Raw genomic sequence first — 55412 nt, 5'->3', positions numbered from 1 at the left:
TCCCTTGATCTCGGCCGGCATCTACGGCTGGCCGGTCGACGACGCGGTCCGCCAGGCGCTCACGGTGCTCCGCTCGGCCACGCCGGTGAAGGTCACGGAGGCCCGCCTGGTGCTCTTCGGCGCGGACACCCACGCAACGGCCCGTGAGGTCTTCGAGGCGGCGTGAGCCTCTTCCCATGATCACTTGATGCTGACCAGTCCGAAATTGCTTCCGGCAACTGGTCACCATCAAGTGATCACGGCCGGTCCGGGCGGCCCTCGGCGGCTTGGCCGCAGATCTTGGACAATTTCCGTTCTGCGCTAACGGAAATTGTCCAAGATCTCGTCGTTTCGGTGACACTGATCGGACTGGCCAGCGTCAAGTGATCACCACGGGCCAGTCGGGGCGGCGTCATTCCACAGGGACTCGAAATGCTCCACGTAGCGATCGAACGGGCCACCCACGTCGCGGCGTCGGAGGTGCATGGTCACCGAATCCTGCCCTAACCCTGCACCGATGTGAGTAGCCACGATCGCGTCGTCGTCGAAGACCCAGACGGACATGGCAACGTGCCGGTCTGACAGTCGGACGGCAAGGGGTTCCGGAGACTTCGCGATCTCGGCCTGGGTCATGGCTATGCGGGTCGCGAGCGTGAGCGGAGTCGCCTCGATGCCTTCTCGTGCCGTGGTGATCTCACTATCAGGGTCACCGAGCAGGAAACGCACGTCGCCGCCGTTCTGCGCCTTCGCACCGAGCGTGGCAGGGGCATTGGGCACCTCAAGCCACACGAAGTAGCTCGTGTACCCGCCGAACCACAACCGTCCGTCCGCCTTGTCGATCAACTCACGAAAGAGCGAACGCGGCAGGTCGGAACGGCGTGCGTACATGCCGACGAGTTCGCGATCTGCACCGATTTTGATCGCGCGACGGGCGACTTCTGGCCATAACACCTCTACATCCTGACCCAGCACCCCAGCGGCGCGCATCCGGGAGCGCGGATGAGGTATGCGACCTCTGCTGATCCATCGCTCAACGGTCTTCGCGTCCACATCGCACTTAGTGGCGAGGTCGGCAACGGTCATGCCCGCCGACCTCAGAGCGATCCCGAGGACGTCGTTTCGCGTCATCGCAGAGGGACCTTTCCTAGACGTCCCTCGATGGTCGCATACGGACGGTGCAGGCGTCCGATACACGCTGGAACCGTGGCGGGAGGGCGGCACTGCTCGTGGAGGTGTAGCCCGGCGGCGGTGTCAGCCAGGGGCCGTCCGGTGGGCGAGCACTCGGGGGCGGCCCCTCCCAGCGAGCCGAGGAGGAGACATGCCCGCACCACCAGGACCGACATTCCGGGCCGGCAACCTGCTACGACTGTCCGCCACCGCGAGCGTGCAGTTCCTGCGCCCGATCACCGTGCGGGTCATCCGCGAGTTGCAGTGGAACACGTACGACGGGTGGGTGTGGCTCGACGCGTACGAGCTGGGCGCGCGCGGTGACGCGGTCGCCCGGCGTGAGCTCTACGTGCGGCGCGAGGGCGTGCAGCTACTGAACACCCGCCTGCCCACGTGCGCCGGATGAGTCCGCGACCGCGCCCGCATCACGCCGGTCTGCCGCACTGGCGCTGTACCCGCTGCGGCGCCCACTGGCCGTGTTCGGCCGCGAGGCTGTCGCTGCTGACCCGCTGGCGTGGCGACCGGGTCGGAATGCTGCTCATGTTGACGACGCTCGCGCGGGAGGCGTTCGCCGACGCGCTGCGGCTGGGCCTGCGACCAGACCCGGCGGCGTACGTGGCGCGGTTCCTGGAGTGGACGCGCCCGCGCGGCGACACCCACGGTGACTGATCAGGTCAGGTCGGCCAGGCAGGTCCACTGTGACGCCACCGGGCGGTAGCCGAGTCGGGCGTTGATCGCCAGCATCGGTGCGTTCGACTCGTCGTTCGAGGTGTACGCGATCCGTACGCCGGCCTCCGCGGCCCGGTGCAGCGCCGCCGTCTTGGCGAGCCGCGCGAGCCCGCGTCCCCGGTACGCCGGGACGGAGCAGGTGTAGTCCGACCACATCCGCTCACCGTCCCGCTTGACCAGGCTGAACGCGGCCACCTCGCCGTCGACTTCGGCTGCGGTGCTGGCCGCCTTGTCCAGTCCGATGTTGTCCCAGACGTCGTACCGCCAGCTCTCGAAGGTCATCGCGTCGACGGGTACGTCACCGGGTTCGTCGACGGCCGAGGCGACGTCGGCCTCGTAGAGCAGGTGCGGGTCCATCTCGGCGATCGGACGCAGCCGTACGCCCGGAGGCAGCTCGGGCAGCGCGGGCGGTGGGGTCAGGTCCAGCGCGGAGTAGCGCACCTCGCGGCTGGGTTCGAACCCGTGGTGGCGTGCGAACGGCAGCGAGTCCGCCGTGGCCATGGTGCGGACGCGGCGCACCCCGAGAGGGCGGAGGTGGTCGGTGGCGGCGGTCAGCAGCTCCGTCCCGATGCCCCGGCGGCGGTGGTCGGGATGCACGTGCAGCATGCTGACGTCGCCGAAGCCCTGCACCGAGGTCGAGGTGTTGGGCTCGGCGGACGTCCATCCGACCACCTGGCCGTCGACCTCGGCCACGAGCGGGATCCAGCCGTCGACCGGCGGTGGTTCGGCGATCATCTTGCGGGTCGACTCGACCCCGCGCACCAGGTAAGGGTGGACGATCGCCCGTAGCGCCACCACGGCTGCGGCGTCGTCCGGCCGGGCTTCGCGGATGCGCATGTCAGGCCCCCGTCCGTACGGCGGCGACGGCCTCGACCTCGACGAGCTGGTCGGTGTAGCCGAGCACGGCCACACCGAGCAGGGTGCTGGGCGGATCGTGGTCGCCGAAGAAGTCCCGGACCACCTCCCAGACGGTCACCAGGTCGGCCTGCCGCGACGATGCCACGTACACGGTGGTCTTGACGACGTCGGTGAGCCGCGCGCCGGCCGCGCCGAGGGCGGTCTCCAGGTTCGTCATCACCTGCCGGGCCTGCGCGGCGTGGTCGCCCGGCGCGACGGTACGGCCCTCGGCGTCGAGCGGGCACGCGCCGGCCGTGAACACCAGCCGGGCGGGCGGTTCGACGGTCGCCGCGTACGCGTACTCGGCGACGTCGGAGAGGGCGGGTACGTGCAGCAGCGCGACAGGATCCGGCATGCCGGCGAGGCTAACGACGATCGCCCGCCGCGGCGACGGATTAATCGACACCTGCCCCGTGCCCGGGATCGGTAGGGTGCAGCGCGGCGAGATCGAGTGGAGCGGCGTCGGCCGGCTGGAAGGTGGCGTGGTGGAACCGGGTGTGACCGAGGCGTACGACGACTGCCGGCTCTTCGTGGACGGTGTCGGGCCGGCCGGGGAGGCCGAGGCGCGATTGACGGGCTCTCGGGGCTATCGGCGGGTCGACCGGTCGTTGCGGGTGACGGACGGGGTCTGGGCCGATGTTCGGAAGAACAAGTCGATTCCCCGGGAGTGGGATGCGGCTCTGATCGCCCGAACGCCCGCGTTCCTGACCTGGCCCGTCACCGTCGAGGTGTACCGGGACGCGGGGGTCGACGACCAGACGATGCTCGACGCGGTGAGACGGCTGGTCGCCGATCTGCGGGCGGTCGGCGCAGAGGTGGTCGTAGCGGCGGACTTCGAGGAGGAGTTGTGACAGGTCACAACTTCAGGGAAGTAGTGGCCTCCCGGCGTCGTAAGGCCGCAATTTCCTTGAAGTTGCGCGGATCTTGACAGCGGATCTTGACAGCGTGGCGGGTCACGCCGACGCGCGGATGATCAACTCGGTCTCGAGCATGATCGCCGGTTCGATCGCTTCGCCGGCCGCCAGTCGGAGCAGTTGCCGGGTCATGCGTCGGCCGAGTTCGACGATCGGCTGGCGGACGGTGGTCAGCGGCGGTTCGGTGTACGCGGCGGTCTCGATGTCGTCGAAGCCGACCACCGCCACGTCCTCCGGCACCCGCCGGCCGGCCGCACGCAGCGTTCGCAGGGCGGCGTGTGCCATCAGGTCGGAGGCGGCGAACACCCCGTCCAGGTCGGGATGGTCGTCGAGGAGCTGGTGCATCGCCGCCGCGCCGGACTCCCGGGTGAAGTCGCCGACGGCGACCAGCTCGGGGAGCCCGGCGGCGGCGACCGCCTCCCGGTAGCCGTTCAGCCGCTCGATGCCGGCGACCATGTCCGGTGGGCCGGCGATGGTGGCGATCCGCCGCCGACCGCTGTCGATCATGTGCCGGACGGCGGCGGTGACGCCGCCGACGTGGTCGACGTCCACGTACGGCACGGGTACGTCGCCGAGCGGCCGGCCGCTGACCACCACCGGGATGCCGAGGCGGGCCAGCGTGCCGGGCAGCGGGTCGGCGCCGTGCAGTGAGGCGAAGAGCACCCCGTCGACGTGGCGGCCGGTCGTGTACCGCTCGACCCGCTGGTGCCCGGCCGGTGAGCCGGCCAGCATCAGCACCAACTGCTTGTCGGCGGCCTCCAACTCCTGACTGACGCCCCGGATGATGCCGGGAAAGACCTGGTCGTCGGAGAAGACCCGGGTGGCCGCCTCCGGCATGACCAGGGCGATCGAGTCGGTGCGCTGGGTGACGAGGCTGCGGGCGGCGAGGTTGGGCACGTACCCCAGCTCGGCGACCGCCCGCTTGACGGCCTCCCGGATCGGCTCGGCGACGGTGGTGGAGCCGTTGACCACCCGGGACACGGTGGCCCTGGACACCCCGGCCCGTGCCGCCACCGCCTCCAACGTCGGCCGGTGCGCCGTCGTCATCGTGACTGTCCCCCGCTCGTCACAGCCCGTTCCGGGAGATCACCTCCTGGTACCACCGGGCGCTGGCCTTCGGTGTGCGCCGCTGGGTCAGGTAGTCGACGTGCACGATCCCGAACCGCTTGCGGTAACCCTCCGCCCACTCGAAGTTGTCCAACAATGACCATACGAGATAGCCGCGCAGATCAACGCCCCGGGAGATCGCCTCGTGGGCGGCCCGCAGGTGCCCGTCGAGGTAGGCGATCCGGTCGTTGTCGATCACCTGCCCCCGCCCTTCGGACGACTCGGCGCCCGCCTTGTCTCCGAACGCCGCGCCGTTCTCGGTGATCAGCAGCGGCACGCCCGGGTAGTCGGCGGCGATGCGTTCCAGCAGCCTCGTCAGCCCGGCCGGCTCGATCATCCAGCCCATGTCGGTGAGGGGCCCGCTCGGCGGCAGGAAGTGCACCGCGCCCTCGGTGCCCGGGTACGCGCCGTTACCGTCGCCGTCGGGTCGTCCCGCGACGTAGGTGGGCGCGTAGTAGTTGAGCCCGAGCAGGTCGATCGGGGCGGCGATCAGCTTCTCGTCGCCGTCGTGGACGAACGTCGGCTCGACGATGCGCGCCACGTGCTCGCGTACGTCGTCGGGGTAGCCGCCGGCCAGCAGCGGGTCCAGGAAGATCCGGTTGTGCAGGCCGTCGACCAGCCGGACGGCGGCGGCGTCGGCCGCGCTCTGCGGGTCGGCCGGTCGTACATCCGCCGGGTTGATGGTGATGCCGACGCTGCGCGCGCCGGCCGCGCGCAGCGCCCGCGCGGCCAGGCCGTGCGCCAACAGCAGATGGTGTACGGCGGTGAAGGCGGCCGCCCCGTCCCGCGCACCCGGGGCGTGCACCCCGTTGCCGTACCCGAGGTAGGCCGAACACCACGGCTCGTTGAGGGTGGTCCAGGTGTCGATCCGGTCGCCGAGGCGGGCGTGCACGGCGGTGGCGTACGTGGCGAAGTGCTCGGCGGTCTCCCGGTTGGTCCAGCCGCCGCGGTCCTCGAGGCTCTGCGGCAGGTCCCAGTGGTAGAGGGTGACGATCGGGTCGATGCCCCGGGCGAGCAGCGTGTCGGTGAGGCGGTCGTAGAAGTCGAGCCCGCGCGGGTTGACCGGGCCACTGCCGTCGGGCTGGATCCGGGGCCAGGCGACCGAGAACCGGTACGCCGCCAGGCCCAGCTCGGCCATCAGCGCCACGTCGTCGGCGTACCGGTGGTAGTGGTCGCAGGCGACGTCGCCGGTGTGGCCCTGGTAGACCTTTCCGGGCGTACGACAGAAGGTGTCCCAGATGGACGGACCGCGACCGTCGTCGCGGGCCGCGCCCTCGATCTGGTACGCGGCGGTGGCCGCTCCCCAGAGGAAGTGTTCGGGAAATCGGATCTCGTTCACGCCTTGACCGCACCTTCCATGATCCCGCCGATGATCTGGCGACCGAACAGCACGAAGACCAGCAACAGGGGCAGCGTCGCGATGGCCGTGCCGGTGAACACCTGTGACATGTCCTGGTAGTACCCGTCGGACAGCGCTCGCAGGGAGAGCTGAACGGTCGGATTGGCCGGGTCGTTCAACACAGCGTACGGCCACAGGAAGTCGTTCCAGGTGGTCATGAACGTGAGCAGACCGAGCACGGCGGCGGCCGGGCGCAGCGCCGGAAGCACGACGTGCCACCAGATGCGCGCGGTGCCGCAGCCGTCCATCCGGGCGGCCTCGATCAGCTCGTCGCTGATGGCCTGGCCGGCGTACTGCCGCATCATGAACACCCCGAACCCGGTGACCAGCACGGGGACGATCACCGCGGGCAGCCGGTCGTTCCACTGCAACTTCGTCATGAGCAGGTAGAGCGGGATCACCCCGAGCTGCGTCGGCACCATCATGGTCGCGATGATCACCAGCAGCAGCGCGTTGCGGCCCCGGAAGCGCAGCTTCGCGAAGGCGAACCCGGCCAGGCTGGAGAAGAACACCACCGAGACGGTGACCGTGGTCGCCACGATCACCGAGTTGATCAGGCCGGTCAGGAAGTACGCGTCGGTGTTGTCGAACAGCCGGGCGATGTTCGCGCCCAGGTTGTTGCCCGGCGTGATCGGGGGCGGCAGTTGGCCCATGGCGTCGCTGGTACGGCTGGCGACGACGAACATCCACCAGATCGGAAAGATCGACAGGACGGCCGCGCCGACCAGGGCGAAGTAGGTGAGCGGGCTGGCCCGCCAGAGCCGACTCATCGGGTTTCCTTCCCGCCGAGGCGGCGCAGGACCAGCACGTTGACGGCCGCGACGACCGCGATGAGCGCGAAGAGCAGCCACGCCACCGCCGAGCCGTAGCCGAAGTTGTAGTGCGGCGCGAAGGCGTTCTCGAACATGTACATGGTCAGGGTCTGCGACTCGCGCAGCGGTCCGCCGCGGATCGGGTTGGTGCCGGAGTGGAACATCCGGGGCTCGGTGAAGAGTTGGAGGCCGCCGATGGTGGCGATGATGGTGCAGAAGATGATCGTCGGTTTGAGCAGCGGCACGGTGACCGACCAGAACTGTCGGGCCCGGCTCGCGCCGTCGATCGCCGCCGCCTCGTAGAGGTCCCGGGGGATGGCCTGCATCGCGGCCAGGAGGATCAGCGCGTTGTAGCCGGTCCACCGCCAGTCGACCATCGCGGAGATCGCGACCCAGGAGGCGATCCGGTTGGACTTCCACTCGATCGCGTCCAGCCCGATGAGGTCGAGCAGCCAGTTGACCATGCCGAACTCGCGGCCGAAGAGCACGCCGAACACGATCGCCACGGCGGCCGTGGAGGTCACGTTGGGGACGAGCACCGCCATCCGCCAACCCGTACGCCCCCGCAGGCCCCGGTTCAGCAGGTTGGCCAACCAGAGCGCGGCGAGCAACTGCGGCACGGTCGAGATGACGAAGATGCCCAGCGTGTTGACCAACGCGTGCCAGAAGTCCACGTCGGCGAGCAGCCGGGTGTAGTTCTCCGCGCCCACGAACGGATGGTCGGTGCCGAGCAGGTCCCAGTCGTGCAGCGAGACCCAGAAGGTGTACGCCAGCGGGTAGACCCCGAACACCGCGAAGAGCAGGAAGAACGGGGCGATGTAGAGGTATGGCGAGTAGCGGGTGTCGAGGCGGCTGAGAAGAACCGACGATCGGCGGTGGGGTCCGGCCGCCGGTGCGACCGGTGGACGGGCGTCGAGCTGGACGGTCATGCCCGGAAAACTCCTTTCCGTCGTGCGGGCGGGAACCGGGGTCCGGCGCCCGCCCGCACGCTGGCTCGGGCTACTTGGCGGCGGCCTTCTTGGCGTTGGTCACCGCGTCCGTCCAGCCCTGCGCGGGGCTGCGCTGGCCCAGCTCCACGGTGCGTACCGCGTTCTCCACCTCGGTACGCACGGCCTGGTTCTTGGGGCCCATGTAGACCGGCTTCAGGCTCTTCGCGCCGGTGCCGAAGATGGACCCGACGGGCGCGTCGGAGAAGTACGCGTTGCTCGACTGGGCGATCGCCGGGTCGTCGAGCGCCTGCGGCGACGACGGCAGCGGCCCCTTGGCCTTGAACGCGCCGATCTGGCCCTTGGCGCTGGTCAGGAACTTGGCCAGCTCGATGGCCTCGGCCTGGTGCTTGCTCTGCTTCGGTACGGCGAGGTGCGACCCACCCCAGTTGCCACCGTTGCCGGGCACCCGGGCGATGTCCCACTTGCCCTTGGCGGCCGGGCCGGCGTTGCCCTCGATGACCCCGGTCATCCACGCGGGGCAGGCGATGGTGGCGAACTTCGTCTGCTTGAAGGCGGACACCCACTCCTCGGACCACGAGCCGTACTTGCCGGAGAGGCCCGAGTCGATGATGTCCATGGTGGTGTCCCAGGCCTGCCGTACGGCCGGGTTGCTGTCGACGACCAGCTTCTCGCTGGTGTCGTAGTAGCTGTAGCCGGTGCTGTTGCCGGCGGTCTGCAACAGGATCGTGTTGAAGGTGTTGGTGGCCGCGTCGAGGAAGGACGCCCCGGTCTTGGCCGCGACGAACTTCTCTCCGGTGGCGATGTAGTCCTGCCAGGTGGGCCAGAGCTTCGACACTTCGTCCCGCTCGGTGGGCAGGCCGGCCTTTTCGAAGAGGTCCTTGCGGTAGCACATGGCGATGCCGCCGACGTCGGTGCCGAGGCCGATGAGCTGCTTGCCGTCGGCGGTCAGGCCGGCGTTCCACTTCCACTCGAGGAAGTTGCCCTTGAGGTCGGCGGCACCGTGGTCGAGCAGGTTGACGAAGTTGTTCGGATTCGCCTTGTACTCGACGAGCAGACCCTCCTCGATGGCCACGATGTCGCCGGCGCCCCGGCCGGCGGCGAGCCACTGGGTCAGCTTCGGCGAGTACTCGTCGAGGTTGCTGCCGGTGCCCCGTTCGACGATCTTCACGTCGGGGTGCGCGGCCATGTACTCCTGGTAGAGCTGGTCGTAGCCGAACTGGCCGAAGACGTCGACGGTCAGCGTGATCGGCCCGTCCGCCTCGGCGTCGTCACCGCCGCCGCAGCCGGCGGTGACGAGCAGGGCGGCTGTTGCGGCGAGGGCAACCGCGGCGAGGCGGCGGCGCGGAAGGACAGCCATCGTATGGACCTCTCTCAGGGTGATGAGGTGGTGGTAGAAGGCCAAGAGAGCGCTCTCACGCCAGGGTGGTGGGTCTCTCGCACGCTGTCAAGAGAGCGCTCTCCGGAATCTGTCCCCGCCTATGCGTCGAGGGCGTCACCCGGTCGGGGTGACGCCCTCGTGACGTGGTGTCGCACGAGATCAGCCGGTACGCAGACCCTCCAGCAGCGCGCGGTCGCCCGTGACGTCGAGCGTCTCGAAGCTGACCCGGCCCCAGAGCGCCAGCAGCAGGTCGCTCGCGGTGCCGCTGACCTGGGCGCGGGCGTGGTGGTCGTCGTGGTCGAAGATGGTCGCCGTGTCGAGCAGCGCCACCCCCTCGCCGCGCAGCCGCAGATACCACTCCTGATCCGCGTCGGTCGCCGCGAGCTGGACCACCCCGCGCCAGTCGCCCTTCACCTGCCGCCGACCGGCCGGCAACCAGGTGTCCAGCACCTCGCTCACCCCGTCGGCGGCCAGCTTCGCCTCGACCGGCTCACCGGCCGCGATGGCGAGCTGGGCGTCCCAGCGGTGCACCGCCGTCTCGTGCGCCATCCGGCGGGGCCAGAAACCGGCCTTCTTCGGCTGCGGGGCCCAGTTCCACGCCGGCGCCTCCGGGTCGAGCCCGTCGAACAGGGTCATCAACTGGTCGTACCCCTGCTGCCAGAGCTGGAGGGCGCTCACGCCGGACGGCACTGCGGACGCGTCCCGGCGGGGCGGCGTCTCGGTGCTGCCCGACCCGGCAAACGAATAAACCCAGTGGTAGATGCCCGCGACGTGCAGAGTGAGATCATTGACCGTCCAGCCGGGACAGGACAGCACGGGTGTCTCCGGCGGCGCCTCGGCAACCGCCGCGGCGAACGCCGGACCCTCGGCCCGGAGTGCCCCAATCCAGAAATCCTTGCTGCCCTGCACTCTGCTCATCGCCATCCTCCCGGGGGTGCCGGGCCACCAGTAGGTGCCACGGCTGCCCATCAGCCTAAGGTGAAAGACGTGTCAGACGCCTACGCCCAGCCGACAACCGAAGCCGATCGTGCCATTCCGGGTGCACTGGCCGGCTACACCACGCTACGGATGGGCGGGCCCGCCGGGCGGATCGTGGCCGCGACCAGCGCCGACGAGATCATCCAGGCGGTCCAGGCCACGGACGAGCCGATCCTCGTCCTGGCCGGCGGCAGCAACGTGGTGATCGGCGACGAGGGCTTCCCCGGGACGGTCGTGCTGGTGCGCTCGGGCGGCCTGCGGGTACTCGCCGAGGACGCCGAATTCGTCACCGTCCGTGTCGAGGCCGGCGAGCCGTGGGACGACCTGGTCGCCGCCACGGTCCGTAACGGTTGGGCCGGCCTGGAGTGCCTGTCCGGCATCCCCGGCTCGACCGGTGCCACCCCGATCCAGAACGTCGGCGCGTACGGCCAGGAGGTCGCCGAGACGATCACCGGCGTCGAGGTGTACGACCGCCTCGACGGCACCCGTCAGAGCATCCCCGCCGCCGACTGCGGGTTCGCCTACCGGGGCAGCATCTTCAAGTACCAGGACCGCTGGATCGTCCTCTCGGTCGACTTCCGGCTCGCCCGCTCGCCGCTGTCCGGCCCGGTGCGCTACGCCGAACTGGCCCGGGCGCTCGGCGTCGAGGTGGGCGACCAGGTGCCGCTGGCCGAGGCCCGGGCGGCGGTGCTGCGACTGCGCGCCGGCAAGGGCATGGTGCTCGACGCCACCGACCCGGACACCCGCTCGGTCGGCTCCTTCTTCACCAACCCGGTCCTCGACCAGTCGACGTACGAACAACTCCTGGAACGCTCCGCCGATCTGGGCGACCCGCCCTCCTGGCCCGGGGCGGACGGTCTGGTCAAGGTGAGCGCGGCCTGGCTGATCGACAAGGCGGGCTTCACCAAGGGCCACCCCGGCCCCGGCGGCGTCGCCATCTCCAGCAAGCACACCCTCGCCCTGACCAACCGCAGCGGCACCGCCAGCACCGGCGACCTGCTGACGCTGGCCAACACCATCCGCGACAAGGTCCACGCCCGCCTCGGCGTGACCCTCCACCCCGAACCAGTCCTCGTAAACTGCACCCTCTAACCCCGCCCCGCCCCGCCCCGCCCGCGCCCCTGCTCCCGGCGATCTTGCAGTTTCTGTGGTGACAAAAGCCGCGTGAATGTGCAAATCGTCAACCGAAAGTGCAAGATCGCGGGGGTGGAGCCGGGGTCAGGGCGCGACGCAGGGCCAGGGGAGGGTCAGCTCGCCCTGACGCCAACGGTGCGGGGTGGACAGGACGGGCCAGCCCTCAGCTTTGAGCTGGGTCACCGCGCGCACCCAGCGTTGGCGGGGGCCGAACGTGGCGTAGGGGGCCGCCGCCCGCCAGGCGTCCTCGAACGCCCCGATCAGGTCGTGGATCGCCTCGCCCGGAACGTTGCGGTGGATCAGCGCCTTGGGTAGCCGCTCGGCCAGCTCGGCGGGGCTGCCCAGCGTGGTGAGCTTCGCGGCCAGGGTCAACGTCCGAGGGCCGTCCGCGTCGAGGAGCAGCCAGCTCGCCAGACGGCCCAGCTCGTCACAGGTGCCCTCGACGAGCACCCCACCCGGGGCGAGCGCGGCGGTCATCGTGCGCCAGGCGTCGTGCACGTCGCTCTCGTCGTACTGTCGCAGGACGTTGAACGCGCGGACCAGCACCGGCCGGAGCCCGGCCAGCTCGAAGCCACCCCGGGCGAAGGTCAGGCCCGGCGGGTCGGCGGCCGGCGTCGCGGCGGCCACCCGCGCCGGGTCGATCTCCAGCCCGACCAGGCGTACGTCCCGACGGACCCCCGCCGCCAGCCGGGCCCGCAGCTCCACGGCGGTGACCGGCGTCGCGCCGTAGCCGAGGTCCACCACCAGCGGATCGGCCGCGTCCCGCAGCCGGTCGGCGCAGGTCGCCACGATCCAGTTGTCCACCCGGCGGAGCCGGTTCGGGTTGGTGGTGCCCCGGGTGACCACCCCGAGGGGCCGGCGTCGTGGAGCCCCGCTCATGCGTCCGGTCCCGGGGTCAGGAGACCCGGTGCACCTTGTGCTGTGCGGCCTGCGCCCGAGGCCGGACCACCAGCCGGTCGACGTTCACGTGCTCGGGGCGGGTGGCGCACCACGCGATGCAGTCGGCCACGTCCTCGGCGACCAGCGGCCCGGGCACCCCGGCGTAGACGGCGGCGGCCCGCTGGGCGTCCCCGCCGAAGCGGACCAGCCCGAACTCCTCGGTCTGCACCATCCCCGGATCGATCTCGATGACCCGCAGCGGCCGGCCGCACAGCTCCAGCCGGAGCGTGCCGGCGATGGCCGTCTGCGCGTGCTTCGCCGCCGTGTAGCCGCCGCCACCCTCGTACACGGTCAGCCCGGCCGTGGAGGAGACCACCACGATGGTCCCCGAGCCGGACGCCTCCAGCGCCGGCAGCAGCGCCTGGGTCACCCGCAGCGTGCCGAGGACGTTCACGTCGTACATCCACTGCCAGTCGTCGAGCGAGCCGGACTCCACCGGGTCCAGGCCGCGTGCGCCGCCGGCGTTGTTGACCAGCAGGGTGACCGGCCCGGGCGCCTGCGCGGCGGCCTCGGCGAGCCCGGCCACCGACTGGTCCGAGGTGACGTCGCAGGTCACCGCGGTTGCCTGTCCGCCGGCGGCGGTGATCTCGGCGACGAGATCGGCGAGACGGTCGGCGCGGCGGGCGGCGGCGAGTACGTGGAAGCCCTCGGCGGCGAGCCGACGGGCAGTGGCCGCGCCGATCCCGCTGGACGCTCCGGTGACGATGGCGACAGAGGTCATCTGGTCATTGTCACCCGCGCCGCAACGCCGATCCCGACCGGGCGTCGGGCTGTGTCGGAGGGTGTCGGTGATGAGGTCCGTCACGCCGGGCGGCCGCGCCGACGCATTTCCGTTGCCCGATGGGGAAGATGACATCCGGCGTACAGGTTGACCGAGAAGCGCCGGTCGTGCGTGACGGCATTAACCGTGACAGAAGGAGCGGACGTGGCGGAACTGCACACCGGTGTCGGTCGTCAGCGAGGTGCCCGACCGTGGCCCCGGCCCCGCCGCATCGCCACCCTCTCCGTCCACACATCCCCCCTGCACCAGCCCGGAACGGGCGATGCCGGGGGGATGAACGTGTACATCCTGGAAGTCGCCCGGCGGCTCGCCGAGGCCGATGTCGAGGTGGAGATCTTCACCCGGGCCACCTCGGGTGACCTTCCCCCGGTGGTCGAGATGGCCCCCGGCGTGCAGGTTCGGCACATCATGTCCGGCCCGCTCGAAGGGCTGACCAAGGAGGAGCTGCCGGGCCAGCTCTGCGCCTTCACCGCCGGGGTGCTGCGGGCCGAGGCGTCCCGCCCGCCCGGGCACTACGACCTCATCCACTCCCACTACTGGCTCTCCGGCCAGGTCGGCTGGCTGGCCAAGGAACGCTGGGGCGTGCCGCTCGTGCACACCGCGCACACCCTCGCGAAGGTCAAGAACGCCCAGCTCGCGGCCGACGACCGGCCGGAACCGAAGGCCCGGGTGATCGGCGAGGAGCAGGTGGTCGCCGAGGCGGACCAACTGGTCGCCAACACCCGCGTGGAGGCCCGCGACCTGGTCGACCGGTACGACGCCGACCCCGCCCACGTCACGGTCGTGCAGCCGGGCGTCGACCTGGACCGGTTCCGCCCCGCGCCGGGCGACCGCCACCTGGCCGCCCGTGCCGCCCGTCGCCGGCTGGGGCTGCCGGTCGACGGGTACGTGGTGGCCTTCGTCGGTCGGATCCAACCACTCAAGGCGCCGGACGTACTGATCCGTGCCGTCGCCGCGTTGCGCGAGCGTGACCCCGCCCTGGCCGACGAGGTGACCGTGGTGATCTGCGGCGGGCCCAGCGGCAGCGGCCTGGACCGGCCGACCGCCCTGATCGAGCTGGCCGCCACGCTCGGGGTCACCGACCGGGTCGTCTTCCTGCCGCCGCGCACCGGCGACGACCTGCCGGCCCTGTACCGGGCCGCCGATCTGGTCGCGGTGCCGTCGCACAACGAATCCTTCGGGCTCGTCGCCCTGGAGGCCCAGGCCTGCGGTACGCCGGTGCTGGCCGCTGCCGTCGGGGGCCTGGTGACCGCCGTGCGGGACCACATCAGCGGGGTGCTGATCGACGGGCACGACCCGGTGGGCTGGGCTCGCGCGCTGAGTCGCCTGCTGCCGGACAGCGCCCTGCGGGACACCCTGTCCCGGGGCGCCGCGCAGCACGCGCGGCACTTCTCCTGGGACCGTACGGTGTCGGGTCTGCTCGACGTGTACGGCGAGGCGATCGCCGCCCGCCGGGCCCGGCTCGCCGCCGACCTGGCCTGCGACCCGGCGCTCTCCTGCTCCTGGTGACCACCGGCGCTCGCCACCCGCGTGCGTGCGCCGGGTCGGTCGTAGAGTGGGCCCGGTGAGCCCGAAAAGCGACCTTGAGACCCTCATCGAGTCGGTCTGCGCCGACCGTGACCTGGCCTGGGAGTCGACCGGTCCCGGCTCGTACGCGGTGACCCTGCCGGGCACCCACAAGCTCAAGACGGTCTGCAACCTGATCGTCGGCGAGCACGCGCTACGGATCGAGGCGTTCGTGATGCGCCAGCCCGACGAGCGCCGCGAGGAGCTGTGGGCGTGGCTGTTGCAGCGCAACGCCCGGATGTACGGCGTCTCCTTCTCCATCGACGCGGCCGGCGACGTCTACCTGACCGGCCGGGTCAACCCGGCCGGCGTGGACGCCGACGAACTCGATCGGCTGCTCGGCTCGGTGCTCACCTACTCCGACGAGTCCTTCGACACGATGCTGGAGATCGGCTTCGGCAGTTCGATCCGGCGCGAGTACGAGTGGCGCGTCAAGCGCGGCGAGTCGACCGCGAACCTGGCCGCCTTCGCCCACCTCTTCGAGCCCTCCAACCCCGCCCAGCCCTGACCCCACCCCCCGATTCTCCGCGATCTTGCACTTTCGGTGGCGACACAAGGGGCCTAGCCGCTCATAACGACCACCGAAAGTGCAAGATCGGCGCGGTTGGGTTCTCTCCTGCGGGGTATGCCGCGGCGCGCGGTGCGGCAGAGGGACCCCCGCGCGCCGAGGACGGAGTGTCGAGGAGCGGAGCGTCCCATGGCTCAGCGGAACAGCTCAGGTCGCGGCGGGACTGCGACCCGGACCAAACGTCAGGCCGGCAACCAGACTCCGGGTACGCCGGGAGTCTCGGAGTCGGCGATCTCCCAGATGCGGGTGGACGACATCCGTGGGCAACTGCGCAAGCGCGGGGTTTCCGGTATCTCCGCGATGCGCAAGCCCGACCTGGTGAAACAGTTGGTGCGCTCGTTGCGTTCGGATGCCGGTGGCGCGGGTCGGCGCAGCACCGGGCCGGCCGGCCGGGCGTCCGGCAGCAGGGCGTCGGCGGGTCGGGCCGCCGCGACGAAGAAGTCGGCGGCGCGGGCGGTGCCGAGTCGCGCGAAGGCCGCGCCCGCGAACAAGAGCGCCCCGGCGAAGCGAGCCGCCGCGAAGAAGACGTCCGCCGCGAAGAGGGCCACCCCGGCGCGGAAGACGGCGGCTGCGAAGAAGACGACGACCGCGCGGACGTCGACGGCGGCCCGTAAGTCGGCCACCGCGAAGAAGACGACGGCGGCGAAGTCGACGGCGGCCCGCAGGACCTCCGCGACCGCTCGTACCGCGCCGGCTCGCAAGGCGCCCGCGAAGAAGGCGCCGGCCCGACCGGCCGCCAAGCGCGCGGCCCCCGCGAAGCGGGCCACGGTGAAGAGCGCGGCTCCCGCGAAGCGGGCCACGGCGAGCCGGTCGACGGGTACGGCCGCCGGTGGGATCCGGACCGGGCGGGGCAGCGGACGGTCGGTCCGCAGCTCGCAGGTGATCGCGTCGATCGCCGATCGGCCGGAGCGGCCGGGTCGGAGTCTGATCACCGCGAATCACGAGGTGATCCAGCGCTGGGCGCGAGCGCGGGGCGCGAAGCCGGCGACCATCGCGGGTACCGAACGGGAGGGTCGGGCAGGAGTTCTGACCTTCAACATTCCCGGATACCGGGAAAGCAGCCGGATTCGTGAGATCACCTGGGATGAGTGGTTCCACACATTCGATCTGCGCCGGCTCAATCTGATCTACCAGGAGCAGATGCGCGACGGTCGGCAGAGCAACTTCTTCCGAACCGAGTCACCCGATCGTGAGGACGGGTGAGGTGTTTGCGGGAATGCTCGACGGGTACGCGGCTGTTGCCAGAGACCGAGGCCAGAGCTGGGGATACTCGTCAGTTGTGACCGGCGAGACAGCCCATTCGGGTTGAATCCAGAATCCGGCCGAACTAGCTTTATTGGGCCGCGCCACGCTTGGAAACGTTCGGGGGAGCGGCGGATCGATCAGATCCGTGCACCAGGCGAGGTGCGAGGGGACGGGTGGATCAACCGTTGGGGGACGGTGCCCACCTGTTTGGACCGGCGGCGCGAGCGGGCGATGCTTACGGGGGTGAGTGTTGCCCGCCGCCGCCGGCCCCACACCGGCGAGCGCCCACCAATGACCTTCGGGCCATGGTGGGCGCTTTGCCGTCGTACGGTCAGCTTGTCGGGACCCGGTCTGCCGGCTCCCGGTCGGCGGCCCGGCGCAGCGCGTCGACGTGCCGCTCGCGGGGCGGCCCGGCCAGCAGGTGGCCGACGGCGGCCAGGACACCCAGCCCGCCCACGATCAGCCAGTGCCGGTCGCCGAGGTACTGCAGGCTCACCCCGCCCAGCACGGGTGCGACGAAGGCCGCAGCGGGGAACGTCAGGTAGAACACCGACTGGTACCGCGCGCGCAGGTCCGGCGGCGCGAGATCCGCGTTGATCTGCGCGTTGGGCGGGGCGGCGAGCATCGAGCCGACCGTCCAGACCACCGCCGCGCCCAGGTAGACGGCCAGGTGGTCGGCGACCGCGAGCACTCCGAAGCCGACCGCCAGCAGGGCGGTGGAGGCGGCCAGGACGACGGCCTTGCGGCGTCCGTCGATCAGCCGGGGCACGAACAGCTGCCCCACCACGATCAGCGCGCCGCCGAGCGCCACGACCACGCCGTACGCCGATGGGCCGAGGCCGTCCGCGCGCATCGCCAGCGGCATGATCGTCGAGGTCTGCAGGGTGAGGACGGCCAGCACGAAGGTGAGCCCGACGAAGACCAGGAAGATCCGGTCGCTGAGTACGGTGAGCAGTCCCGGCCGGCGGGGCCGGGCGAGGCTCCGTTGGCTGGTCGGCGCGACAGGAGCGGCCCGCCGCAGGGTCTCCGGAACCTTCCAGCCGATGACGGCGGCGGCGGTCAATGTGGCGCCCGCGTCGACCAGGAACAGCGCGGTGAAGCTCGCCTCGGCCACCAGCCCGGCGAGCAGCGAGGCGACCGCCATCCCGAGGTTCAACGCCCAGAACTCCAGGTTGAACGCGCGCGAGCGCCGTTCCGCGGGCACCACGTCGACGATCGCCGCCACGAGCGCCGGGCCGGGCATGGAGTGCGCGACGCCGACCAGCGCGGCGAACGCCGCGATCAGCGGCAGCGGACGGCTGAAGGCCAGCGCCACCATCAGGGTGGCGGTGGCCAGGTGGGCGGCGAGCAGGGTCGACCGGCGACCCCACCGGTCGGCCAGCACGCCACCGAACAGCACGCCGACCGCCCCACCGGCCCCGTACGCCCCGACGACGACGCCGGCCACCGCCGCGCTGGCGCCCCGGGAGTCGGTGAGGTAGAGCGACAGGAAGAGCATGGCGAACGCGCCCGCGCGGTTGATCAGCAGGCCCGCCCAGAGGTACCAGAATGCGCCGGGGAGCCCGCCTGCGGTGTCCTGCCACCAGCGTCGCAGGGCGTGCATGCGACCTCCCGACAGTTCAGTTTGTTAACCGTTCTCCTGAACGGTAGTCGGGCCTGCGCACGGTGGTCGTACCGGACTCAGGCCGTGGCCTCGGCGGGCTGCGGCGAGCGGGTGCCCACCGGCGCCGCGACCTCGGCGGCATGCCGCAGCGCGACGGCCCGCCGCTCCCGGGCGGGGCCGGACGCCAGGTGGGCCACCGCCGTCAGCACGCCGATCGCGGCGCAGCCGAGCCAGAGCGCCGCGTTGCCGACGTGCTCACGCACCAGACCGCCCAGGATCGGCGCGCTCGCACCGGCGATCTGCCAGGAGAGGCCGAACACGCCCTGGTACCGACCGCGCAGTTCGGCCGGGGAGAGCTCGGCGATCAGCGTGGAGTTCGACGGCGAGTTCAGCATCTCGCCGACCGTCCAGATCAACACGGTCAGCCCGTAGAACCAGGCGCTGCCCGCGAACGCGGTCAGCCCGAACCCGACGCCCATCACCACGGCGGCGACAGCGAGCACCTGCGAGCGGTTGCGCCCCCGGATCAAACGGGGCACGAAGAGTTGGCCGACGACGATGAGGAGGCCGTTGAGGGCGATCACCGAGCCGTACGTGGCCGGGCTCAGGCCGGAGTCGCCCATGGCGATCGGCAGCATCGAGATGTGCTGGAGGAACACCAGCGCGGCGAACAGGTTCAGCGTCACGAAGCCGAGAAAGACCCGGTCGGTGAGGATCGTGCGCAGGGCGCCGCGCGGGGCCGTGGTCGCCGCGACGGGAAATCCGCCGTGGCGGGTTTCCGGCACCCGGACGAAGATGATCAGCGCGGTGATCAGCATCGTGCCCGCGTCGACCACGAACAGCAGCAGGTAGTCGGCCTGCGCGGCGAGGCCGGCGAGGATGGCGGCGCAGGCGAAGCCGAGGTTGATGGCCCAGTAGTTGAGCGAGAAGGCGCGCAGCCGGTCCCTCGCCGGCACCACGTCGATCATCATGGCCCCGAACGCCGGGCGAGCGGCCTCGGCGAACATGCCGAGCAGCAGGGCGCCCAGCGCGACCGCCCAGAGGTCCCGGGCCAGCCCCAGGGCGAGCATCATGGTCGCCGCGCCGAGATGCGCGGTGAGCAGCGTCGGCCGGCGGCCCCACCGGTCCGCGAGGGCCCCGCCGGCGGTGGTGCCGACCGCGCCGCCGACGCCCCAGAGACCAAGCACCAGGCCAGCCTGAGACGGCGAGAAGCCACGTTCCTGGGTCAGGTAGATGGCGAGGAACACGAGGACGAACGAGCCGAGCCGGTTGATCAGGGTGCCGGACCACAGGTACCAGAAGGTTCTGGGTAGGCCCCCGGTGGTGTCGCTGAACCAGCTCCGCATCGTCCGCACGTGGTGCCCCCGCTTACAAGTAATGACCGATCTGACTGCCGTGCCTTACGAACCCTAGTGCCGGCCGGAATCGCAGGTCACCCGCTTTTTCACGTGGCGGTCGTCACGACGGGTGCCCGCGTGTCCGCAACCGGGTTGAGGCAGGATGATCCGCATGACTGCGAGCGAGGGGCCCACCGTCGGGACGCTGGTCCTGCTGCGGCACGGCGAGAGTGACTGGAACGCCAAGAACCTCTTCACCGGCTGGGTGGACGTCGACCTGACCGAGAAGGGCGAGGGCGAGGCACGGCGGGGCGGCGAGCTGCTGCGCGAGCACAGCCTGCTGCCGGACGTCGTCCACACCAGCGTGCTGCGCCGGGCGATCCGCACCGCCGAGCTGGCGCTCAACGCCGCCGACCGGCACTGGATCGCCGTACGCCGGTCCTGGCGGCTCAACGAGCGCCACTACGGCGCCCTACAGGGCAAGAACAAGAAGCAGACCCTTGACGAGTACGGCGAGGAGCAGTTCATGCTCTGGCGCCGGTCGTACGACACCCCGCCGCCGCCCATCGCGGACGACGACGAGTGGTCGCAGGTGGGCGATCCGCGGTACGCGCTGCTGCCGACCGAGCTGATGCCGCGTACGGAGTGCCTCAAGGACGTCGTCGAGCGGATGCTTCCGTACTGGTACGACTCGATCGTGCCCGACATCCTGGCCGGCCGTACGGTGCTGGTGGCCGCGCACGGCAACTCGCTGCGCGCCCTCGTGAAGCACCTCGACCAGATCTCCGACGAGGCGATCGCCAAGCTCAACATCCCGACCGGCATCCCGCTGCGCTACGACCTCGACCCGCAGCTGCGCCCGCTCACCCTGGGCGGCACCTACCTCGACCCGACGGCAGCGAAGGAAGCCGCCGCCGCGGTCGCCAACCAGGGCCGCTGAACGTCACGAGGAAGGGGCCCCCGCGCTGGCGGGGGCCCCTTCCTCGTACGCCGGTTCAGTTACCGATCGGGCTGTTCTCCCCGGTGATCAGGTAGATCACGTGCTCGCCGGCGTTCACCGCGTGATCGGCGAAGCGCTCGTAGAAGCGGCCCAGCAGGGTGGCGTCGATCGCGGTCTCCACCCCGTACGGCCAGTCGTCCCCGAGCAGCACCGCGAACAGGCTCTTGTGCAGCTCGTCCATGGCGTCGTCGTCGCGGTCCAACTCGGCGGCGAGGTCGACGTCGGGCTTCGCCAGTACGGAACCGATCTTCGCGGCCATCCGGTCGGCGATGTCGGACATCTCGGTGAAGACCGTCCGCAGCTCGGCCGGCACGGCCGGGGAGGGGTGCCGGCGCAGCGCGGTCTTCGCCACGTGCTCGGCGAGGTCACCCATCCGCTCCAGATCGGCCGCCACGTGCAGCGCGGTGATCATCGCCCGGAGGTCGGAGGCGACCGGCGCCTGTCGGGCGAGCAGGTCACACACCCGCTCCTCGACGTGCCGGTAGAGGTCGTCGATCTCGGCGTCCCGCTCGATGACCGTCTCGGCGGCCTGCCGGTCGGCGGTGAGCAGGGCCCGGGTGGCCTGGCGCATGGCGGCGCGGATGCCCTCGGCCATGTCCACCAGCAGTTGGCTGACGATCTGAAGGTCGGCCCGGAACTCGTCGCGCATCATCACGTCCTGTGGTCGGTCGCCGCCGACGGGTGTCGGCGCAGGGGTTGAGCAGGTGCGACGCCAACGGTAGGGGGCGTTGACGGACCCCGGATGAACCAGGGTGAACGACGCCAGACGTGGGGGTGAACACTTTCGGAAGTGAGGGTGATTCGTCCCGTTCTGTGTGGTAGCCAGGTTAACAATGACCCTACGATCGCCGGGTGGAGTGGGCAGTGGCGGTCGTGGTGGCCGTGGCGTTGGCGGCCGGACTGGTCGTCGGTCTCCTGCTGCCCCGGTTCCTGCCGGCGCGCGGCGGCTCCACGTCGACGGGGAGCGCGAGCTCCCGCTGGAGCAGAGGGAGGCCCGCGATAGCCGACGAGCAGCAGGCCGGGCTCGGCCGTCGGACGATCGACTCGCTCCGGGCCGGTGTCGTGGTACTGGACGACGACGACACCCCTGTCCTGATCAACCCGGCCGCCCGGGCCATGGGGCTCCTGCGCACCGGCAGCACACCGGGTTCGATCGCCGCGCACCCGTTGATCCGTACCCTCGCGGGTCAGGTGCGGCGCACCGGCGTGCGGCGCGAGATCGAGCTGGATCTGCCCCGAGGCCGCGACAGCGCGGGGGAGAACCCGCTGGGCGTGCACCTGCGGGCCATGGGTCTCGGGAACGGCTTCATCGCCGTCGAGGCCGTCGACGTGACCGAGTCGCACCGGCTGACCCGGGTCCGGCGCGACTTCGTGGCGAACGTCAGTCACGAGCTGAAGACCCCGATCGGAGCGCTGCAACTGCTCGCCGAGGCGCTGCTGGACGCCACCGAACCGGCCGACGCCGCGGCGCCCGACCTCTCCGAGGACCTGGTCGCCGCCCGCCGGTTCGCCGAACGGATCCAGCACGAGTCCACCCGGCTGGGCCGGCTGGTGCAGGAGTTGCTGGAGCTGACCCGGCTCCAGGGCGCCGAGCCGCAGCCGCCGCCGGAGCCGGTCGCGCTCGACTGGGTGATCGCCGAGGTGGTCGACCGCACCCGGACCACGGCTGCCGCGCGGGGCGTCGAGGTTACGGTCGACGGCGCGCGTGGCCTCACCGCCTACGGCAGCGACAGCCAACTCGCCACGGCCGTGGCGAACCTGGTCGAGAACGCCATCAACTACTCCGGCGAGGACACCACCGTGCGGGTCACCCTCCGCGGTGACGACGAGCATGTCGAGATCGCGGTCGCCGACCAGGGCATCGGCATCGCCCCGACGGACGTGGACCGGATCTTCGAGCGTTTCTACCGGGCCGACCAGGCCCGCTCACGTGCCACCGGTGGCACCGGGCTCGGGCTGGCGATCGTGAAACACATCGCGAGCAACCATGGCGGTCGGGTGGAGGTGTCGAGCACCCTTGGCGGTGGGTCGACGTTCACCCTCCGGTTGCCCGCCAGCCCACCGGACGACCTCCTGGCGACACTGCCGCCGGCTGGGATCGAGGCCGGTCCGGCCGAGCTACGGCAGGTCTGACAGCAATGGAAAGGAAATCCCCCTTGAGCCGCGTTCTGGTGGTCGAGGACGAGGAGTCGTTCTCCGACGCCCTGTCGTACATGCTCCGTAAGGAGGGCTTCGAGGTGTCGGTCGCCGCGACCGGAACCGACGCCCTCACCGAGTTCGACCGGACCGGCGCCGACATCGTGCTGCTCGACCTGATGTTGCCCGAGATGTCGGGGACCGAGGTGTGCCGGCAGCTTCGGCAGCGCTCGGCCGTGCCGATCATCATGGTCACCGCGCGGGACAGCGAGATCGACAAGGTGGTCGGCCTGGAGATCGGCGCCGACGACTACGTCACCAAGCCGTACTCCCCTCGGGAGTTGGTCGCCCGCATCCGGGCGGTGCTGCGGCGGCAGAGCCCGGAGGTCGCCGAGGCGGGCGCTCCGACGCTGGCCGCCGGCCCGGTGCGGATGGACATCGAGCGGCACGTCGTGACGGTCGAGGGCGGTGCCGTGCAGCTGCCGCTCAAGGAGTTCGAGCTGCTGGAGCTGCTGCTCCGCAACGCGGGCCGGGTGTTGACCCGGGGCCAGCTCATCGACCGGGTGTGGGGCGCCGACTACGTCGGTGACACCAAGACGCTGGACGTGCACGTGAAGCGGCTACGTTCCAAGATCGAGCCGGAGCCGTCCGCGCCGCGCTTCATCGTCACCGTGCGGGGTCTGGGCTACAAGTTCGAGCCGTGATCGGCCGATCCGAAGGGGGTCCGCGCCCGGCGCGGACCCCCTTCGGGCTGTCGGCGTCCGCTCAGCGGACGACCTTGACGTTGAAGATGGCGGTGTCGAGCCCGCCGTAGAGCCGCAGCCAGAGGGGCATCAGCATTTCGACGCCACGGGCGGTGGAGAGGTCACCGAGGTCGATGACGTCGGTGTGCCCGAAGCTGACGAGCAGGTCGGTGACGATCCGCTTCGCCTCCGCGTCGTCGCCCGAGACGAAGACGCTGTGGTCGCCGTCGGCGAGCTGGCGCGGACGCACCATCAGCTCAGCGGTGAGCGTGTTGAGCGACTTGACGACCTTGGCCTGCGGGAACTCCCGCTGGATCCGTTCGGCCAGGGAGTCGGTGTCGTTGACCGTCAGAACGGGCGGGAAACCCGCGCTGAAGTCGAGTGGGTTGGCGATGTCGAGCAGGACCTTGCCGGCCAGGTTCGCCGCGCCGGCCGCGGTGAGTGCCGGCAGGGATCCGGTGCCACTGGTGGCGTTGACGACCAGTTCGGCGTCGGCTGCCGCCACGGCCATGGTCTCCAGGCCGACCTCGGGGTGCTCGGCGGCCCAGGCGGCGTACGCGCCGGCCCGCGTGGCCGCCACGTCCCGGGTGCCGATGGTGACCTGGTGGCCCAGCTCCGCCGTACGGGCCGCGATGGCCTGTCCCACCGAGCCGGTGCCGAGAACTGCGATGCGCATGTCGATCGATCCTCCACTCGGGCGCGGTGGCCTCGCGCCGACTGTCCGTAGGCTAACAGACAGGTCTGTCTACTGCTGTCCCTCGTGGACGGCGGCATCGAACCTGTCCCTCGCCCGTGTCGAGCTGCCCCCGATATGGGGCGGCCGGGATGGGCGACGGGGGTTGGCTGCGGCGGGGGTTGGGCTGCGGTGCGGCGCGGGAGGGTGCCTGTCCCTTGCCTCGTGTCGAGCTGCCCCGGATAGGGGGCGGCGGGGGTTGGGCTGCGGTGCGGCGCGGGAGGGTGCCTGTCCCTCACCTCGTGTCGAGCTGCCCCGGATAGGGGGCGGCGGGGGGTTGAGCTGCGGTGCGGCGCGGGAGGTCGCCTATCGCTCACCCCGTGTCGAGCTGCCCCAAGAATGGGGCAGCGGGGGATCGGGCGCGCTGCGGCCCTCAAGGGCTCAGCCTCGAAGGCTCAGCCCTGATGGCTCAGCCCCATATCTGGGGCAGCTCGACAGGAGTCGAGGACACCGTCAGCCCCTGCGGCGGACCGGCTAGCGGCAGCAGGTCGAGCGGCAGCAGGCCGAGCGGCAGCAGACGGAGCGGCAGCAGGCCGAGCGGCAGCAGACGGAGCTTTCTGTAGACGGAGCTGTCTGTAAAATCGTGCCCGTCACCAGCAACGACGAGGGAGTGCCGATGCCCGCGCACCGCACGCCGGCCGGCTCGGCCCGCGACCGGATCCTGGACACCGCGTTCCGGCTGTTCTACGCGCACGGGCCACGCGGTGTCGGGGTCGACACGGTCATCGCCGAGTCGGGCGTGGCCAAGGCGACGCTCTACAAGCACTTCCCGCGCAAGGACGACCTCGTGCTGGCATACCTGGACCGGGTCGACCAGGCATGGTTCGGCGCGCTACGGGCGGCGGCCCGCGAGGCCGGCGACGAGCCGCGCGACCAGCTCGTCGGGATGTTCGACGCCCTCGTCAGCGCCTGTCGCCGGGACGGTTACCACGGCTGCGCCTTCATCAACACGGCGGCCGAGTCGCCCGCCGGCGGTCCGGTGCACGCCCGGACGGTCGAGCACAAGACCGTCGTCCGGGCGTGGGTGACCGAGCTGGCCCGCAAGGCCGGCGCGGCGGAGCCGGAGATGCTCGCCCGTCAGCTCACTCTGCTGATCGACGGCGGGCTCGCCAGCGGGGTGCTGGACGGCGATCCGGCGATCGCCGAGGCGGCGCGGCAGAGCGCCCGCACCCTCGTCGACGCCGCCCTCGACTGACCCGAGCGGTCGAAACAGGCGCTGGCAGGCCAGGCTAGAGATCGTCGGCGGGGTGGGGGGCGACCAGGCCCTGTCGTACCCGGGCCGCGCACAGCTCGGCCAGCCGCTCGTACGCCGCCGCGCCGATCAGCGCGGTCAGCTCCGGGCCGTACGACAGGTACATCGGCTCGGCCCCGACGTGCGCGTCGGTCGACGAGGTGCACCACCAGTCGAGGTCGTGCCCACCGGCGCCCCACCCCCGCCGGTCGAACTCGGACAGGGTGGACACCAACACCTTGGTGTTGTCCGGACGCTTCACCCAGTCCTGGTCCCGCCGGATGGGGAGCTGCCAGCAGACGTCCGGCTTGTATTCGAGCGGGTGCACACCGTCGCGCAGCGCCTGGGCGTGCAGCGCGCAACCACCCCCGCCGACGAAGTCGGCGTCGTTGAGGAAGACGCACGGCCCGTCGGCGCCCTGGGTGGCGGTGCGGCGAGCGGGGTTCTTGCCGTCGATGGTGTCCTCGTCGGTCCAGTTCTTGAACCCGCGCTGGAAGTGCTGCCAGGTCGACGGGGTGAGCAGCTTGACGGCGCGGCGGACCCGCTTCTCGTCGTCCGAGTCGGTGAAGAACGCCCCGTGCGAGCAGCAGCCGTCGGCGGCCCGGCCGGCGATGATGCCGTGGCAGCCCTGGCCGAAGATGCACGTCCAACGGGAGAGCAGCCAGGTCAGGTCGGCCCGGATCAGGTGGGTCTCGTCCGCCGGGTCGGCGAACTCGATCCACTCCCGGGGAAAGTCCAGCGGCACCTCACGGCTGCGCGGGTCGCCCGGGTCGTCCACCAGCACGCGGAGCTCCATCGTCACCCGGACCAGCGTACGCGTGGTGCCGTCCGCGGGCCGGCGAGCCGCACGAACGTGTTGCACCTAGGGTCTTCACCATGCGACTGGGTGTCCTCGACGTCGGATCCAACACGGTGCACCTGCTGGTGGTCGACGCGCATCACGGCGCGCACCCCTGGCCGGCCCACTCGGAGAAGGTCTTCCTGCGTCTCGCCGAACAGATCGGCCCGGACGGGGCGTTGACCGAGGTGGGCGCGGACGGCCTGGTCAAGGCGGTCGGCATGGCCAGGGCGGCGGCCACCGGGCTGGAGGCCGACGACCTGATCGCGTTCGCCACCTCCGCGGTCCGCGACGCCACCAACGCGGCCGACGTGCTCGCCCGGGTCCGTGACGAGACCGGCGTACGCCTGGAGGTGCTCTCCGGCGCGGACGAGGCACGGATGACGTTCCTGGCGGTGCGGCGCTGGTTCGGCTGGTCGGCGGGGCGTCTGCTGGTGCTCGACATCGGTGGCGGCTCCCTGGAGATCGCCGCCGGAATCGACGAGGACCCGGACGTGGCGGTCTCGCTGCCGCTGGGCGCCGGGCGTCTCACCCGCGAGCAACTGCGGGTCGACCCGGCCAGCACCACGCCGGCGTCCGCCGAGGTCGTCGAAAAGCTACGGGAGTACGTCGACAGCCGGCTGGACAAGGTGGTCGACCAGATCACCGAGGTGGGCTGGGACCGGGTGGCGGCAACCTCGAAGACATTCCGCACCCTGGCGCGACTGGCCGGCGCGGCACCGTCCGGTGCCGGCCTCTGGGTGCACCGCAGGCTGACCCGTGCCGGCCTGCGGCAGATCATCGGCTTCATCCGGCACATGACGCCCGCCCAGGTGATGGAGTTGGAGGGCGTCGGCGCGGGCCGGGCCCACCAACTGCTGGCGGGCGCAGTGGTCGCCGAGGCGGTGATGCGCCGGCTCGACCTGGATGCCATGGACATCTGCCCGTGGGCCCTGCGCGAGGGGGTCATCCTCCGTCGGCTCGATCAACTCGAACCGATGTGACCGCCCCTGGGCCGTCGACGGCTTTGCCGATGCTCGTCCTGATGACCCCGTGACAGCCGGGCTAGGCTGGCTGGTGTGACGTCCCGAGTCCCCGTGCTCCTGTCCAGCTCGTCGGTCTTCCCCGAGCCGACCGCTGCGGCGTTCCAGCTGGCCGCGGCGCTGGGCTACGACGGCGTCGAGGTGATGGTGTGGACCGACGTCGTCAGCCAGGACGCGGGCGCGTTGCGCGGCCTGTCGTCGCACTACGGCGTCCCGGTGCTCTCGGTGCACGCGCCCTGCCTCCTGGTGACGCAGCGGGTGTGGAGCCCGGACCCGTGGCAGCGGTTGCGCAAGGCCGCCGAGCTGGCCGAGACGCTCGGTGCGCCGACGGTGGTGGTGCACCCGCCGTTCACCTGGCAGCGCGACTACGCACGCGGGTTCGCCGAGGGGTTGGCCAGAGTCGAGGAGCGGTTCTCCGGGCTCCGCTTCGCCGTGGAGAACATGTACCCGGTGCGTATGGCGGGCCGGCAGTTCGTCCCGTACGTCCCCGGATGGGATCCCACCGACACCGGCTACCCGTCGTACACCCTGGATCTTTCACACTGCGCGGCCTCGCACAGTGACCCCCTCGCGATGGCCGACCGGATGGGCGCGGGGCTCGCCCACGTGCACCTGGGCGACGGCACCGGCGAGGGCCGCGACGAGCACCTGGTGCCCGGGCGCGGCACCCAGCCCTGCGGGGAGCTGCTCTCCTCGCTGGCCGGTCGGGGTTTCACCGGCGCGGTGGCCGTCGAGGTGGCGACCCGGGGCGCGAAGAGCCGCGCGGTGCGCGAGGCGGACCTGCGGACGTCGCTCGAGTTTGCCCGCGAGCACCTCACCGCGCCGTCACCGGTCGACGTCTGACCGGTGGCCGCCGGTCAGCTGACCGGGGTCAGCGACTCGGCGGTCGAGGTCGGCTGGGGGGCGACCGTCGCCTGCTCGCCGACCGCGGCGCGCTTGCGGGCCCGGTGCGCCGCCACGTGCGAGCGGGTGGCGCAGCGCTCGGAGCAGAACCGCCGGCAGCAGTTGGACGACGTATCCAGGTAGACGTTGCCGCACCGCTCGTCGGCGCAGACCCCGAAGCGGGCGCTGCCGTACTCGCAGAGCCACACCGAGAGCCCCCAGACCGCGCCGGCCAGGTATTCGGCGCTGACCGAGGCGCCCCGGCTGGTCACGTGCATGTGCCAGTCGCTGGAGTCGTGTCCGGAGATGCGCGGCTGGACCGGGAACGCCTCCAACAGCGCGTTCAGCTCGGTCACCGCCTGGGCGTCGCGCCCCGAGGTGCCGTACTCGAAGACGTCGCGCAACCGCTTCTGGGCCCGTCGGAAGATGGCGACGTCCCGGTCGGCGACCTCGTCGCGCATCCAGGAGTTGTCGTCGGGGAACAGGGCCCGCAGGTCGTCGAGGTCGTCCAGGCGGGCGTTGACCAGGTCAACGCCGGTCCGGGCGTACGCGTCGAAGTTCACACCCCAACGGTAGACGACTCACGGGGCGCGCGGCGCGTCGATGTAGTGCGGTAGGAACCGCGCGTAGCCGTCGGTGATCAGACTCGCGCTCTCGCGGACTCCCAACCCGGCCGACTCGCCGTCGACGATCCAGCTACCCAGCACCGTCCGGTTGCCGTCGAACTGCGGCAGCGCCCGGAACTCCTGGTAGCACCAGCCCTCGTCGCCGTAGATCCCCGGGTTGGTGATCTCCTCACCGGCGGTGACGATGCGTACCGAGCCGCCCTCGCGGCCGAGCAGGGGCTTGGCCACGTATTCGGGCATGCCGCGCGGCGAGTCGAGGTACGCCGGCAGCAGGTACTCGTGACCGGGGTACAGCTCCCAGAGGATCGCGAGCAGCGCCTTGTTGGACAGCAGCAGCTTCCAGGCCGGCTCGATCCAGGTGGTCGGGGTGCCCGGGGCCAGCGCCGGCGGCCCGTACGGCTCGGCGAGCATCCACTCCCACGGGTAGAGCTTGAAGCAGGTGGTCACCGGGCGGTCGGCGGCGTCGACGAAGCGCCGGCCGTCCCAGCCGATCTCCTGGATGGGTTGCAGCTCGACGTCCAGGCCGGCCTGCCGGGCGGTCTCGGCGAGGTAGCCGGCGGTCATGTGGTCCTCGCCCGACTCCTCCTCGTTCGACCAGAGCACGTGCACCCGGGGGTCGTGCAGCCCGGCGCCGATCTTGGCCCAGGCGACGACAAGTCGCTCGTGCAGGCTGTTCCACTGGTCCAGGTCGGGGCGGGTCTGCTCCAGCCAGTACCACTGGACGATGCTCGCCTCGACCAGCGCCGTCGGGGTGTCCGCGTTGTACTCCAGCATCTTCGGCGGCCAGGTGCCGTCGTACGCCAGGTCGAATCGCCCGTAGAGGGTGGGTGGCGCCTCGCGCAGGGACCGGGCCACCGCCTCCGCGGCCCACTCCGGGATGCCGAACTCGGCGTACCGGCGCTGGGCCACCACGTACTCGGCGGCGGCCACCGACATCCGGTGCAGCTCCTCGGTGGCCTCCTCCAGCCGCAGCACCTCGTCCAGGTCGAAGGCGTACGCGGCGGTCTCGTCCCAGTACGACATGATCCCGCCGTCGGGCAGCTCGGTGTCGACGTAGACCAGGCCCTGGGCTCGGATGGTGGCGTCCCAGTCGGGCCGGGGCGTCACGGCCTCACGCCGCACGTCAGCCGCCGCAGGAGGCGAGGTGGGTGCCGAACCCGCCGCGCTCGGGCAGGGCGGCGGTCGTCGGCTCGCCGCCGGTCCGCTCCGCGGTGGGGGCGGACACCCGCATCCCCAGCGCGACCGTGCCACCGCCACCGACCGGCCCGAGGGCGCAGTCGTCATCGTCGTCGTCGGAGGTCATGTTGCAGCCGGAGAGGGCGAGCGCGAGAGCGGTGAGCGCGCCGAGCTGCACGGAGGCCGACCGGAGCCGGCGGCGGGGGCTTTGGTTCACGGCATCGTTGTAGCCGATCGACGCCAGCGCCGCAGCCCCAGCCGCCGCCGGGCGGGGCTCCTGGCAGGGGCGATACGCTCGGCTCATGCTCCGTTCCGTCATCCTCGCCGCCTCCCGGTCATCCCAGGTCGAGCGGCTCGTCGCGACCGCCCCGTACACCCGGGACGTCGTCCGCCGGTTCGTCGCCGGCGCCGCCACCGACGACGCGTTGCGCGCGACCCGCGGGCTCGTCGACGACGGGCTGGCCGTCACCCTCGACCACCTGGGCGAGGACACCGTCACCCCCGAGCAGGCCACGGCCACCCGGGACGAGTACCTGAAGCTGCTGTCGATGCTCTCCGGGGCCGGTCTCACGCCGGCCGCCGAGGTGAGCGTGAAGCTCTCCGCGCTCGGCCAGATGTTCGACGAACAGTTGGCGTACGACAACGTGCGGGCGATCTGCGCGGCCGCCGACAAGGCGGGCACCACCGTCACGCTGGACATGGAGGACCACACCACCACCGACTCGACGTTGGAGGTGCTGGCGAAGCTGCGCAAGGACTTCCCGTCGACGGGGGCGGTGCTCCAGGCGTACCTGCGGCGGACCGAGTCGGACTGCCGGGAGCTGTCGTCGGCCGGGTCGCGGGTGCGCCTGTGCAAGGGCGCCTACAAGGAGCCGGAGTCGGTGGCCTACCAGTCGGCCCGCGAGGTGGACAAGTCCTACGTCCGCTGCATGAACATCCTGATGTCCGGCGACGGGTACCCGATGCTGGCGACGCACGACCCGCGGATGATCTCGATCGGCGAGGACCGGGCCCGCTGGTTCGACCGGGGTCCGGAGCGTTTCGAGTTCCAGATGCTCTACGGCATCCGTCCCGAGGAGCAGGCCCGGCTGGCCGGCGAGGGCTACACGGTGCGCACCTATGTCCCGTACGGCGACGAGTGGTACGGCTACCTGATGCGTCGGCTCGCCGAGCGCCCGGCGAACCTGGTCTTCTTCGGCCGTGCCCTGATCTCCAAGAAGTGACCGTCGCTTGACGCGCCCGGCTAGCGGCGTTAGCTTTCAGGCTATGACAGCTAGCCGGGTGTGTGTCGGTGCCTAGGGCCGGGCTCAACCAGCAGGCCGTGGTGCGCGAGGCCGCCCGGCTCGCCGACGAGGTCGGCTACGAACAGCTGACCCTCGCCGCGCTCGCCAGTCGACTCGGCGTCGCGCTGCCCAGCCTCTACAAGCACATCCGCGGGGCCGACGCGCTGAACCAGAAGCTCTCCGCGCTCGCCACCGCCGAACTGGCCACCGAGCTGACCACGGCCGCCGCCGGCCGGGCCGGCGGCGACGCCCTGCGCGCGATGGCCGACGCCTACCGGGCGTACGCCCGCCGGCACCCCGGGCGATACCCGACCACGCAGCGGGTGCCCGACCCGTCCGACCCGGAGCACGTCGAGGCCGGCGAACGCGCGGTGGGCGCCATCTTCGCGGTGCTGCGCGGCTACGGGCTCACCGGCGACGATGCGGTGGACGCGACCCGCGCCCTGCGCAGCGCCCTGCACGGTTTCATCGCCCTGGAGGCCGCCGGCGGCTTCGGTCTGCCCCGCGAGGTCGACCGGTCGTACCACCAGTTGGTCGCCGGGCTGGACACCGCGTTCCGCGCGTGGCCGGCTCGCGGGGCCTGACCCGACCGATCGGGCCGGGTCGGCCTCGCCCGATTCGCCGATTGGTCGTACCCTTCGGCGGGTGACTGACGGGGTGCAGCAGCCAGCACCGCGGCGGCTCTGGCCGCTGTGGACCGTACTCGTCGTTGTTGCCCTGCTGCTGGGCTGCGGACTTCCGGCGGTGCTGGTGGTCGGGGCGATCCGGGAGGCCGCCGGCCGGGCCACCTTCAGCCGGGCCGGCGCCACCGCCACCGACGACCCGGCCACCGCCGTCGCACGAGGGCTGTCCGACCGGATGACCGCCCAGCTCCGGCAGCAGTCCGCGGCGCTGCTCGGCGGCGACCGCACCGCCTTCCTCGCCATCGCCGATCCGGCCGCGCACGCCGACCTGCGCCGCCGATTCGCCGCCCTGCGGGCCCTCAAGGTGACCGTCTGGCGGGCCGAACCGAGCGGCCTGCCCACGCCGGTCGTCGGCAGGCCGGGGGAGTGGCGGCTACTGGTGCGCTTCCAGTACTGCTTCGTCGTGGCCGACTGCCGACCGAGCCCGGTGCTGATCGGCACCCGCTGGCGGGAGAACGGTGACGCGCCCCGACTGGTCGCCGTCGAGGAGTCCAAGTCCGCCGAGACCGGCACCCGGCCGTGGGAGATCAGCGACCTGGTCGTGGCGGTCGGCGCGCGGACCATCGTCGCCACCACACCCGCGCTGCGCGGCAAGCTGCCCGCCCTGCTCACCCAGGCCGAGGCGGCGGCCAAGGTCGCCGACACGTACGTCGTCACGGGCTCGCCCCCGGACCGCTACCGGATCTTCTACGCCGGCCGCACGGAGTGGCAACGCTGGTACGGCGGCGGGCGGCCACAGTGGACCGGCGGGTACGCGGTGACGGTCGGCGGCGGCCACCACGAGGTGGTGCTCAACGCCGAAGGGCTGCCCGGCAGCGGCGCCGACGACCTGCTCCGGCACGAGCTGACCCACGCCGCGTCGCTGCCCGAGCGGGGATACCCGGGCAAGACGACCTGGTGGCTCGTCGAAGGGCTGGCCGAGTTCTCGGGTTCCGGCGGTCGGCCGGTCGACCGGTACGAGGGGCTCGCCGAGGTACGCAAACTCGTCCAGGGCGGTTGGGACGGCCGGTTGGAGGGCGTCACGCCCACCGACGACGCGCCCGCCGAACGGGTCGGCGGCAGCTACGGCGTCGGCTACCTCGCCGTCCGCCACCTCGTCGACCGGTTCGGGTCGGAGCGGCTGTTGACGTTCTTCAAGGCCGTGGTGCACGACCGTGCGACGCTCGCCGCCGCCGCCGACGAGGCGTTCGGCGAGGACTGGTCGACGTTGCACGACGAGTGCGTGGCGTACGTCCGCGCGACCGCCGCGTGACGGTGCGCCGTACCATCGATGGGTGCGCCGCCCTGACCTGCCGAGGCCCGCAAGCGCCACGCGGCCCCGCCTGCTCATCGCCCTGACCGCCGTCGCCGTCCTCACCGCCACCACCGCCGCGTCCTGCGGTGACGACCAACCGCCGGTCGCACTCGCCTCGGCCGCCCGTAACCCGGTCAGCGAGGTGATCGACGCTCCGGCGACGGTGACCGCCCGCGCCGCCGCCAGCCTCACCTCGCCCGCCGACGGCACCCTGGCCAGCCTGCGGGTCCAGCCTGGACAACGGGTGAAGCGCGGTCAGGTGCTCGCGGTGGTCGCGTCCCCGTCGGCCCAGGCCCGCCTGCGCCAGGCGAAGGAGGCGCTGGACGCGGCGAAGCGCGCCGGCCGGGGTGTCTCCACCGGCAACCTGACCAGCAGCCGGCGGGGCACCGACAAGGCCGCCGACGAGGCGTTCGACGCCGCCCGCAAGGCCGCCGAGAAGATCGCCGACCAGCAGTTGCGGGACGCGCTGCTGGCCCAGGTGACGTCCGCCCAGCGGCAGTACGCCGCCGCCGCGCAGAGCGCCGACGCGGCCGTCCGCGCGGTCCAGCGAGGGATCAGCGGGTTGAACTCCGCCGTCGGCTCGCTGTCCGCGGCGCAACGGCTGCAGGCCCAGCAGGCGTACGACCTGGCCAAGGCGACCGTCGACGCGTTGACCCTGCGCGCCCCCATCGGCGGGGTGGTGCAGCCGGGCGGCACCCGGGCCGGCGGTGGCCCGAGCGGCGGCCTGGCCGGGCTGTTGGAACAGGCCGGTGGGGCCGGGATCGACCCGTCGGCCCTGTCACCCGCGCAGGCCGGCCCGCCGGCCGGGGTCGACGACGCTGTCGTGGTAGGCGGTCAGGTCACCGCCGGCACACCCGTGTTGACCATCGTGGACACCGGGCAGCTCGGACTGCTCGCCGACGTCGACGAGACCGATGTGCTGCTGGTCAAGCCCGGCGTGACCGCCACCGTCGAACTGGACGCCGTGACCGGCGCCAGCTACGACGCCACGGTCCGCTCGGTCGACGTGCTCCCCACCAGCTCCGCGCAGGGCGGGGTCACCTACCGGGTACGCCTCGCGCTGGGCGCGGGAAAGCTGGCCGAGGACGAGCCCGCCCCCACGCCCCGCCCCGGCATGAACGCGATCGTGCACCTGCGCGTACGCGAGGCGGCCGACGCGGTGACCGTCCCCGCCTCGGCCGTCTTCTCCGCCGACGGCCGGGACGCCGTGTGGGTGGTCCGCGACGGAAAGGCCGACCGGGCGCCGGTGACCGTGGGCGTCCAGGGGTCCGACCTGGTGCAGATCCTCAACGGCGTCCAGGCCGGTGACCGGATCGTGGTACGCGGCACCGACCAGGTACGCGACGGCCAGGAGGTGCGGTGACCGACACCCCACCGGCCATCGAGGCGGTGGACGTGTCGCGCACGTACCAGCTCGACGGGGTGTCGGTCGAGGCGCTGCGCGGGGTTTCGTTGACCGTGCAGCCGGGGGACTACGTGGCGCTTGTCGGCCCGTCCGGCTCCGGCAAGTCCACGCTCATGCATCTGCTGGGCGGTCTCGACCGGCCGACCGGTGGACGGTTGGTGATCGGCGGGCGTGACGTCAACACCCTCTCCCCACCGGAGATGGCCACCCTGCGCAACGAGACGATCGGCTTCGTCTTCCAGGCGTTCCACCTGCTGCCGCGTACGTCGGCGGTGGAGAACGTGGCGTTGCCGCTGGTCTATCGGGGGGTGTCGGCCCGGCAGCGCCGGGAGCGGGCGGCGGCGATGCTGGGCCGGGTTGGTCTCGGGCACCGGCTCGACCACCGGCCCAACCAGATGTCCGGTGGCGAGCAGCAGCGGGTCGCCATCGCCCGCGCGCTGGTCACCGAGCCGACGGTGCTGCTGGCCGACGAGCCGACCGGCAACCTGGACAGTGTGACCGGCGCGGCGGTCCTGGAACTGTTGGAACGGTTGAACGCGGAGTCCGGGGTGGCGTTGGTGATGGTCACCCATGACCAGGAGGTGGCGGCGCGGGCTGCGCGCCGGATCGCCATGCGCGACGGTGTGGTGGTGGCGGACAGCGCCGGCGACCTTCATGATCGACCGCCGTCCGTCGATCACGGTCGACCTGAGACACTGGTGCCCGCTCCCAGCGCGGAGCCCCGGTCCGTGTCCGGAAACGGCCCGGGGCACCCGTCCGGTGGCTCCGGTGGCGCCGCCGGAGCCACCGGACGCCTTCCGCTCGTACCCGGTCCGGACCGCGCGGAGGTCGACAAGCTCGTACCCGGTCCGGATCGCGCGGAGGCCGACGAGCGCGAGCCCGGCCTGCGGCGCGGCGAGGCCGACGTGCGCGGGCCCGAGGACGGTGCGGTGTGAGGGTCGCCGAGGCGTGGCGGGTCGCGCTGGACGCGTTGCGCGCCAACCGGCTGCGCAGTTCGCTCACCATGCTCGGCGTGATCATCGGTGTCGCGTCGGTGGTGTTGCTGGTGGCCATCGGCACCGGCACCAAGCAGAAGGTGGAGCAGCAGGTCGAGGGGCTCGGCTCCAACCTGCTGCTGGTGGTCCCCGGCAAGATCGAGGTGGGCACCGCGCCGGTGGTCTCGCCGTTGACGCTCAAGGACGCCGACGCGGTCGCCCGCGTCGTCGGCGATCCCCAGCGGGTCGCGGTCACCGTCGCCTCGGGGGCGACCGCGCGGGCCGGCGCACGCTCGGACTTCACCACCGTGCAGGGCGTCCTGGAGACCACGCCGACGGTGTTCACCCGCTCGCTGGCCCGGGGCCGCTACCTCACCGGCACGGACGTGGACACCAGCCGGCGGGTCGCGGTGCTCGGCGACTCGGTGGCCCGCGCGTTGTTTCCCGACCGCGATCCGCTGGGTCAACAGGTCACCCTCGCCGGCGTACGGTTCCGGGTCATCGGCGTGTTCGCTCCCCTCGGGCAGAGTCTCGGCGTCGACCGGGACGACGAGGTGCACGTACCGGTGACCGCCGCACAGCGCCTCTGGGGCACCCAGCGGGTGGACGGCATCGCCGTCAAGGCGCCCGACCGGGAACGGATCGACGAGCTGGGCGAACGCATCGTCGCGGAGCTGAACCGCCGGCACCCGGACACCGAGTTCAGCGCGGTCACGCAGCAGCAGATCCTCGGTGTGCTGGGCGACATCCTCGGCGTGCTCACCGGTGTGCTCGCCGCCATCGCCGGCATCTCGCTGCTCGTCGGCGGCGTCGGCGTCTCCAACATCATGCTGGTCAGCGTCCGCGAGCGGACCCGGGAGATCGGGCTGCGCAAGGCCGTCGGCGCACGACCCCGCGACATCGGCGTGCAGTTCCTGCTGGAGGCGGTGCTGCTCACCACCATCGGCGGGCTGACCGGGATGGCGCTGGGCGTGGGCACCGCCCTGCTGGTGGACGCGTTGTCACCGATCCCCGCCGCGATCACGTGGTGGTCGCTGGCGCTGGCCTTCGGTGTGTCGGCGGCCGTGGGGATCGTCTTCGGCGTGGTCCCCGCGCAGCGCGCCGGCCGACTCGACCCGGTGGTGGCGCTGCGCGCCGAGTGAGCAACCGGACGACGGACGCACCCGGGGAGATAACGGCGGGCCGGATCGGGTGAACCGACCACCGAAACATGATCAGTTGTACGAAGGGATCGCGCCGGTCACAGCCGCCCCGCTACCGTACTGGTAACACGCGCGTCGCCGCCCGGCCCGGAGCATCCGTCGGGTTGGCCCGCGCCGGGCATGGGATGGGTCGGTGAGCCATGGCCGGGTCGCAGTCCGACGGACGGCTGTCGGAGGTCAAGTTCCTGACCGTCGCGGAGGTGGCGACGGTCATGCGGGTGTCGAAGATGACGGTCTATCGCCTCGTGCACAGCGGTGAGCTGACGGCGGTCCGGGTGGGCCGGTCGTTCCGGGTGCCCGAGCACGCGGTGCACGAATACCTGCGGGGTGCCTTTCAGGAAACCGCCTGAGCCACCGGACGGCCGATTGAGCGCCCCCTAGGCGTCATGGGCGGGGGCGCGTTGGTCCTGCTGACGCTCTGCGGCTACCCTGGAGCGCGACCGAGACCCTGCCGGTGCACCCCGCCGCCCAGACTGGTCCGGTCCGTTGTCCGCATGCGGTCTCCGTCGTCACCTGCGTGGTGTCATCCGGTCCGCCCCGCACGTTGTATCGAAAGGCTGTCGTATGGGCTCGGTGGTCAAGAAGCGCCGTAAGCGCATGGCTAAGAAGAAGCACCGCAAGCTGCTGCGCAAGACCCGCGTCCAGCGTCGCCGTCTCGGCAAGTGACCGGCGCCGGGCTCAGCCCGGCACCAGCGTCGCTTGCCAAACTGTCGACCTCCGGAGGCTCAGGTGATCAGGCCGTGGTCGTCCCGGCTCGATCCCGCCTGTCGGGGTAGGTGTGTCAGATGACCCCCGGTAGCACCCCAGGTGCTCCGGGGGTCGTCGTCGTGACCGGGGTCGGTCGTTACCTGGGCGCCCACGTGGCGGCCCGCCTGGCCGCCGATCCGCGTATCGAGCGGGTCATCGGCGTGGACGCGCCGGAGCCGGCCGCCGAGTTCCCCGATCTGCTGGACCGGGTCGAGCGCATCCGGGTCGACCCGGGCTCGCTCGGTGGTCTCCTCGCCGACCTGGACGTCGACGCGGTGGTCCACCTCGCGTTGGTCAGCTCTCCCGACCGGCAGCACGGTGGCCGGTCGGCCATGAAGGACCAGAACGTCATCGGGACCATGCAGCTCCTCGCCGCCTGCCAGCGGGCGCCCCGCCTCCGCAAGCTCGTGGTCCGGTCGTCGACCGCCGCGTACGGGGTGTCGTTCCGCGACCCGGCGGTGTTCACCGAGGAGACCGAGCCGCGCGAGGTGCCGCGCGGCGGTTTCGGCCGCGACATCCTCGACGTCGAGGGGTACGTCCGAGGTTTCCGCCGCCGTCGCGCCGACGTGACCGCGACGGTGCTGCGTTTCGCCCCGTTCATCGGTTCCACCGCCGACACGACCCTGACGCGCTACTTCGCGCAGCCGTTCGTGCCGACCGTGTTCGGCCGCGATCCCCGGCTACAGTTCCTGCACTTCGACGACGCGTTGGAGGTGCTGCACCGGTCGATCGTGGAAGACCATCCGGGCACCTACAACGTCGCCGGCCCCGGGGTGCTGTCGCTGTCCCAGGCGATCCGGCGGGCCGGTCGGGTGGCCGTGCCGGTATTGGAGCCGGGGCTGTCCGGCGCGGCGGCGCTGGCCCGCACCATGGGGGTCGGCCGCTACGGCCTCGACCAGGTCGATCTCTTCGTGCACGGCCGGGTCGTCGACACCACGCGCCTCGAGCAGGAGTACGGCTTCACGCCGCGCTCCACCGCCGAGGCGTTCGAGGACTTCATCCGCGCCCACCACGGTAGGGCGGTGCTCAGCCGGGGTCAGTTGGCCGCCGCCGAACAGCTGGTTCTGGACGGCATCCGGCAGGTCCGTGCCGCGGTTCGGGAGCGCACGTCGTGACCGGGCAGGGGCAGGACCCGCAGGGGATCGGGCGGTTCGACGTACCGCTGGTTCCGTCCGTGCCGGACGCGGAGCCGGCGCGGCGCAACGGCCACCGCCCGGTGGCCCGGCTCGCGCCCACCGCGACACCCGGCGACGAGGTCGACACGCCGACCGACGGCCCGGCGGTCACGGCCGCCGACGAGGTCGACACCGGCGCGACCGACGAGCCAGCCAGCGGAAGCCCGCCCGCCTCCGGTGGCGCCGCGCCATCTTCCGGCGGCGCAAGCCTGCCGGCTTCGGGCGGTGGCACCGCGCCGGCGGTGGCGGATCGGCCCGGGGACCAGTGGGACCGCCGGGTCGCCAACGGCCTGGCGTTCCTGCGTCGACGGCTGGCCGGGGACTACGAGGTCGACGAGTTCGGCTTCGACCCGGAGTTGACCGACGCGGTCTTCCACCCGTTGCTGCGGCTGCTCTACCGGGACTGGTTCCGTACCGAGGTCAGCGGGGTGGAGCACGTACCCGTGGACGGGCCCGCCCTGGTGGTCGGCAACCACTCGGGCACCGTGGCGCTGGACGCGTTGATCCTGTCGGCGGCCCTGCACGACAAGCACCCCGCCCGCCGCTACCTGCGTCTGCTCGGCGCCGACCTGGTGTTCCGGATGCCGGTGGTGTCGGAGATCGCCCGCAAGACCGGCGGCACGGTGGCCTGCAACCCGGACGCCGAGCGGCTACTCGGCGGTGGTGACCTGGTCGGCGTGTTCCCGGAGGGGTTCAAGGGCATCGGCAAGCTCTACGCCGACCGGTACAAGCTGCAACGGTTCGGTCGGGGCGGCTTCGTCTCGGCGGCGCTGCGTACCGGCACCCCGATCGTCCCGGTCGCCATCGTCGGCGGCGAGGAGATCTATCCGATGCTCGCCGACATCAAACCCCTCGCGCGACTGCTCAAGCTGCCGTACTTCCCGGTGACGCCGACCTTCCCGTGGCTCGGGCCGCTGGGGATGGTGCCGCTGCCCAGCAAGTGGCTGATCGAGTTCTGCCCGCCGATCCCCACCGCCCACCTGACCGACTCGGCGGATGATCCGCTGGTCGTTTTCAACCTCGCCGACCAGGTGCGGGAGACCATCCAGCAGACCCTGCACACGCTGCTGGAACGGCGACCCGATCCGTTCGGTCCCTGACGCTCAGCCGGCGCGGCGGCGACGCTGGAGGGCCAGACCGGCGGTGACCGCGCCGGCGACGAGCCCGGCCGCCGCCGTCGACGGTACGGCGATCTTGACGGCTCGCCGGCCGGTACGGAAGTCCCGTACCTCCCAGCCGCGCTGGCGGGCCTGCCGCAGCAGCGTGCCGTCCGGGTTGACCGCCACGGCCCGGCCCACCGCGGAGAGCAGCGGCAGGTCGTTGGCCGAGTCGCTGTAGGCCGCGCAGCGGCTCAGGTCCAGCCCTTCCACGGCGGCAAGCTGGGTGACCGCCTCGGCCTTCGCCGGTCCGTGCATGAGGTCGCCCACCAACCGCCCGGTGTACGCCCCGGCCCGCACCTCGGCCACCGTGCCGATCGCACCGGTCAGGCCGAGCCGGGCGGCGATCACCCGACCGATCTCGACCGGGGCGGCGCTGACCAGCCACACGCGCTGGCCGGCGTCCAGGTGGCGTTGGGCGAGCTGGCGGGTACCGGCCCAGATCCGCGGGGCCATCAGCTCGTCGAAGATCTCCTCCGAGAGGCGTTCCACGTCGTCGACCCGCCACCCCTCGACGAAGGCCAGCGCGGCCTCCTTCGCCTGGGACATGTCGCCCGCGTGTTCCCGGGCGAGCAACCGGAACCGGAGCTGCTGCCAGGCGAAGCGGGCCAGGTCGGCGGTCGTGAAGTAGTTCCGGGCGGCGAGCCCTCGGGCGAACCAGTAGATCGACGCGCCCTGCATCATCGTGTTGTCGACGTCGAAGAAGGCGGCGGCGGTCGGGTCCGGTGCGGGCGGGGTGACCGACGCCAGGTCGGTCTCCGCCCAACCGGCGGTGTGTCCCTGGACGTCGGTGCTGACCGTCATCCTGCGGCTGCGCGCCACGCGACTTCCCCTCCTTCCGCAGCTACGACGATGCCTTCAGCGAGGGTATCCGGAACGCACGACGGACCGGCCGGGCACGGAGAACCGTGCACCGACCGGTCGGTCGTACGCTCTCGCGTGGCAGGTCAGCGGGGCTGGTTTCGCCGTGCGGGCCAGCGGGGCCCGGTCTCGCCGTGCGGGTCAGCGCGCGCCGGGGCAGGTGCCCGGGGTGGGGCCGAGGGTGTCGCTGCCGGTCGGTGCCGGCAGGCCGCACGCGATGGCGGCGCGCACCGCGTCCGACCGCTCCCGGATGCTGTCCAGCAGGGCCAGCGACCGCCGGGTCCGTTCCCGGTCGGCCCGGCCGGCGCCGTCGAGCAGGTTGCTCACCGCCCGTCGCTGGCTGGCGACGAACGTGTTGACGGCGTCGAGGCTGGCCGGCTCGGCGCGCTGCACGGCGGCGGCGGTGAGCAGGCGGGTGCCCTGCCGGGTGTCGGCATCCATGTCGTCGAGGACGGCGCTGTAGCCGATGCGGTCGCCGCGCAGCTCGGCCGCCTCGCCGAGCCGGGTCCGGGCGAAGTCCAGGAAGAGCTGCCCACGGCTGATGTCCGAGCTGGCCAGGGCGAGTTGCGCTCGCTCGGTGGAGCGCTTCATCCCATAGAGCGCGTCGCCGGGAACGGCGTTCTCGCTGGCGGCGGAGATGCCGGAGACGGCGATGGCGCCGGCGGCGATGCCCACCAGGATCGCTCCCCGGGCACGGGCCCGCCGGGCGGTGACCGCCGGCAGCAGCGAGCCACGGCTCGTGGTGGCGGCCGGCTCGGCGGTCGCCGGGGTCGTGCCGATCCCCTCGCGCTCGGCGCTGGCGAGCAGCATCGCCCGCAAGCCGGTGCGGAAGTCGGGATCCACCTCGACGGTCGGAGGATCGGCGCTGATCCGCTGGCCCATCGCGACGAGCGGCGCCAGCTGGCTGTCCACCCGGGACCGCACGTGGTGCCGCCGGCCGCCGTTGGCCTCGTCGAGAAGTTGCGCGAAGCGCTCGGCACGCCGGCGGGAGAAGAGGTCGTTGTCCACCGCAGGCACCTCCTCTCGCTGGTCACGGCCGGTCGGCCGCCGTGGTTTACGGCGACCGGGCGGCGTTTGTGACACCACGGAGGTGAGGCGCCGTCCGGACTGCCGGGCGGACCTCGGTGCCCCGGCCCTGCCGGGACATCCACCGGTCGCACCCGGAGAAACGCGGCGGACCGGGCACGGGTTACGGGCCGGGCGGGGCGGAAATCACACAAAGTGATCGGCGTCACCGAGTGAGACCCGCCCTGAGCTGCGCAGACAGTGATCGACGCTCGTCGGTGCAGCTAGCGAATCACGGTTGGAAACCGTCCGGCAGTAGTCGTGCCAGCGCCCGCACGGCCCGGTACTGCAGAGCCTTGATGGCACCCTCGTTCTTGCCCATGGCGCGGGCCGTCTCGGCCACCGAGAAGCCCTGTAGGAACCGGAGCACGATGCACTCCTGCTGTTCCGGGTTGAGCTGTTTGACGGCGGTGAGCAGGGCGACATTGGTGATGTGTTCGACCACCGCCGCTTCCGGGCTGCCCTCGGGGCCGCGATCCTCGCGGTCGGCGTCGAGCACGTCGCCCGTGGTGACCTCCAGCCGGTACCGGCCGGACTTGAAGTGGTCCGCGACCAGGTTGCGGGCGATGGTCACCAGCCAGGCGCCGAGATCGCGGCCCTGCCAGGTGAAGCTCCCGATCCGCTTGAGGGCGCGCAGGAACGTGTCCGACGTCAGGTCCTCGGCGAGTTGACGGTTGCCGACCCGGAAGTAGACGAACCGGAAGACGGTGTCCACGTACCTGTCGTAGATGAGACCGAACGCCGCTGACTCACCTGCCTGCGCCCGCTCGACCAGCGTCCAGACCTCGGTGGCCGGGTCGGACGGGTCCGGGCGGCTCGGGAAACCGGTCGGCGTGGTCGGCGTGGCGGCCGGAACCGCCGGGATCACCGCCGTCTCGCCCGCCGCCGGGTCGGTGGCCGGAGCCGGGGGGTCGCCGGCCCGGCGACCCTGCGACGGCATGGTCGGTCGGGTCGGCGCGGCGACCCGACCGCCGGTCGGCATCGCGTTGCCACCGGGGACCGCCGGTCTCGGTGGAGGCTCGTTGGTGTGCGGGCGGTTGCGGGTCCGCTGCGCGGGGCTCTCGCCACGCAGCGCGGCGTGCGGGTCGCCCAGCGGCGCGCGGGTTGCCGGCCGCTCGTTGACCTGCGAGCGGGGCGTCTGGCCGGTCAGGCCGACGGGGCGTTCCGCGTATCCAAAGGTGGTCATCGCGCCGCCCCCGTCCCCTTGGTGGCCGGACGGGCCGGTTTGCGGGTCGTCGGTGCGGACCGACCGGGAAGCCGGTCGGGCAGGACTGTTCCGGGGTGTGCCGACGGGCGGCAGTTCCCCTTGAGGTGCTGGTCCAATGCGCTCACAGGCACGGGGGCCTCCTCGGGCTGAGGGGTGTCGACTCACGGCAAATGGGGTGAGCCGACCCGAGTGATAATAGGGCCAACGTCACCCGCGCGTGGCAAGTCCGTTACACAAGGCGGAAGTATTTCCCGCTGTGTCGCACCGGCGGCGGACCGGTTGTCCGTCGTGTGCGTTTGACTTTCGACCGACCCGTTGTTCCAGGATGGATCCGCAGGTCGGGCAGCACATTGGCCGATCAGGTGAGCGGCACCCGCCACCCGCCGTGCCGGCTCGGCCGAACCGTCGACCGGGCGCGTCGCTCGTCCCATCAGCCGGACTCGACCGGCGCGTCGGCGGCACGGTGAGCGTCCCGTTGACGGGACGATCTGCGGTCGTCGTTGGGCGGCCGTCGGGCGTGGCCCGTCGACCGCCGCTGTGCCAGACTCGATGACCGTGCAGGACTTTCCGGCGGACTTGCCGCCGAACCTCGCCGACCGCGTCCGCCGGGCGGCTCTCGACCACGGCGACCGTCCCGCGCTGCACTGGCGGGATCAGCGGGTGAGCTGGTCCGAACTGGACGCCGCCGTGACCGCCGCCGCGTACGGCCTGGCTTCCGCCGTTCCGGCCACCGAGTCGGGCGACCCACCGCCCCGGGTGGCGATCGCGCTGCCCAACACCCCCGACTTCATTCTCGGGTGGCTCGGCGCGCTGCGGGCCGGGCTGGTCGCGGTGCCGGTCAACCCGGGCTTCACCGCCCCGGAGCTGCGACATGTGCTGGCCGACTCCGGCGCGTCGCTGCTGATCGGCACCGAGCGGGTCCGTGGCCTGGTCGCCGAGGTGGCCGCCGATCTGCCGGCGCTCACCGCCGTGCACGACACCCCGCCGACCGCCGGGCAGCCCGGGCCGCATCCCCGGGCCCGCCGCGGTGGGGACGACCTCGCCGTACTGCTCTATACGTCCGGCACCGCAGGCCGTCCGAAGGGCGCGATGCTCTCCCACCGCGCGCTGCTGGCCAACCACGACCAGGTCGACGCGATCGAGCCGCCGGTGGTCGGCCCGGACGACACGGTGCTGCTGGCCCTGCCGCTGTTCCACGCGTACGGGCTCAATGCGGGGCTCGGCGCCGTCGTCCACCATGGCGCCGCCGGCGTGCTGCTCGACGAGCCGGACCCGACGGCGGGACTCGCCGAGATCGCCCGGCACCGGGTCAGCGTGCTGGTCGGCGTACCGTCGATGTTCCTGGCCTGGGCCGACGCCGACACGGTCCGCGCGGCGACCGCGTCGGTGCGGGTGGCCGTGTGCGGCGCGGCGCCCCTGGAGCCCGCGGTCTCGGCGCGCTTCACCGCGGCGACCGGCCATCCGGTGCACGTCGGCTACGGCCTCACCGAGACCGCGCCGGTGCTCACCTCCACCCTGGTCGGCGCGGTGGCCAAGGCCGGCTCGATCGGCCGGCCGCTGCCCGGCGTCGAGCTGCGCCTGGTCGGGCCGGACTCGGTGGACCTGTGGCGCGACGGCCAGGCCGTCCCGGACGACGACACGGACGAGTTGGACATCTCCGACGTCGCCCCCGGCACCGACCCGGGGCAGATCGTCGTACGCGGCCCCAACCTCTTCGACGGCTACTGGCCGGACGGCCGCGACGGTCCGGACGCCGACGGCTGGTGGGCCACCGGCGACGTCGCGTACGCCGACTCCGACGGCGACCTGCACCTGGTGGACCGAATCGGCGACCTGATCCTGGTCAACGGCTTCAACGTCTATCCGCACGAGGTCGAGTTGGTGCTCGCCGGGCACCCCGGGGTGGCCGAGTCGGCGGTACTGGGTGTGCCGCACCCGCGAACCGGCGAGACTGTGCGGGCGTACGTGGTGCCGGCGCCGGGGCGGCCGGTCAGCGGCGAGGAGTTGCTCGCACACTGCGCACGGAACCTGGCCCGGTTCAAGTGCCCGACCGCCGTCGAGTTCGTCGACGCACTGCCCCACTCGGCGATCGGCAAGGTACGAAAGACCCAGCTCCGGTCGGCGACCCCGGCCGGATCGCCCGCATCCGCCGACGACGCCCGCACGGAGGTACCCGATGGCCACTGACGCCCGGCTCGCCCTGGTCACCCGACCCGGCTGCCACCTGTGCGACGACGCCAAGGCCGCGCTCGACCGGGTGGTGGCGGTCACCGGCGACAAGTGGGTCGAGTGGGACGTCACCGGCGACGAGGAGCTGGAACGGGAGTACGGGGACCGGCTGCCGGTGGTGATGCTCGACGGCAAGGAGCACGGCTACTGGCGGGTGGAGGAGGACCGGCTGCTGCGGGACCTGACCACGCCGCAGCTCTGACGGCCTAGGGTGCTCGGATGACCCCTGCGCACCCCCACCTGGTCTGGGACTGGAACGGCACCCTGCTCAACGACCTCAGTCTGGTGGTGGCCGCCACCAACGCCGCGTTCGCCAGCGTGGGCGGGCCGACGGTCACCTCCGACGAGCACCGGACGCGCTTCCGTCGGCCGATCGCCGACTACTACGCCGAGGTGCTGGGGCAGGCCGTGGACGACGAGGCGTTCGGTCGGCTGGACCGGATCTTCCACGACGCGTACCGCGACGGGCTGACCACCTGCGAGCTGGCGGCCGACGCGCGGACCGCGATGGCCGCCTGGAACGGCAGCCAGAGCCTGCTCTCCATGTGGTTCCACGAGGAGCTGGTGCCGACGGTGCACACGTACGGGCTGACCGGCCACTTCACCCGCGTCGACGGTCTGCGGGCGACGGTCGGCGGCGACCGCAAGGCCGAGTCGCTCCGGCGGCACCTGGCTGAGCTGGATGTGGACGGCAGCGCGGTCGTACTCATCGGTGACTCCATCGACGACGCGGACGCGGCCCTCGCGGTCGGCGGTCGCGCGGTGCTCTACACCGGCGGGTTCACCGACCCGGCCCGGCTGCGCGAGTCTGGTCACCCGGTGGCCGACACCCTCACCGACGCGGTGGCCCTGGCCGCCCGGGTGGTCAGTTCCGCAGGTAGGTGAGGACGGCCAGCACCCGTCGATGCTGCTCGGTGTCCGGCGGGAGGGTGAGCTTGGTGAAGATGTTGCGGACGTGCTTCTCCACCGCGCCGTCGCTGACCACCAGGGCGCGGGCGATGGCCGTGTTCGACCGACCCTCGGCCATCAGCGCGAGCACCTCCCGCTCGCGCGGGGTCAACTCGCGCAGCGGGTCGTCGCGGCGGCGTCGGGCGAAGAGCTGGCCGACCACCTCCGGGTCGAGCACCGTGCCGCCGGCCGCCACCCGGCGCAGCGCGTCCAGGAACTCGTCGATCGCCGCCACCCGGTCCTTGAGCAGGTAGCCGATCCCGCCGCCGCCGGCGCCGCCGGTGGTGGCGAGCAGATCATCGGCGTACGACACCTCGACGTACTGGGAGAGCACGAGGATCGGCGTACGCGGCACCAGTTGGCGTGCCCGCACCGCCGCCCGCAACCCCTCGTCGGTGTGGGTCGGTGGCATCCGGACGTCGACGATCGACACGTCGGGCCGGTGCTCGACCACCGCCTCGACGAGCGCGTCGCCGTCCCCGACGGCGGCCACCACCTGGTGCCCGCTCTCGGTCAGCAGTCGTACCAGCCCCTCCCGGAGCAGGACGGCGTCGTCGGCGATCACGATGCGCATGGGTGTGGTGTCTACCACGTCGGGACCGCCATCGTGGTGGTTCACAGCGGCAGTTCGGCGCGGATCTCGGTGGGGCCGCCGTTCGGGCTGACCACGGCCAGCTCACCGCCGGCCGCCCGTACCCGGTCGGCGATACCGGCCAGCCCGTGCCCCTTGGCCAGGTGCGCGCCACCCTGCCCGTCGTCGCCCACCCGTACGTGCAGGTGGGTGCCCTGGCGGGCCACGGCGACCGTGGCCTCGGTGGCCCGACTGTGCTTGGCGATGTTGGTCAACGCCTCGGCCACCACGAAGTACGCGGTGTTCTCCACCGCCGGGTCGAGTCGGCCGTCCCGCGTGCCCAACTGCTGGTCGACCTGCAGCTCGATGGGGATGAGCCCGCGACCGGCGAGCGCGGCGAGCGCGCTGGGCAGACCCCGGTCGACCAGGATCGGTGGGGCGATGCCGCGCGACAGCGCCCGCAACTCGGCAAGCGTGTCCCGGGTCTGGGTCACCGCCTCGTCGATGGTCCGGCCGGCCTCCTCCGGGTCGGAGGCGAGCTGCATCCGGGCCCGGCTCAGGTCCATCGCGAGCCGGACCAGACGCTGCTGCGGGCCGTCGTGGATGTCACGTTCCAGCCGGCGCAGCGCGGACGCCTCGGCGGAAACCGCCGCCCGCTTCTGCTCCTCCAGCACGGTGATCCGGTCCCGCATCTCGGCCACACCGGTCAGCAGGGCCCGGGCGAAGCTGGCCTGGAGCAGCGCGCAGCCCCGCACCACGATCGGCAGGGTGATCAGGAAGAACACGCCGACCGCGGTGTTCAGCCCGATCCGGGCGGTGGTCGAGTCACCCAGGCCGAGGAGTTGCGCCAGGTCTTGATCGTCGCCGGACGGGCGGGGCAGGGCCCAGTCGTACGCCCAGTAGAGCGAGCCGGCGAGCGCGACGCCCCACCAGACGACGGTGATCACGAAGGTGGCCAGGGCCACGATCGCCCGCAGGATTCCGTGCGCCAGGTCGAGCCAGGACTGAGCGTCGCGCATCGGCAGGAAGATCCGCCGCCAAGCGCTCGCGCCCGCCTCCGGCAGCCGGTAGCGCGGTCGGATCCGGGGCTGCCGGAGTACGGCGGGCAGCCGCAGCCGCTCGATGTCGGCCAGCCCGCGTGCGGCGTACAGCGTGCCGCTGAGGATCGGCAGGCCGATCACGGTGACCATCAGGCCGAGGCCCGCCGAGAGGCCGACGATCAGGACGACGAAGCTGGCCACTCCCAGTGGCAGGCCGAGAAGCACGTACCCGGAGTCGACGAAGAGTTGGCTGGGGATGCTCCGTGCCAGCGGCTGTCGGTCGCTGGTGGCGGCAAGGGCGGTCATGGCTCAAAGGCTAGGCAGCCGCCGCCCCGCCCCCCATCCCGAAGCCTGGTCTCTCCCCGGTAGTGCTGCCCCCACCCCCCTCCCCCCGCGCTGTCCTCGCGACCCCACGCCCCCCGCCCATTCCCCGCGCCGATCTTGCAGTTGCTGTTGATGATTTGCACAGCTGCGGGCGTTATGGAACGACAGAAAGTGCAAGATCGCGGCTGTGGGGGTTGGGGCAGGGGTGGGGTGGGGTTGGGGGAGGTGGGGTGGGGTGGCGCGGGATTGGTCAGAGAAGTCGGGATTGAGCAATAATCGCGCAGGCGGTGAACGCTCAATCGATCTTGTGGAATGGAGGGGCGGGTGGGGTCGCGTGGTGGAGCGGCAAGATCGCGATTTGTGCACGTCTTCACAAGCGCCTACTCTGTAGTTCCGACGCGCCCTGCTAGCACAGCCGGCAACCACGGTCGCCAGCGGGAGTCCATAAGCGGCCGACCAGCGGAGTTGGCCGAGGATCGCACCGCACGGAGTCTCATGAGTCAGCACCGTCAGTCAGGTGCGCCCGGCCGCGCCGGTGCCGTACCGGCGCTCCCGGATCTTCCCGAGGCGACCGTCGCTCGGCTCCCGGAATACCTGCGCGCGCTGCACAACCTCGCCGACGCCGGCCACGAAACGATCTCCAGTGAGGGTCTCTCGGCGGCCGCCGGAGTCAACTCCGCGAAGCTCCGCAAGGACCTCTCCCACCTCGGCTCGTACGGCACCCGGGGCGTCGGCTACGACGTCGCGTTGCTGATCGAGCAGATCGAGTACGTGCTCGGGCTCACACAGCGTCGCGCTGTCGCCCTGGTCGGCGTGGGTAATCTCGGTCACGCTCTGGCCGGCTACGACGGGTTCGCCAGCCGGGGCTTCCGGATCGCCGCACTGTTCGACGCCGATCCCTCCCGGGTCGGCGAGGAGATCAACGGGCTGGTGGTCCGCCATGTCGACGACCTGCCCGCGGTCGCCGCCCAGGAGTCCATCGCGATCGGCGTGATCGCCACCCCCGCCCCCGCCGCCCAGCGGGTCGCCGATCAGCTGGTCGCGGTCGGCGTGACGAGCATCCTCAACTTCGCGCCCTGCGTACTCTCTGTTCCGGAGGGGGTCGACGTGCGCAAGGTCGACCTCGCCATCGAGCTGCAGATTCTGTCCTTCCACGAGCACCGTAAGGCGTCGCTGACCGCGCTGCCCGCCACCGGCGGGTCCGCTCTCACCGCCCTGCCCGGCGGTCTCGCGGCCACCGACACCCAGGAGGCGATCGGCACGTGAAACTGCTCGTCGTCGGCGCGTCCTACCGGACCGCCCCGGTCGCCACGCTGGAGCAGCTGGCCGTGCCCCCCGCCGACCTCACCCGCACCCTGGACCGCCTGGTCGCTCAGCCGTACGTGAGCGAGGCGGTGCTCGTCTCCACCTGCAACCGGGTGGAGGTGTACGCCGCCGTGTCCGGTTTCCACGGTGGGCTCGGCGACATCTGCGCCGTACTGGGCGAACAGGCCGGCAGCACCCCGGCGGCGCTCGCCAACCACCTGTACGTGCACTACGACACCGCCGCCGTGGACCACGTCTTCCGCGTCGCCACGGGGCTGGACTCCATGGTCGTGGGCGAGGCGCAGATCCTCGGCCAGTTGCGCGACGCGTACCACTGGGCCACCGGCACCGACTCGGCCGGTCGGCTGCTGCACGAGTTGATGCAGCAGGCGCTGCGCGTCGGCAAGCGGGCCCACGCCGAGACCGGCATCGACCGGGCCGGCCAGAGCGTCGTCACCGCCGCGCTGGAGTTGGCGGCCGGGTACCTCGACGGTGACCTCGCCGGCCACCCGGCCCTGGTGATCGGCGCCGGTGCGATGGGCTCGCTCGGGGTGGCCACGCTGTCCCGGCTGGGCGCCGGGCCGCTCACGGTCACCAACCGGGGCATCGACCGGGCCGTCCGGCTCGCCGAGTCGTACGGTGCGGGCGCCGCGCCGATGACCGAGCTGGCCGCCACGCTCTCCACAGTGGACATCGTAGTGGCCGCCACCGCGTCCACCGAACCGGTCCTCACCCGGACGGTCGTCGAGGCCGCCCTCGCCGAGCGCGACCCGGCCCGGGGTCCGCTGGTCCTGCTCGACCTGGCCGTTCCGCGCGACGTCGAGGAGGGCGTCGCCGACCTGGCCGGCGTCCAGGTGATCGACATCGACCGGATGGCGGCACTGCTCGCCGACGGTCCGGTCGCGGCGGACGCCGCCGCCGTCGAAGGAATCGTGACCGGCGAGGTGGAGGGCTTCCTCACCTGGCTGCGCGGCGCCGACGTGGCGCCCACCGTGGCGGCGCTGCGGGGTCGCGCCGACGACGTCGTCGCCACCGAGCTGCGTCGCCTGGCCCAGCGCCGTCCCGACCTCGGCGACGAGCTGCGCGCCGAGGTGGCCCGTACGGTGCACCGCGTGGTCCAGCGGCTGCTGCACCAGCCCACCGTCAAGGTCCGCCAGCTCGCCGCCGAGCCCGGTGGCGACCAGTACGCCGCCCTGCTGCGTGAGCTGTTCGACCTTCAGGTGCCCCAGACCTCGCCGGTCGACACCGTCCCCGACGTGCTGAGTCCCGAGATCGGTCTGCCGTCCGTGGACGGCGACCCGACGCCCGGACCGGACGCCACCGACCCCGTTCCGCCCACCGGAGGTGCGCGATGACCGCCCCCCTGCGCCTCGGCACCCGGGGCAGCACCCTGGCCCTGGCCCAGTCCGGCCACGTCGCCGAGGCGGTGACCGCCGCCACCGGCCGCCCGGTCGAGCTGGTCGAGGTGGTCACCGCCGGCGACCGCTCCAGCGCGCCGGTGCACCGGCTCGGCGTCGGAGTGTTCGTCTCCGCGCTGCGCGATGCGCTGACCGCCGGGACGATCGACTTCGCGGTGCACTCGTACAAGGACCTGCCCACGGCCGCCGCCGGCGGGCTGCACATCGCGGCGGTGCCGCCCCGGCAGGATCCGCGCGACGCGCTGATCGCCCGCGGTGGCCAGACGCTCGCCGAGCTGCCGCCCGGCGCCACCGTGGGCACCGGCGCGCTGCGCCGCATCGCCCAGTTGCACGCGCTCGGCCTGCAACTGGAGGTCACCCCGATCCGCGGCAACATCGACACCCGCCTGGCGCGGGTGCTCGGCCCCGATGCCGACCTCGACGCGGTCGTCCTGGCCCGGGCCGGCCTGGCCCGGATCGGCCGGGCCGACGTGATCACCGAGACGCTGGATCCGATGCTCATGCTGCCCGCGCCCGCCCAGGGCGCGCTGGCCGTGGAGTGCCGGGTCGACGACCAGGACCTGGTCGAGCTGCTCGGAACGCTCGACCACGCACCGTCGCACGCCGCGGTCATCGCGGAGCGCGCGCTGCTGGCCACCCTGGAGGCCGGGTGCAGCGCACCCGTCGCCGCCTACGCCGAACTCGCCGAAGGCGAGAACGGTGACGAGATCTACCTGCGCGGGGCGGTGATCAGCCCGGACGGCACTCGTGACATCCGGCTGTCCCGCACCGGAACGCCCGCCGAGGCCGCGGAGATCGGTAAGGCACTCGCCGCCGAACTCCTCGACCTCGGCGCCGACTCGATCCTCGGCCACGAAGGACACACCGGCCCGGGGACCCAGCAATTTGGGAGCACAGAATGACCCGCACCCGTAAGCCCGTCGGCCGTATCGCGTTCGTCGGGGCGGGCCCCGGCGACCCAGGTCTGCTGACCCGCCGGGCGCACGACGCCCTGGTCGACGCCGACCAGGTGATCTACGACCGGGGAGTCCCGGAGTCGCTGCTCGCCGCCGTGCGCGCCGAGGCCAGGGACGACGCCGAGTTCACTCCGGCCGAAGGCGCCCCGGGGGACGTGGCGAAGGTGCTGATCTCCGCGGCCCGGTCCGGGCTGAACGCGGTGCACCTGGTCGCCGGCGACCCGTTCGGCCACGACTCGGTGGTCAAGGAGGTGCAGGCCGTCGCCCGTACCGCCGCCCACTTCGAGGTGGTCCCCGGCGTCGGTCAGGCCGAGGGTGTGGCCACCTACGCGGGTGTTCCGCTGCCGGGTGTGCGTACCGCCGCCGACGTCGAGGACGTCAGCGCGCTGGACTTCGAGGCGCTGGCCGCCGCCGTCGGCCGGGGTTCGCTCGCGCTCGCGGTGGACGCCGGTGACCTCGCCGCCGTCCGGGACGGGCTGCTGGCCGCCGGGGTCGACGGCACCACGGGTGTCGGGGTGACCGGCGACGGCACCGGCGAGACCCAGTACACGACCACGTCGACCGTGGACAGCTTCGTGGCCGCCGCGCTCGGCTTCACCGGCCGGGTGGTGCTCACCGTCGGTGTCGGGGTGGGGCAGCGCGACAAGCTGAGCTGGTGGGAGAACCGCCCGCTGTACGGCTGGAAGGTGCTGGTTCCCCGCACCAAGGAGCAGGCCGGCGTGATGAGCGCACGGCTGCGCGCGTACGGGGCGATCCCGTGCGAGGTGCCGACCATCGCGGTCGAGCCGCCGCGCACTCCGGCGCAGATGGAGCGGGCGGTCAAGGGCCTGGTCGACGGCCGATACGCCTGGGTGATCTTCACTTCGGTGAACGCGGTCCGCGCGGTCTGGGAGAAGTTCGCCGAGCACGGCCTGGACGCCCGGCACTTCGGTGGCGTCAAGATCGCCTGTATCGGCGAGGCGACCGCTGACGCGGTGCGCGCGTTCGGTATCCAGCCGGAGCTGATCCCCGCCGGGGAGCAGTCCTCGGAGGGCCTGCTGGCCGAGTTCTCGCCGCACGACGAGATCCTCGACCCGGTCGGCCGGGTGCTGCTGCCGCGCGCCGACATCGCCACCGAGACGCTCGCCGCCGGGCTCACCGAGCGCGGCTGGGAGGTCGACGACGTGACCGCGTACCGGACGGTGCGGGCTGCGCCGCCGCCGGCCGAGATCCGGGACGCGATCAAGTCGGGCGGGTTCGACGCGGTGCTCTTCACGTCTTCCTCGACCGTGCGGAACCTCGTCGGCATCGCCGGGAAGCCGCACGCGCGCACGGTTGTTGCCGTGATTGGGCCCAAGACGGCGGAGACTGCGACGGAGTTCGGCCTTCGGGTCGACGTCCAGCCGCCGCACGCCTCGGTGCCCGACCTGGTGGAGGCGCTCGCCGCCTACGCCGTCGAGTTGCGCGAGAAGCTGGCCGCCATGCCGGCCAAGCAGCGCCGCGGCTCGAAGGTGCAGGGGCCGACCGCTCTGCGCTTCCGGTAGTCGTCGTTTCAGGAGGACCCTTCCATGTCGTACCCCGAGATTCGGCCCCGCCGTCTGCGCCGCACCCCCGCGATTCGCCGGCTGGTGTCCGAGACCCGGGTCGACCCGGCCGAGTTGGTCGTGCCGATGTTCGTCAAGGAAGGGTTGACCGAGCCGCGGGCGATCGCGTCGCTCCCGGGGGTGCTTCAGCACTCTCGGGACTCGCTGCGCAAGGCGGCGGCCGAGGCCGTTCAGGCCGGCGTCGGCGGGATCATGCTCTTCGGGGTCCCCGAGCAGCGGGACCCGACCGGGTCCGGCGGCATCGACCCGAACGGCATCCTGAACGTCGCCATCCGTGACGTGGTGGCCGAGGTCGGTGACGCCACCGTCGTGATGAGTGACCTGTGCCTGGACGAGTTCACCTCGCACGGGCACTGCGGGGTGCTCGCCCCCGACGGCGACGTCGACAACGACGCCACCCTGGCCGCCTACGCCGAGATGGCGGTGGCCCAGGCCGCCGCCGGGGTCGACGTGGTCGGGCCGTCCGGGATGATGGACGGCCAGGTCGGGGTGGTACGCCGGGCGCTCGACGCCGCCGGGCACCAGGACGTGGCGGTGCTGGCGTACGCCGTCAAGTACGCCTCGGCGTTCTTCGGCCCGTTCCGCGACGCCGTGGAGTCGGCGCTGGAGGGTGACCGGCGTAGCTACCAGCAGGACCCGGCGAACGTGCGCGAGTCGCTGCGCGAGGTGGCGCTCGACGTCGCCGAGGGCGCCGACATGGTGATGGTCAAGCCGGCGCTGCCCTACCTCGACGTGGTGTCGGCGGTCCGGGCCGCGGTGGACGTCCCGGTCGCCGCCTACCAGGTCTCCGGCGAGTACGCGATGGTCGAGGCCGCCGCCGCGAACGGCTGGATCGACCGGGAGCGGGTGATGATGGAGACCCTCACCTCGATCAAGCGGGCCGGCGCGCAGATCATCCTCACCTACTGGGCGGTCGAGGCCGCCGGTCTGCTCCGCCAGCGTTACTGAGCGGCTCCCCGGCTCCGCCCGGACCAACCGGCTCGTCGGCACCCGCGACGGTGGTCGGAAGTCGCCGGCTGGTCAGCCAGGCGAGCGCCAACAGCACGGCCGAGACCGCCAGCGCGAGCCGGGTGGCCAGCGCCAGTTCCGGCGCGAGGTCGAGCCGTCCGGCCGGGTCGAGCCGTCCGGCCGCCGTGATGCCCCCGCCTCCCAGGCTCGGGGCCAACCGGTCCGTGAGGAAGGACAGGACGGCGGCGATCAGCGCCGTGCCGGCCGCGACCGAGGTGTGTGACACCGTGGTGAGCAGGGTGGAGCCGGACGGCACGTCGTCGGGCGGAAGCGACCGGCTGGCCGCCGTCATCGTCGGCATCAGCGTGGCACCCATGCCCAGGCCGATGACCGCGCCCAGCGCGGCCAGCAATGGGTACGACGTGTCGGCGTCGAGCACCAGCACCCGGACCACCGTGCCGGCCACGGCGGTGCAGATGCCCAGCCCGACCACCCGCCGCGCCGAGACGCGATCGACGAGCCGGGTCGCGACCTGGAGCGTCAGCCCGGTGGTCAGCGCCTGCGGGATGCCGATCACCCCGGCCAGGGTGGCCGAGTCACCGCGTACCACCTGCACGTAGGCCGGGATGATCAGGAACGAGCCGAAGTATCCGGCGGCGAAGAGGGCCACCGTCGCGGCGCCCGGGGTCATCCCGGGCGCGCGCAGCACGGCCAGGCGCAGCAGTGGCTGCCGGACCCGGCCGGCCCGCACGGCGAAGGTGACCACCAGCAGGACGCCGAGCGCGATCGGCAGCAGCACTGATGCGGTGCCGATCCCGCCCCGCTCGCCGGTGACGCTGAGGCCGTACACCGCCAGCGCCAGCCCGGGGCAGAGCAGCAGCAGCCCGAGGACGTCCAGTCGGACCGGTGGTCGTCCCGCATCGGCGACCGGCAGCACCGACCGGCCGAGCACCATCGCCACCAGCCCCACCGGCAGGTTGATCCAGAAGATCCACCGCCAGGACGCGTGATCGAGCAGCAGCCCACCCAGCACCGGCCCGATGAGCGGCCCGACCAGTACCGGAAGACCGAGCAGGCTCATCATCCTTCCGCGCCGTCCCGGCGGAACCGCGGCGAGCGCGACGGCCATCCCGACCGGGTTGAGCAGTCCGCCACCCAACCCTTGGA

56 protein-coding genes and 1 pseudogene (2 of these 57 running past the window's edge) are annotated in these 55412 nt (G+C 72.1%); 32 read left to right on the top strand and 25 right to left on the bottom strand.

The genetic code is table 11. The features are described from left to right. Positions 1 to 166, top strand: partial view of an O-acetyl-ADP-ribose deacetylase gene (locus ACIA3K_RS08520; RefSeq protein ID WP_396799930.1) — the 3' portion only. The gene continues 350 nt to the left of window position 1, outside the view; 166 of the gene's 516 nt are visible here — the last part of the coding sequence; its start codon lies off the left edge, out of view; the stop codon is at positions 164 to 166. Positions 167 to 366: 200 nt separating this feature from the next. Here ACIA3K_RS08520 and ACIA3K_RS08515 read toward each other — a convergent pair whose 3' ends face one another. Next, on the bottom strand, positions 367 to 1062 hold the full coding sequence (locus ACIA3K_RS08515; protein WP_396799928.1) for an XRE family transcriptional regulator: 696 nt from the start codon (positions 1060 to 1062) through the stop codon (positions 367 to 369). A 235-nt stretch (positions 1063 to 1297) separates the two neighbouring features. On the opposite strand from ACIA3K_RS08515, the gene ACIA3K_RS08510 reads away from it, so the two are divergent. Continuing rightward, positions 1298 to 1552 carry a hypothetical protein gene (locus tag ACIA3K_RS08510; RefSeq protein WP_396799926.1) on the top strand — a complete coding sequence of 85 codons (255 nt, stop codon included), beginning with the start codon at positions 1298 to 1300 and terminating at the stop codon, positions 1550 to 1552. Continuing rightward, on the top strand, positions 1549 to 1815 hold the full coding sequence (locus ACIA3K_RS08505; protein ID WP_396799925.1) for a flavin reductase: 267 nt from the start codon (positions 1549 to 1551) through the stop codon (positions 1813 to 1815). Before ACIA3K_RS08510 ends, ACIA3K_RS08505 begins: the two co-directional genes overlap by 4 nt. Here ACIA3K_RS08505 and ACIA3K_RS08500 read toward each other — a convergent pair whose 3' ends face one another. Then, positions 1816 to 2712: a GNAT family N-acetyltransferase gene (locus ACIA3K_RS08500; protein ID WP_396799923.1), complete on the bottom strand. Its 897-nt coding sequence runs from the start codon at positions 2710 to 2712 to the stop codon at positions 1816 to 1818. 1 nt (position 2713) lies between these two features. Beyond that, on the bottom strand, positions 2714 to 3127 hold the full coding sequence (locus ACIA3K_RS08495) for a RidA family protein (protein WP_355050847.1): 414 nt from the start codon (positions 3125 to 3127) through the stop codon (positions 2714 to 2716). Between the two features lie 76 nt (positions 3128 to 3203). Here ACIA3K_RS08495 and ACIA3K_RS08490 point away from each other — a divergent pair, with 76 nt between their 5' ends. After that, positions 3204 to 3623, top strand: coding sequence for a hypothetical protein (locus tag ACIA3K_RS08490; RefSeq protein WP_396799922.1), 420 nt, complete (start codon positions 3204 to 3206; stop codon positions 3621 to 3623). A gap of 102 nt (positions 3624 to 3725) precedes the next feature. Here ACIA3K_RS08490 and ACIA3K_RS08485 read toward each other — a convergent pair whose 3' ends face one another. From ACIA3K_RS08485 to ACIA3K_RS08460, 6 genes are all read right to left on the bottom strand, one after another. After that, complete coding sequence (locus ACIA3K_RS08485) at positions 3726 to 4733, bottom strand: LacI family DNA-binding transcriptional regulator (protein ID WP_396799921.1); 1008 nt, start codon at positions 4731 to 4733, stop codon at positions 3726 to 3728. A 19-nt stretch (positions 4734 to 4752) separates the two neighbouring features. Continuing rightward, positions 4753 to 6132, bottom strand: a complete 1380-nt coding sequence (locus ACIA3K_RS08480; protein WP_396799920.1) for a GH1 family beta-glucosidase — start codon at positions 6130 to 6132, stop codon at positions 4753 to 4755. Then, positions 6129 to 6962, bottom strand: coding sequence for a carbohydrate ABC transporter permease (locus ACIA3K_RS08475; protein ID WP_355050844.1), 834 nt, complete (start codon positions 6960 to 6962; stop codon positions 6129 to 6131). Before ACIA3K_RS08475 ends, ACIA3K_RS08480 begins: the two co-directional genes overlap by 4 nt. Beyond that, entirely contained in the window at positions 6959 to 7933 is a 975-nt protein-coding gene (locus tag ACIA3K_RS08470) for a carbohydrate ABC transporter permease (RefSeq protein ID WP_396799919.1), read from the bottom strand. Before ACIA3K_RS08470 ends, ACIA3K_RS08475 begins: the two co-directional genes overlap by 4 nt. Before the next feature lie 70 nt (positions 7934 to 8003). After that, entirely contained in the window at positions 8004 to 9311 is a 1308-nt protein-coding gene (locus tag ACIA3K_RS08465) for an ABC transporter substrate-binding protein (protein WP_396799918.1), read from the bottom strand. A gap of 180 nt (positions 9312 to 9491) precedes the next feature. Beyond that, positions 9492 to 10250, bottom strand: coding sequence for a maleylpyruvate isomerase family mycothiol-dependent enzyme (locus tag ACIA3K_RS08460; protein ID WP_396799916.1), 759 nt, complete (start codon positions 10248 to 10250; stop codon positions 9492 to 9494). Between the two features lie 69 nt (positions 10251 to 10319). Between ACIA3K_RS08460 and ACIA3K_RS08455 the strand changes: the two genes are divergently transcribed. Further along, positions 10320 to 11402, top strand: a complete 1083-nt coding sequence (locus ACIA3K_RS08455) for a UDP-N-acetylmuramate dehydrogenase (RefSeq protein WP_396799915.1) — start codon at positions 10320 to 10322, stop codon at positions 11400 to 11402. 126 nt (positions 11403 to 11528) lie between these two features. On the opposite strand, the gene ACIA3K_RS08450 is transcribed toward ACIA3K_RS08455, so the two are convergent. Both ACIA3K_RS08450 and ACIA3K_RS08445 read right to left on the bottom strand, forming a co-directional pair. Beyond that, on the bottom strand, positions 11529 to 12323 hold the full coding sequence (locus tag ACIA3K_RS08450) for a class I SAM-dependent methyltransferase (RefSeq protein ID WP_396799913.1): 795 nt from the start codon (positions 12321 to 12323) through the stop codon (positions 11529 to 11531). 16 nt (positions 12324 to 12339) lie between these two features. Further along, on the bottom strand, positions 12340 to 13104 hold the full coding sequence (locus ACIA3K_RS08445) for an SDR family oxidoreductase (protein WP_396799912.1): 765 nt from the start codon (positions 13102 to 13104) through the stop codon (positions 12340 to 12342). 204 nt (positions 13105 to 13308) lie between these two features. On the opposite strand from ACIA3K_RS08445, the gene mshA reads away from it, so the two are divergent. From mshA to ACIA3K_RS08430, 3 genes are all read left to right on the top strand, one after another. Continuing rightward, on the top strand, positions 13309 to 14673 hold the full coding sequence (gene mshA / locus ACIA3K_RS08440; RefSeq protein ID WP_396799911.1) for a D-inositol-3-phosphate glycosyltransferase: 1365 nt from the start codon (positions 13309 to 13311) through the stop codon (positions 14671 to 14673). 55 nt (positions 14674 to 14728) lie between these two features. Further along, positions 14729 to 15238 carry a YbjN domain-containing protein gene (locus tag ACIA3K_RS08435; RefSeq protein ID WP_396799909.1) on the top strand — a complete coding sequence of 170 codons (510 nt, stop codon included), beginning with the start codon at positions 14729 to 14731 and terminating at the stop codon, positions 15236 to 15238. A gap of 360 nt (positions 15239 to 15598) precedes the next feature. After that, positions 15599 to 16501, top strand: coding sequence for a hypothetical protein (locus ACIA3K_RS08430; RefSeq protein WP_396800296.1), 903 nt, complete (start codon positions 15599 to 15601; stop codon positions 16499 to 16501). Between the two features lie 373 nt (positions 16502 to 16874). On the opposite strand, the gene ACIA3K_RS08425 is transcribed toward ACIA3K_RS08430, so the two are convergent. Then, complete coding sequence (locus ACIA3K_RS08425; protein WP_396799908.1) at positions 16875 to 18146, bottom strand: MDR family MFS transporter; 1272 nt, start codon at positions 18144 to 18146, stop codon at positions 16875 to 16877. A 77-nt stretch (positions 18147 to 18223) separates the two neighbouring features. After that, on the bottom strand, positions 18224 to 19501 hold the full coding sequence (locus ACIA3K_RS08420; protein WP_396799906.1) for an MDR family MFS transporter: 1278 nt from the start codon (positions 19499 to 19501) through the stop codon (positions 18224 to 18226). Positions 19502 to 19655: 154 nt separating this feature from the next. Here ACIA3K_RS08420 and ACIA3K_RS08415 point away from each other — a divergent pair, with 154 nt between their 5' ends. Beyond that, positions 19656 to 20423: a phosphoglyceromutase gene (locus tag ACIA3K_RS08415; protein ID WP_396799905.1), complete on the top strand. Its 768-nt coding sequence runs from the start codon at positions 19656 to 19658 to the stop codon at positions 20421 to 20423. A gap of 55 nt (positions 20424 to 20478) precedes the next feature. On the opposite strand, the gene phoU is transcribed toward ACIA3K_RS08415, so the two are convergent. Further along, positions 20479 to 21132 (bottom strand): phosphate signaling complex protein PhoU, encoded by a 654-nt coding sequence (gene phoU, locus ACIA3K_RS08410; RefSeq protein WP_396799904.1) that lies wholly within the window; start codon positions 21130 to 21132, stop codon positions 20479 to 20481. 203 nt (positions 21133 to 21335) lie between these two features. On the opposite strand from phoU, the gene ACIA3K_RS08405 reads away from it, so the two are divergent. Continuing rightward, on the top strand, positions 21336 to 22616 hold the full coding sequence (locus ACIA3K_RS08405) for a sensor histidine kinase (protein ID WP_396799903.1): 1281 nt from the start codon (positions 21336 to 21338) through the stop codon (positions 22614 to 22616). Positions 22617 to 22639: 23 nt separating this feature from the next. Then, entirely contained in the window at positions 22640 to 23323 is a 684-nt protein-coding gene (locus tag ACIA3K_RS08400) for a response regulator transcription factor (RefSeq protein WP_039906992.1), read from the top strand. A gap of 61 nt (positions 23324 to 23384) precedes the next feature. Here ACIA3K_RS08400 and ACIA3K_RS08395 read toward each other — a convergent pair whose 3' ends face one another. Continuing rightward, complete coding sequence (locus ACIA3K_RS08395; protein WP_396799902.1) at positions 23385 to 24038, bottom strand: NADPH-dependent F420 reductase; 654 nt, start codon at positions 24036 to 24038, stop codon at positions 23385 to 23387. Between the two features lie 673 nt (positions 24039 to 24711). Between ACIA3K_RS08395 and ACIA3K_RS08390 the strand changes: the two genes are divergently transcribed. Next, positions 24712 to 25290 (top strand): TetR/AcrR family transcriptional regulator, encoded by a 579-nt coding sequence (locus ACIA3K_RS08390; protein ID WP_396799900.1) that lies wholly within the window; start codon positions 24712 to 24714, stop codon positions 25288 to 25290. 34 nt (positions 25291 to 25324) lie between these two features. On the opposite strand, the gene ACIA3K_RS08385 is transcribed toward ACIA3K_RS08390, so the two are convergent. Continuing rightward, positions 25325 to 26122 carry a hypothetical protein gene (locus ACIA3K_RS08385; RefSeq protein ID WP_396800294.1) on the bottom strand — a complete coding sequence of 266 codons (798 nt, stop codon included), beginning with the start codon at positions 26120 to 26122 and terminating at the stop codon, positions 25325 to 25327. Between the two features lie 80 nt (positions 26123 to 26202). Between ACIA3K_RS08385 and ACIA3K_RS08380 the strand changes: the two genes are divergently transcribed. Beyond that, positions 26203 to 27147 carry a Ppx/GppA phosphatase family protein gene (locus tag ACIA3K_RS08380; RefSeq protein ID WP_396799898.1) on the top strand — a complete coding sequence of 315 codons (945 nt, stop codon included), beginning with the start codon at positions 26203 to 26205 and terminating at the stop codon, positions 27145 to 27147. Positions 27148 to 27222: 75 nt separating this feature from the next. Next, entirely contained in the window at positions 27223 to 28029 is an 807-nt protein-coding gene (locus tag ACIA3K_RS08375; RefSeq protein WP_396799897.1) for a sugar phosphate isomerase/epimerase family protein, read from the top strand. A gap of 14 nt (positions 28030 to 28043) precedes the next feature. Here ACIA3K_RS08375 and ACIA3K_RS08370 read toward each other — a convergent pair whose 3' ends face one another. The 3 genes from ACIA3K_RS08370 to ACIA3K_RS08360 are packed head-to-tail and all read right to left on the bottom strand — an operon-like array spanning position 28044 to position 30087. Beyond that, positions 28044 to 28631 (bottom strand): CGNR zinc finger domain-containing protein, encoded by a 588-nt coding sequence (locus tag ACIA3K_RS08370; protein ID WP_396799895.1) that lies wholly within the window; start codon positions 28629 to 28631, stop codon positions 28044 to 28046. Between the two features lie 18 nt (positions 28632 to 28649). After that, positions 28650 to 29816, bottom strand: a complete 1167-nt coding sequence (locus ACIA3K_RS08365; RefSeq protein ID WP_396799894.1) for a glutathionylspermidine synthase family protein — start codon at positions 29814 to 29816, stop codon at positions 28650 to 28652. 1 nt (position 29817) lies between these two features. Further along, positions 29818 to 30087 carry a hypothetical protein gene (locus tag ACIA3K_RS08360; protein ID WP_396799893.1) on the bottom strand — a complete coding sequence of 90 codons (270 nt, stop codon included), beginning with the start codon at positions 30085 to 30087 and terminating at the stop codon, positions 29818 to 29820. Between the two features lie 85 nt (positions 30088 to 30172). Between ACIA3K_RS08360 and ACIA3K_RS08355 the strand changes: the two genes are divergently transcribed. The 10 genes and pseudogenes from ACIA3K_RS08355 to ACIA3K_RS08310 all read left to right on the top strand — a co-directional run bounded on the left by ACIA3K_RS08355 (position 30173) and on the right by ACIA3K_RS08310 (position 39733). Next, complete coding sequence (locus ACIA3K_RS08355) at positions 30173 to 31093, top strand: proline dehydrogenase family protein (protein ID WP_355050821.1); 921 nt, start codon at positions 30173 to 30175, stop codon at positions 31091 to 31093. Positions 31094 to 31161: 68 nt separating this feature from the next. After that, positions 31162 to 31737: a TetR/AcrR family transcriptional regulator gene (locus ACIA3K_RS08350; protein ID WP_396799891.1), complete on the top strand. Its 576-nt coding sequence runs from the start codon at positions 31162 to 31164 to the stop codon at positions 31735 to 31737. Between the two features lie 61 nt (positions 31738 to 31798). Next, the gene (locus ACIA3K_RS08345) at positions 31799 to 33088 is read left to right on the top strand and encodes a hypothetical protein (protein WP_396799890.1); all 1290 of its coding nucleotides are present in this window, start codon (positions 31799 to 31801) and stop codon (positions 33086 to 33088) included. A gap of 22 nt (positions 33089 to 33110) precedes the next feature. After that, a complete protein-coding gene (locus ACIA3K_RS08340) occupies positions 33111 to 34493 on the top strand; it encodes an efflux RND transporter periplasmic adaptor subunit (RefSeq protein WP_396799889.1) in 1383 nt (460 codons plus the stop codon). Next, positions 34490 to 35329: pseudogene (locus ACIA3K_RS08335) on the top strand (ABC transporter ATP-binding protein); the annotation flags it as partial. The gene ACIA3K_RS08340 and the pseudogene ACIA3K_RS08335, both read left to right, overlap by 4 nt. Before the next feature lie 137 nt (positions 35330 to 35466). Further along, a complete protein-coding gene (locus ACIA3K_RS08330; protein WP_396799888.1) occupies positions 35467 to 36651 on the top strand; it encodes an ABC transporter permease in 1185 nt (394 codons plus the stop codon). Between the two features lie 200 nt (positions 36652 to 36851). Beyond that, the gene (locus tag ACIA3K_RS08325; RefSeq protein ID WP_007465625.1) at positions 36852 to 37061 is read left to right on the top strand and encodes a helix-turn-helix domain-containing protein; all 210 of its coding nucleotides are present in this window, start codon (positions 36852 to 36854) and stop codon (positions 37059 to 37061) included. Between the two features lie 214 nt (positions 37062 to 37275). Beyond that, complete coding sequence (locus ACIA3K_RS08320; RefSeq protein ID WP_007465623.1) at positions 37276 to 37377, top strand: 30S ribosomal protein bS22; 102 nt, start codon at positions 37276 to 37278, stop codon at positions 37375 to 37377. 119 nt (positions 37378 to 37496) lie between these two features. After that, the gene (locus tag ACIA3K_RS08315; RefSeq protein ID WP_396799886.1) at positions 37497 to 38573 is read left to right on the top strand and encodes an NAD-dependent epimerase/dehydratase family protein; all 1077 of its coding nucleotides are present in this window, start codon (positions 37497 to 37499) and stop codon (positions 38571 to 38573) included. 269 nt (positions 38574 to 38842) lie between these two features. After that, on the top strand, positions 38843 to 39733 hold the full coding sequence (locus tag ACIA3K_RS08310) for a lysophospholipid acyltransferase family protein (RefSeq protein ID WP_396800293.1): 891 nt from the start codon (positions 38843 to 38845) through the stop codon (positions 39731 to 39733). A 3-nt stretch (positions 39734 to 39736) separates the two neighbouring features. Here the strand turns inward: ACIA3K_RS08310 and ACIA3K_RS08305 are convergent, their stop codons facing one another. The 3 genes from ACIA3K_RS08305 to ACIA3K_RS08295 form a co-directional block, all read right to left on the bottom strand. After that, positions 39737 to 40594 (bottom strand): HAD family hydrolase, encoded by an 858-nt coding sequence (locus ACIA3K_RS08305; RefSeq protein WP_396800291.1) that lies wholly within the window; start codon positions 40592 to 40594, stop codon positions 39737 to 39739. A gap of 198 nt (positions 40595 to 40792) precedes the next feature. Continuing rightward, positions 40793 to 41659 (bottom strand): DUF5667 domain-containing protein, encoded by an 867-nt coding sequence (locus ACIA3K_RS08300; protein WP_396799884.1) that lies wholly within the window; start codon positions 41657 to 41659, stop codon positions 40793 to 40795. A gap of 289 nt (positions 41660 to 41948) precedes the next feature. Then, on the bottom strand, positions 41949 to 42902 hold the full coding sequence (locus ACIA3K_RS08295) for an ECF subfamily RNA polymerase sigma factor, BldN family (RefSeq protein WP_396799883.1): 954 nt from the start codon (positions 42900 to 42902) through the stop codon (positions 41949 to 41951). Between the two features lie 570 nt (positions 42903 to 43472). On the opposite strand from ACIA3K_RS08295, the gene ACIA3K_RS08290 reads away from it, so the two are divergent. The 3 genes from ACIA3K_RS08290 to ACIA3K_RS08280 are packed head-to-tail and all read left to right on the top strand — an operon-like array spanning position 43473 to position 46037. Continuing rightward, on the top strand, positions 43473 to 45110 hold the full coding sequence (locus ACIA3K_RS08290) for an AMP-binding protein (protein ID WP_396799881.1): 1638 nt from the start codon (positions 43473 to 43475) through the stop codon (positions 45108 to 45110). Further along, positions 45100 to 45354: a glutaredoxin family protein gene (locus ACIA3K_RS08285; RefSeq protein ID WP_396799880.1), complete on the top strand. Its 255-nt coding sequence runs from the start codon at positions 45100 to 45102 to the stop codon at positions 45352 to 45354. The genes ACIA3K_RS08290 and ACIA3K_RS08285 overlap by 11 nt, the downstream gene beginning before the upstream one ends. 17 nt (positions 45355 to 45371) lie before the next feature. Continuing rightward, positions 45372 to 46037, top strand: coding sequence for an HAD family hydrolase (locus ACIA3K_RS08280; protein ID WP_396799878.1), 666 nt, complete (start codon positions 45372 to 45374; stop codon positions 46035 to 46037). Here ACIA3K_RS08280 and ACIA3K_RS08275 read toward each other — a convergent pair. Further along, positions 46018 to 46674 (bottom strand): response regulator transcription factor, encoded by a 657-nt coding sequence (locus tag ACIA3K_RS08275; RefSeq protein ID WP_357129188.1) that lies wholly within the window; start codon positions 46672 to 46674, stop codon positions 46018 to 46020. The genes ACIA3K_RS08280 and ACIA3K_RS08275 overlap by 20 nt on opposite strands. 41 nt (positions 46675 to 46715) lie before the next feature. Further along, complete coding sequence (locus ACIA3K_RS08270; RefSeq protein WP_396799876.1) at positions 46716 to 48017, bottom strand: sensor histidine kinase; 1302 nt, start codon at positions 48015 to 48017, stop codon at positions 46716 to 46718. 513 nt (positions 48018 to 48530) lie between these two features. On the opposite strand from ACIA3K_RS08270, the gene ACIA3K_RS08265 reads away from it, so the two are divergent. From ACIA3K_RS08265 to hemB, 5 genes are read left to right on the top strand one after another with little or no spacing between them, the layout of a single operon-like run. Continuing rightward, positions 48531 to 49301, top strand: coding sequence for a redox-sensing transcriptional repressor Rex (locus ACIA3K_RS08265; protein WP_396799875.1), 771 nt, complete (start codon positions 48531 to 48533; stop codon positions 49299 to 49301). Then, entirely contained in the window at positions 49298 to 50695 is a 1398-nt protein-coding gene (locus tag ACIA3K_RS08260; RefSeq protein WP_396799874.1) for a glutamyl-tRNA reductase, read from the top strand. Before ACIA3K_RS08265 ends, ACIA3K_RS08260 begins: the two co-directional genes overlap by 4 nt. Next, positions 50692 to 51660 carry a hydroxymethylbilane synthase gene (gene hemC / locus ACIA3K_RS08255; protein WP_396799872.1) on the top strand — a complete coding sequence of 323 codons (969 nt, stop codon included), beginning with the start codon at positions 50692 to 50694 and terminating at the stop codon, positions 51658 to 51660. Before ACIA3K_RS08260 ends, hemC begins: the two co-directional genes overlap by 4 nt. Next, complete coding sequence (locus ACIA3K_RS08250) at positions 51657 to 53237, top strand: uroporphyrinogen-III synthase (RefSeq protein ID WP_357129203.1); 1581 nt, start codon at positions 51657 to 51659, stop codon at positions 53235 to 53237. The genes hemC and ACIA3K_RS08250 overlap by 4 nt, the downstream gene beginning before the upstream one ends. Before the next feature lie 24 nt (positions 53238 to 53261). Beyond that, positions 53262 to 54245 carry a porphobilinogen synthase gene (hemB, locus tag ACIA3K_RS08245; protein WP_396799871.1) on the top strand — a complete coding sequence of 328 codons (984 nt, stop codon included), beginning with the start codon at positions 53262 to 53264 and terminating at the stop codon, positions 54243 to 54245. On the opposite strand, the gene ACIA3K_RS08240 is transcribed toward hemB, so the two are convergent. Continuing rightward, positions 54196 to 55412 carry the 3' portion of a DHA2 family efflux MFS transporter permease subunit gene (locus tag ACIA3K_RS08240; protein ID WP_396799870.1) on the bottom strand. The gene runs 310 nt beyond the window's last position, so only the last 1217 of its 1527 coding nucleotides appear in the window; its start codon lies beyond the right edge, outside the window; the stop codon is at positions 54196 to 54198. The genes hemB and ACIA3K_RS08240 overlap by 50 nt on opposite strands.

Origin of the sequence: Micromonospora sp. NPDC051543, assembly GCF_044454415.1 — a bacterium.
In the GTDB taxonomy this organism is placed as follows: domain Bacteria; phylum Actinomycetota; class Actinomycetes; order Mycobacteriales; family Micromonosporaceae; genus Micromonospora.
Note: the sequence above shows the minus strand (reverse complement) of the source record. Positions and strands in the feature narration are given on the sequence as shown.

Coding starts and splice junctions, on each gene's coding strand:
- ACIA3K_RS08515 (WP_396799928.1), bottom strand. CDS start 1,062: ATGACCGTTGCCGACCTCGCCACTAAGTGCGATGTGGACGCGAAGACC.
- ACIA3K_RS08510 (WP_396799926.1), top strand. CDS start 1,298: ATGCCCGCACCACCAGGACCGACATTCCGGGCCGGCAACCTGCTACGA.
- ACIA3K_RS08505 (WP_396799925.1), top strand. CDS start 1,549: ATGAGTCCGCGACCGCGCCCGCATCACGCCGGTCTGCCGCACTGGCGC.
- ACIA3K_RS08500 (WP_396799923.1), bottom strand. CDS start 2,712: ATGCGCATCCGCGAAGCCCGGCCGGACGACGCCGCAGCCGTGGTGGCG.
- ACIA3K_RS08495 (WP_355050847.1), bottom strand. CDS start 3,127: ATGCCGGATCCTGTCGCGCTGCTGCACGTACCCGCCCTCTCCGACGTC.
- ACIA3K_RS08485 (WP_396799921.1), bottom strand. CDS start 4,733: ATGACGACGGCGCACCGGCCGACGTTGGAGGCGGTGGCGGCACGGGCC.
- ACIA3K_RS08475 (WP_355050844.1), bottom strand. CDS start 6,962: ATGAGTCGGCTCTGGCGGGCCAGCCCGCTCACCTACTTCGCCCTGGTC.
- ACIA3K_RS08470 (WP_396799919.1), bottom strand. CDS start 7,933: ATGACCGTCCAGCTCGACGCCCGTCCACCGGTCGCACCGGCGGCCGGA.
- ACIA3K_RS08465 (WP_396799918.1), bottom strand. CDS start 9,311: ATGGCTGTCCTTCCGCGCCGCCGCCTCGCCGCGGTTGCCCTCGCCGCA.
- ACIA3K_RS08460 (WP_396799916.1), bottom strand. CDS start 10,250: ATGAGCAGAGTGCAGGGCAGCAAGGATTTCTGGATTGGGGCACTCCGG.
- ACIA3K_RS08450 (WP_396799913.1), bottom strand. CDS start 12,323: ATGAGCGGGGCTCCACGACGCCGGCCCCTCGGGGTGGTCACCCGGGGC.
- ACIA3K_RS08445 (WP_396799912.1), bottom strand. CDS start 13,104: ATGACCTCTGTCGCCATCGTCACCGGAGCGTCCAGCGGGATCGGCGCG.
- ACIA3K_RS08430 (WP_396800296.1), top strand. CDS start 15,599: ATGCGCAAGCCCGACCTGGTGAAACAGTTGGTGCGCTCGTTGCGTTCG.
- ACIA3K_RS08425 (WP_396799908.1), bottom strand. CDS start 18,146: ATGCACGCCCTGCGACGCTGGTGGCAGGACACCGCAGGCGGGCTCCCC.
- ACIA3K_RS08415 (WP_396799905.1), top strand. CDS start 19,656: ATGACTGCGAGCGAGGGGCCCACCGTCGGGACGCTGGTCCTGCTGCGG.
- phoU (WP_396799904.1), bottom strand. CDS start 21,132: ATGCGCGACGAGTTCCGGGCCGACCTTCAGATCGTCAGCCAACTGCTG.
- ACIA3K_RS08395 (WP_396799902.1), bottom strand. CDS start 24,038: ATGCGCATCGCAGTTCTCGGCACCGGCTCGGTGGGACAGGCCATCGCG.
- ACIA3K_RS08390 (WP_396799900.1), top strand. CDS start 24,712: ATGCCCGCGCACCGCACGCCGGCCGGCTCGGCCCGCGACCGGATCCTG.
- ACIA3K_RS08385 (WP_396800294.1), bottom strand. CDS start 26,122: ATGGAGCTCCGCGTGCTGGTGGACGACCCGGGCGACCCGCGCAGCCGT.
- ACIA3K_RS08380 (WP_396799898.1), top strand. CDS start 26,203: ATGCGACTGGGTGTCCTCGACGTCGGATCCAACACGGTGCACCTGCTG.
- ACIA3K_RS08355 (WP_355050821.1), top strand. CDS start 30,173: ATGCTCCGTTCCGTCATCCTCGCCGCCTCCCGGTCATCCCAGGTCGAG.
- ACIA3K_RS08325 (WP_007465625.1), top strand. CDS start 36,852: ATGGCCGGGTCGCAGTCCGACGGACGGCTGTCGGAGGTCAAGTTCCTG.
- ACIA3K_RS08320 (WP_007465623.1), top strand. CDS start 37,276: ATGGGCTCGGTGGTCAAGAAGCGCCGTAAGCGCATGGCTAAGAAGAAG.
- ACIA3K_RS08315 (WP_396799886.1), top strand. CDS start 37,497: ATGACCCCCGGTAGCACCCCAGGTGCTCCGGGGGTCGTCGTCGTGACC.
- ACIA3K_RS08305 (WP_396800291.1), bottom strand. CDS start 40,594: ATGACGGTCAGCACCGACGTCCAGGGACACACCGCCGGTTGGGCGGAG.
- ACIA3K_RS08295 (WP_396799883.1), bottom strand. CDS start 42,902: ATGACCACCTTTGGATACGCGGAACGCCCCGTCGGCCTGACCGGCCAG.
- ACIA3K_RS08290 (WP_396799881.1), top strand. CDS start 43,473: ATGACCGTGCAGGACTTTCCGGCGGACTTGCCGCCGAACCTCGCCGAC.
- ACIA3K_RS08285 (WP_396799880.1), top strand. CDS start 45,100: ATGGCCACTGACGCCCGGCTCGCCCTGGTCACCCGACCCGGCTGCCAC.
- ACIA3K_RS08280 (WP_396799878.1), top strand. CDS start 45,372: ATGACCCCTGCGCACCCCCACCTGGTCTGGGACTGGAACGGCACCCTG.
- ACIA3K_RS08275 (WP_357129188.1), bottom strand. CDS start 46,674: ATGCGCATCGTGATCGCCGACGACGCCGTCCTGCTCCGGGAGGGGCTG.
- ACIA3K_RS08270 (WP_396799876.1), bottom strand. CDS start 48,017: ATGACCGCCCTTGCCGCCACCAGCGACCGACAGCCGCTGGCACGGAGC.
- ACIA3K_RS08265 (WP_396799875.1), top strand. CDS start 48,531: ATGAGTCAGCACCGTCAGTCAGGTGCGCCCGGCCGCGCCGGTGCCGTA.
- hemC (WP_396799872.1), top strand. CDS start 50,692: ATGACCGCCCCCCTGCGCCTCGGCACCCGGGGCAGCACCCTGGCCCTG.
- ACIA3K_RS08250 (WP_357129203.1), top strand. CDS start 51,657: ATGACCCGCACCCGTAAGCCCGTCGGCCGTATCGCGTTCGTCGGGGCG.
- hemB (WP_396799871.1), top strand. CDS start 53,262: ATGTCGTACCCCGAGATTCGGCCCCGCCGTCTGCGCCGCACCCCCGCG.